At 34.3% G+C, this 57,671-nt stretch carries 42 protein-coding genes (1 of these 42 running past the window's edge); 18 read left to right on the top strand and 24 right to left on the bottom strand.

Features of this window, described 5'->3' with window-relative positions; genetic code table 11:
- The 5 genes from IC221_RS20200 to IC221_RS20180 all read left to right on the top strand — a co-directional run.
- A protein-coding gene (locus IC221_RS20200; protein ID WP_188170695.1) for a glycoside hydrolase family 3 N-terminal domain-containing protein crosses the window boundary here: on the top strand, window positions 1-1,280 show its 3' portion. It extends 1,090 nt beyond the left edge of the window; the window shows 1,280 of its 2,370 coding nt (coding positions 1,091-2,370); its start codon lies off the left edge, out of view; it ends in the stop codon at window positions 1,278-1,280.
- Window positions 1,281-3,071, top strand: coding sequence for an arylsulfatase (locus IC221_RS20195; protein ID WP_188170694.1), 1,791 nt, complete (start codon window positions 1,281-1,283; stop codon window positions 3,069-3,071).
- Window positions 3,072-3,155: 84 nt separating this feature from the next.
- Window positions 3,156-4,748, top strand: a complete 1,593-nt coding sequence (locus tag IC221_RS20190) for a sulfatase-like hydrolase/transferase (RefSeq protein ID WP_188170693.1) — start codon at window positions 3,156-3,158, stop codon at window positions 4,746-4,748.
- 21 nt (window positions 4,749-4,769) lie between these two features.
- On the top strand, window positions 4,770-6,821 hold the full coding sequence (locus IC221_RS20185) for a right-handed parallel beta-helix repeat-containing protein (RefSeq protein WP_188170692.1): 2,052 nt from the start codon (window positions 4,770-4,772) through the stop codon (window positions 6,819-6,821).
- A gap of 566 nt (window positions 6,822-7,387) precedes the next feature.
- Window positions 7,388-8,674 carry a family 43 glycosylhydrolase gene (locus IC221_RS20180; RefSeq protein WP_082026738.1) on the top strand — a complete coding sequence of 429 codons (1,287 nt, stop codon included), beginning with the start codon at window positions 7,388-7,390 and terminating at the stop codon, window positions 8,672-8,674.
- 640 nt (window positions 8,675-9,314) lie between these two features.
- Here the strand turns inward: IC221_RS20180 and IC221_RS20175 are convergent.
- The 4 genes from IC221_RS20175 to IC221_RS20160 form a co-directional block, all read right to left on the bottom strand.
- Window positions 9,315-12,113: a T9SS type A sorting domain-containing protein gene (locus IC221_RS20175; protein ID WP_188170691.1), complete on the bottom strand. Its 2,799-nt coding sequence runs from the start codon at window positions 12,111-12,113 to the stop codon at window positions 9,315-9,317.
- Window positions 12,114-13,052: 939 nt separating this feature from the next.
- Window positions 13,053-14,117 (bottom strand): family 16 glycosylhydrolase, encoded by a 1,065-nt coding sequence (locus IC221_RS20170; protein WP_223241443.1) that lies wholly within the window; start codon window positions 14,115-14,117, stop codon window positions 13,053-13,055.
- A 146-nt stretch (window positions 14,118-14,263) separates the two neighbouring features.
- Window positions 14,264-14,464: a hypothetical protein gene (locus tag IC221_RS20165; protein WP_188170690.1), complete on the bottom strand. Its 201-nt coding sequence runs from the start codon at window positions 14,462-14,464 to the stop codon at window positions 14,264-14,266.
- Window positions 14,465-14,486: 22 nt separating this feature from the next.
- The gene (locus IC221_RS20160) at window positions 14,487-15,929 is read right to left on the bottom strand and encodes a T9SS type A sorting domain-containing protein (protein ID WP_188170689.1); all 1,443 of its coding nucleotides are present in this window, start codon (window positions 15,927-15,929) and stop codon (window positions 14,487-14,489) included.
- A gap of 206 nt (window positions 15,930-16,135) precedes the next feature.
- On the opposite strand from IC221_RS20160, the gene IC221_RS20155 reads away from it, so the two are divergent.
- Complete coding sequence (locus IC221_RS20155; protein WP_188170688.1) at window positions 16,136-17,626, top strand: hypothetical protein; 1,491 nt, start codon at window positions 16,136-16,138, stop codon at window positions 17,624-17,626.
- A 380-nt stretch (window positions 17,627-18,006) separates the two neighbouring features.
- Here the strand turns inward: IC221_RS20155 and IC221_RS20150 are convergent, their stop codons facing one another.
- From IC221_RS20150 to IC221_RS20140, 3 genes are all read right to left on the bottom strand, one after another.
- Entirely contained in the window at window positions 18,007-19,584 is a 1,578-nt protein-coding gene (locus IC221_RS20150) for a sulfatase (protein ID WP_188170687.1), read from the bottom strand.
- 579 nt (window positions 19,585-20,163) lie between these two features.
- A complete protein-coding gene (locus IC221_RS20145) occupies window positions 20,164-21,180 on the bottom strand; it encodes an NPCBM/NEW2 domain-containing protein (protein ID WP_188170686.1) in 1,017 nt (338 codons plus the stop codon).
- A 284-nt stretch (window positions 21,181-21,464) separates the two neighbouring features.
- On the bottom strand, window positions 21,465-22,670 hold the full coding sequence (locus tag IC221_RS20140; protein ID WP_188170685.1) for an exonuclease SbcCD subunit D C-terminal domain-containing protein: 1,206 nt from the start codon (window positions 22,668-22,670) through the stop codon (window positions 21,465-21,467).
- A 227-nt stretch (window positions 22,671-22,897) separates the two neighbouring features.
- Between IC221_RS20140 and IC221_RS20135 the strand changes: the two genes are divergently transcribed.
- The 3 genes from IC221_RS20135 (at window position 22,898) to IC221_RS20125 (ending at window position 25,782) form a co-directional block, all read left to right on the top strand.
- Window positions 22,898-23,203 carry a DUF4212 domain-containing protein gene (locus tag IC221_RS20135; RefSeq protein ID WP_188170684.1) on the top strand — a complete coding sequence of 102 codons (306 nt, stop codon included), beginning with the start codon at window positions 22,898-22,900 and terminating at the stop codon, window positions 23,201-23,203.
- A gap of 65 nt (window positions 23,204-23,268) precedes the next feature.
- Window positions 23,269-24,963 carry a sodium:solute symporter family protein gene (locus tag IC221_RS20130; RefSeq protein WP_188170683.1) on the top strand — a complete coding sequence of 565 codons (1,695 nt, stop codon included), beginning with the start codon at window positions 23,269-23,271 and terminating at the stop codon, window positions 24,961-24,963.
- 99 nt (window positions 24,964-25,062) lie between these two features.
- Window positions 25,063-25,782 carry a porin family protein gene (locus IC221_RS20125; RefSeq protein ID WP_188170682.1) on the top strand — a complete coding sequence of 240 codons (720 nt, stop codon included), beginning with the start codon at window positions 25,063-25,065 and terminating at the stop codon, window positions 25,780-25,782.
- Window positions 25,783-26,187: 405 nt separating this feature from the next.
- On the opposite strand, the gene IC221_RS20120 is transcribed toward IC221_RS20125, so the two are convergent.
- The gene (locus tag IC221_RS20120) at window positions 26,188-27,111 is read right to left on the bottom strand and encodes a sugar phosphate isomerase/epimerase (RefSeq protein ID WP_188170681.1); all 924 of its coding nucleotides are present in this window, start codon (window positions 27,109-27,111) and stop codon (window positions 26,188-26,190) included.
- A gap of 187 nt (window positions 27,112-27,298) precedes the next feature.
- On the bottom strand, window positions 27,299-27,889 hold the full coding sequence (locus tag IC221_RS20115) for an NAD(P)H-dependent oxidoreductase (RefSeq protein ID WP_188170680.1): 591 nt from the start codon (window positions 27,887-27,889) through the stop codon (window positions 27,299-27,301).
- A gap of 149 nt (window positions 27,890-28,038) precedes the next feature.
- On the opposite strand from IC221_RS20115, the gene IC221_RS20110 reads away from it, so the two are divergent.
- The 9 genes from IC221_RS20110 (at window position 28,039) to IC221_RS20070 (ending at window position 40,317) form a co-directional block, all read left to right on the top strand.
- Window positions 28,039-28,962 carry a LysR family transcriptional regulator gene (locus tag IC221_RS20110; protein WP_188170679.1) on the top strand — a complete coding sequence of 308 codons (924 nt, stop codon included), beginning with the start codon at window positions 28,039-28,041 and terminating at the stop codon, window positions 28,960-28,962.
- Between the two features lie 255 nt (window positions 28,963-29,217).
- Window positions 29,218-29,637, top strand: a complete 420-nt coding sequence (locus IC221_RS20105; protein WP_188170678.1) for a hypothetical protein — start codon at window positions 29,218-29,220, stop codon at window positions 29,635-29,637.
- Window positions 29,638-29,910: 273 nt separating this feature from the next.
- The gene (locus tag IC221_RS20100) at window positions 29,911-31,560 is read left to right on the top strand and encodes a mucoidy inhibitor MuiA family protein (protein WP_188170677.1); all 1,650 of its coding nucleotides are present in this window, start codon (window positions 29,911-29,913) and stop codon (window positions 31,558-31,560) included.
- Between the two features lie 178 nt (window positions 31,561-31,738).
- Complete coding sequence (locus IC221_RS20095) at window positions 31,739-33,718, top strand: DUF3857 and transglutaminase domain-containing protein (RefSeq protein ID WP_188170676.1); 1,980 nt, start codon at window positions 31,739-31,741, stop codon at window positions 33,716-33,718.
- 471 nt (window positions 33,719-34,189) lie between these two features.
- Window positions 34,190-34,753, top strand: a complete 564-nt coding sequence (ahpC, locus tag IC221_RS20090; RefSeq protein WP_044208735.1) for an alkyl hydroperoxide reductase subunit C — start codon at window positions 34,190-34,192, stop codon at window positions 34,751-34,753.
- Window positions 34,754-35,451: 698 nt separating this feature from the next.
- Complete coding sequence (locus IC221_RS20085; protein WP_188170675.1) at window positions 35,452-38,337, top strand: starch-binding protein; 2,886 nt, start codon at window positions 35,452-35,454, stop codon at window positions 38,335-38,337.
- Window positions 38,338-38,958: 621 nt separating this feature from the next.
- Entirely contained in the window at window positions 38,959-39,654 is a 696-nt protein-coding gene (locus tag IC221_RS20080; protein WP_188170674.1) for an SDR family NAD(P)-dependent oxidoreductase, read from the top strand.
- Between the two features lie 4 nt (window positions 39,655-39,658).
- Window positions 39,659-39,820, top strand: a complete 162-nt coding sequence (locus IC221_RS20075) for a Lacal_2735 family protein (protein WP_044208733.1) — start codon at window positions 39,659-39,661, stop codon at window positions 39,818-39,820.
- 2 nt (window positions 39,821-39,822) lie between these two features.
- A complete protein-coding gene (locus tag IC221_RS20070; RefSeq protein WP_188170673.1) occupies window positions 39,823-40,317 on the top strand; it encodes an SRPBCC family protein in 495 nt (164 codons plus the stop codon).
- 152 nt (window positions 40,318-40,469) lie between these two features.
- Here IC221_RS20070 and IC221_RS20065 read toward each other — a convergent pair whose 3' ends face one another.
- The 15 genes from IC221_RS20065 to IC221_RS19995 form a co-directional block, all read right to left on the bottom strand.
- Window positions 40,470-45,560, bottom strand: a complete 5,091-nt coding sequence (locus tag IC221_RS20065; protein ID WP_188170672.1) for a caspase family protein — start codon at window positions 45,558-45,560, stop codon at window positions 40,470-40,472.
- Window positions 45,561-45,683: 123 nt separating this feature from the next.
- Window positions 45,684-46,289 carry a M15 family metallopeptidase gene (locus tag IC221_RS20060; protein ID WP_188170671.1) on the bottom strand — a complete coding sequence of 202 codons (606 nt, stop codon included), beginning with the start codon at window positions 46,287-46,289 and terminating at the stop codon, window positions 45,684-45,686.
- Window positions 46,290-46,463: 174 nt separating this feature from the next.
- Window positions 46,464-47,642, bottom strand: coding sequence for an NAD(P)/FAD-dependent oxidoreductase (locus IC221_RS20055; protein ID WP_188170670.1), 1,179 nt, complete (start codon window positions 47,640-47,642; stop codon window positions 46,464-46,466).
- 224 nt (window positions 47,643-47,866) lie between these two features.
- Entirely contained in the window at window positions 47,867-48,244 is a 378-nt protein-coding gene (locus tag IC221_RS20050) for a hypothetical protein (protein ID WP_188170669.1), read from the bottom strand.
- Between the two features lie 70 nt (window positions 48,245-48,314).
- Window positions 48,315-49,040 (bottom strand): hypothetical protein, encoded by a 726-nt coding sequence (locus IC221_RS20045; protein ID WP_188170668.1) that lies wholly within the window; start codon window positions 49,038-49,040, stop codon window positions 48,315-48,317.
- Between the two features lie 116 nt (window positions 49,041-49,156).
- The gene (locus IC221_RS20040) at window positions 49,157-49,345 is read right to left on the bottom strand and encodes a hypothetical protein (RefSeq protein WP_188170667.1); all 189 of its coding nucleotides are present in this window, start codon (window positions 49,343-49,345) and stop codon (window positions 49,157-49,159) included.
- A 168-nt stretch (window positions 49,346-49,513) separates the two neighbouring features.
- Window positions 49,514-49,840, bottom strand: a complete 327-nt coding sequence (locus IC221_RS20035; RefSeq protein WP_188170666.1) for a hypothetical protein — start codon at window positions 49,838-49,840, stop codon at window positions 49,514-49,516.
- 51 nt (window positions 49,841-49,891) lie between these two features.
- Entirely contained in the window at window positions 49,892-50,485 is a 594-nt protein-coding gene (locus IC221_RS20030; protein WP_188170665.1) for a DUF3267 domain-containing protein, read from the bottom strand.
- Window positions 50,486-50,599: 114 nt separating this feature from the next.
- Window positions 50,600-50,935 carry a hypothetical protein gene (locus IC221_RS20025; RefSeq protein WP_188170664.1) on the bottom strand — a complete coding sequence of 112 codons (336 nt, stop codon included), beginning with the start codon at window positions 50,933-50,935 and terminating at the stop codon, window positions 50,600-50,602.
- A gap of 159 nt (window positions 50,936-51,094) precedes the next feature.
- Entirely contained in the window at window positions 51,095-51,685 is a 591-nt protein-coding gene (locus tag IC221_RS20020; protein ID WP_188170663.1) for a hypothetical protein, read from the bottom strand.
- A 226-nt stretch (window positions 51,686-51,911) separates the two neighbouring features.
- Window positions 51,912-53,039, bottom strand: coding sequence for a serine hydrolase (locus IC221_RS20015; RefSeq protein ID WP_188170662.1), 1,128 nt, complete (start codon window positions 53,037-53,039; stop codon window positions 51,912-51,914).
- 28 nt (window positions 53,040-53,067) lie between these two features.
- Window positions 53,068-53,712 carry a hypothetical protein gene (locus IC221_RS20010; RefSeq protein ID WP_188170661.1) on the bottom strand — a complete coding sequence of 215 codons (645 nt, stop codon included), beginning with the start codon at window positions 53,710-53,712 and terminating at the stop codon, window positions 53,068-53,070.
- 914 nt (window positions 53,713-54,626) lie between these two features.
- Complete coding sequence (locus IC221_RS20005; RefSeq protein ID WP_188170660.1) at window positions 54,627-56,408, bottom strand: helix-turn-helix domain-containing protein; 1,782 nt, start codon at window positions 56,406-56,408, stop codon at window positions 54,627-54,629.
- Window positions 56,409-56,525: 117 nt separating this feature from the next.
- Window positions 56,526-56,897: a hypothetical protein gene (locus IC221_RS20000; protein WP_223241442.1), complete on the bottom strand. Its 372-nt coding sequence runs from the start codon at window positions 56,895-56,897 to the stop codon at window positions 56,526-56,528.
- A gap of 163 nt (window positions 56,898-57,060) precedes the next feature.
- Window positions 57,061-57,486 carry a toxin-antitoxin system YwqK family antitoxin gene (locus tag IC221_RS19995; RefSeq protein ID WP_188170658.1) on the bottom strand — a complete coding sequence of 142 codons (426 nt, stop codon included), beginning with the start codon at window positions 57,484-57,486 and terminating at the stop codon, window positions 57,061-57,063.
- Window positions 57,487-57,671: the final 185 nt, after the last annotated feature.

Genomic DNA, 57,671 nt, shown 5'->3' with positions numbered 1-57,671 from the left:
ATAACCCAATGATTGGTAAGGATGGGGATTTGGACTTTGATCCAGTTTCAAACAGAGCTTTAGCATATCAATCAGCTGTAGAATCTATTGTTTTACTAAAAAATGACGGCGTTTTACCCCTTAAAAAATCTACTAGAAAAATTGCATTAGTGGGTCCAAACTCTTCAACGGTACACTGTCTTTTAGGGGATTACACATACCAAGCGATGCGTGCCTTCTGGAAGAGTGCCAAGTTTGATGAACTCAATCCTAAGTTAGTGACACTTAAAGAAGGTTTAGAAAGTAAAGTAGGTAGAAAAGTAAGTATCCAACACGAAAGAGGTTGTGATTGGAGTGCTGCTTTAGAAGCTACAATTGATAAAGATGGTTTTGGAGATGATCGTTTAAGCAAATTAAAAATGATCTCTGTTTCAGACCTACCTCAACCCGACTTAAAGAAAGCATTAAAAATTGCGAAAGAAAGTGATGTAATCATTGCTGCTATGGGTGAAAATATTTACCTCAATGGTGAAGGAAGATGGAGAAAAGGCATTGGTCTACCGGGTCAACAAGAGGAATTTGTAAAACAATTAATTGCGACTGGAAAACCTGTTATTTTGGTACTATTCGGTGGTAGACAACAAGTGATTGCGGACATCGAGAAAGATTGTGCGGCAATTGTCAATGCTTGGTTCCCAGGTGAGGAAGGTGGAAATGCTGTAGCGGATATTTTATTAGGCAATGCGAATCCTTCAGGGAAACTTTGTGTGAGTTACCCTAGAACACAAGAGAAAAAGGAGATCGATTACAAGTTGGGTTATGCGGAAGATGATCAGCCACAATATCCTTTCGGTTACGGCTTGAGCTATACTTCTTATCAATATGATAATATCAAATTACCAAAAGAAGCAAAATTGACAGATGAATCGATTGAAGTTTCGTGTTCGGTTACTAATAGTGGTAAAGTAGATGGAACGGAGGTTGTTCAATTATACATTTCTCCATTAGATAAAAACTCTACGATGAAGCCTATTCAATTGAAAGGTTTTGATAAAGTCAACTTGAAAAAAGGAGAAACAAAAGAGATTACATTTAAAGTGTCACCACAACTGCTGGCACAATACAAAAATAATGATTGGGTAGTTGAAGGAGGAAATTATGCCTTTAAAATTGGTGCCTCTTCTACGGATATTCGTTTGAGTGCTACGGTACAAATCAAAGGTGCTCCGTTGGAATTAAGAGAGGGACGTAAGGTGTTTTTCTCATCTACAACTGTTCAAGATCAAAAGCTTAATAAATAGATGATACCTATAATTCATTCATTAATTTTAGCGATAGGGGGAATTATTTTAATTCCTCTTATCGTATCTGGACAAACCAAAAAACAGCCTAATGTTATACTGATCCTTACAGATGATCAAGGAATTGGAGATTTAGGGTGTCATGGAAACCCTTGGTTAAAAACGCCAAACATTGATAAATTTTATGCCTCTTCCGTTCGATTTACAGATTTTCATGTGAGTCCGCTTTGCACCCCTACTCGTGCAGCAATTATGACTGGGCAATATCCTGTACACAATGGTGCTTGGGCAACCTACAAGGGAAGAGACGCCCTCTCAAAAAAGACTACAACTATTGCAGAAGTTTTCCAATATGCAGGATACAAAACGGCTCTTTTTGGAAAATGGCATTTGGGGGACAATTATCCTGTAAGACCCACAGACAAAGGTTTTGATCATGTGGTACAACATCATGCCGGTGGAATTGGAGAACTTTCTGATCATTGGGGAAACACCTATTTTGATGATGTGTATTATGTCAACAACAAACCCCAACAATTTGAAGGATATTGTACTGACGTTTGGTTTGATGAAACCATGAAATTCATTGAGAACAATCAGGACGAACCTTTCTTTATTTACCTTCCACTCAATGCTCCTCATGATCCATTAATTGTAGCCGAAAAATACGCTAAACCTTACCAAAAATATCAAGAAAACAATGAAATCATAGATGCCAACCTCTACGGAATGATTGCCAACATTGATGAAAATTTTGGTCGTTTTCAAAAATTCCTCAAAAAACAAAAACTGGAAGAAAATACCATCATCATTTATATGAGTGACAACGGAACTCGCTTTGGCTACAGTCCTGATGGTAAAAAAGGATATAATTATAATCTAAGAGGCATCAAGGGAGCCAAATTAGAAGGTGGACATAGAGTACCATTCTTTATGCAATGGGCTGGAGCAGGCATCAAAGGAGGAAAAGACATTCCTACGTTGGCCGCTCATGTAGATTTACTTCCTACGTTGGCCAACTTATGCAATATCTCGTTAGCGGACAGTATGAAATTAGATGGAGTGGATTTATCTCCAGTATTAAAAGAGGAAGATGCAAAAATAGAACGCTCTGTTTTTGTTCATCACAGACAAGATTGGCGACCTCCAACCGCTGTACAAGGCACATGTGTTTTGCAAAATGATTGGCGATTGATCAATGGAAAACAGCTGTATGACATCAAAAAAGATCCGCTTCAAAAAAAGAACCTAGCACAAGATCATCCTTCTGTCATCACACAATTATTGGAAGACAATCAGACTTTTTATCAAAGAATAAAAAAGGAAAAAACGTTTTCTGAAATGCCTTCTACCATCATTGGAAGTGCAATTCAAAATGAAGTGACCTTGACCATTCAACACGCCATCGGTGAAGACAAAGGAATTTGGAAATGTGAGCAAGTGGCAGAAGGGTTAAAGAATAAAAATAACACTCACGCTTTAGAAGTAGTGAAAGAGGGAATGTACAAAATCAGCTGTAGAAGATGGCCCAAAGAATGGGCTGGACCTTTACACGGCAAACCGGAGCAACACCCTAAGCATCACTTTAATTATGATGTCATAAAACCAGAGTTAGTACGCATAAAAATAGGGAATCAGATCCATGAAAAGGAGGTCAATGCACAAGAGGAAGAAGTTGCCTTTACTGTTTATCTAGAAAAAGGGAAGACACTTTTGGTCAATGATTTTGTGGAGAAAGGTGATAAATATGGCGTGTATTATACGTACATCTCATATCTCCCCCCTAATTAGGGGCAAATCTCCTTATTGTAGAGCAATTCATCATTAACTTTTGGATATCAAATGACGTGACGACTTAAAAAAGTATGAATTAAGATGAAATTACTATTACTACATTCTTTACTAGGAATGCTCCTATGCACCTCTACTTTTGCTCAAAAGAAACCCAATATCATTGTAATTTTTGCCGATGATATTAGTGCTAGAGAAATGCCTATTTATGGCTCTACAAAATGGAGTCCTGCTCCTCAAGGAGGAAATACTTCTGATACAAAATTCAGAGCTTCTACACCTGTAATTGATCAGTTGGCCAAAGAAGGCGTTTATGTAAAAACAGCCTGGGCCACTACGATTTGTTCTCCAAGTAGAGCCATGATGATGACGGGTCGTTATGCTCATATTCATAAATGGTGGCATCTAAAAGACAGAGGTACTTGGATTAATCCAAATGGTAAAAAAGTAACTTGGCCTTTGTTTAAGAGCTCTCCAAAAACAATCGGTCATATTGCAAAAGAAGGTGGATATGCTACCTATTGGGCTGGTAAAACACAAATGAGTGGAACAGATCAATTTGGCTTTGATGAAGGTGTTTTTACTCCAGGAGAAGTAAGAGATCGTAAGAACTTATATCCTTACAGTGACTTTAAAATCAAACCAAAAAAGGTGGATGGAAAACGTGTATTGGTCAATGTGGATACAGATCAACAGGTTAAATATTATGCACAAGACGGATGGTACTGGCAACCACACGTTCAACTGATGAATCACCCAGAGGCTTCTAAGAAATATGAGTGGTGGCCAAATACAAAAGAAGCGAAAAAAGAGTACGGATTAAGTACCTATGGTCCTGATGTGGAAATGGAATACATTATGGAGTTTATGGAAAGAAAAACGAAAGAAGACAAGCCTTTCTTTATCTACCATACAAGTCATTTGGGTCATGATGGATGGAACTTCTTCAGTAGGGATACTAATCCTAAAACAAGAGAGAAATGGCCAGGAACTCCAAAAATCAAATGGGAAAATGGGAAATATACTCGCACTAAACCTCACGTTACAGGAGATAAAGGAGTATATGATACACACAACACTGTAACAGAAGGTGGCATTCACCACCATATCAATTACTTGGACTATCAAGTATGGCAATACATGAATAAGCTGAAAGAATTGGGAGAGGAAAATAATACTATTCTGATTTTTTGTGCTGATAATGGCACAAGCAAATACGGTAAAGGGAGCTTTGTGTCTCAAAAAGGAGTGCACGTTCCTTTAGTAATTTATGCACCTGGTTTTAATTTCACCAAAAAAGGAGAGCAAGACATCTTAGTCAACATTTCAGATATCCTTCCTACCGTTGCTGAAATTGCTGGTGTTGCTATTCCAAAGGATTATGAAATCAACGGTAAGAGCTTAGTACCTTATTTGACTACAAAAACAAACGAACATAGAGAGTGGATCTACTCTTACCATAAAGATAAACAATTGATCAGAGGGAAAAATGTATTGATTGATGGGCATGGCAAATACTTTGATGTTTCCAAAAACCCTTCAGACCTTATCAGTTTTCCAGTGATCACGGACTGGAGCAAAGTATCAGAAGCACATCGTAAAGAAAAAGAGATGTTGGAGAAAATACTTCCAAAGTACGACAACTTCGATACTGAACATGATGCTCCTCAATTATAAATCAACTTTATATCAAAAAATATGAAAAATCGTTTCCTACAACTATCACTTTTACTTTATCTCTTGCCATTGGGGCTGTTTGCCCAAGTGCAATTGGAAAGTGCTTTAAAAGATGCTGCCAACGCGCCCATCATTGAGGATGTGCCTGAAGCGCCGAATGGATTTGTCTTTGAAAAACCAACGACAAACAACAAAATTAAATATAAATCTTCCCTTAAATTCAACAGAACTATTTATGTAGATGCAATAAATGGTAAGGATAAGAACGATGGTTTATCGGCTAAAGAAGCGATTAAATCATTGAAAAAATTGGGTGAAATGAAATTGACTTTTGGTGATCAAGTTTTACTAAAAGGAAATCAAACGCACTTCGGTACTATTGAATTAATCAACTTGAATAAAGGTTCAAAAGCGCAAAAGAAAATTCATATCGGTAGTTATGGAAAAGGAAAAGCGACGATTGATTTTAAGGGTTATCCTACAGGTGTCATGATCCAAAACACTTCAAACGTAATCGTTACGGACTTAAAAATGACTGGAAACGGTGGCCCTAGTAATGATAAATTGATGAAGCGTCCTCAAGATAAATTCAAAGATCAACGTTATGGAATCCGTATTCAATCTGATGAAACGCACAAGCATAGTTTAATGGAGGACTTTGTGATTTACAATGTAGATATCTATGATGTTTTCTTATTGAACAGTGCTGAAACTTCTCGTGCTTGCCGTCAATGGAACATGAACGATGGCGCTGGCTGGGGCTGGGGTGTATTCGGTCAAGTCTTGAAAAAAGGAAAAGGCATTAATAATGTCACTGTAAAGCATGTGACGGTAGAAAACGTCAGTCAGATGGGTATCCGTTTTAAAGGTAGCGGTAAAATAGACGGTTCTGCTCCTAGAAATGTGAACAATGTACATATTGAATACTGTACGGTTTACCAATCAGGTGGTCCGGGTATGCAATTCAACAGATGTAATAATAGCCACTTGAAATACAGCAGAATTACTGAATCAGGCAACAGAAACGACAAGCGTAAGTGGGGTCGTGGTAGTGGTATGTGGACTTGGGGTCTTCAGAATTTCTTGTTTGAGTACAATGTCTTCGAAGGTGCACAAGGTATTGCCGATTGCTGTGGTGCTCATATTGATTTCAACTGTAAAAATGTAGTGTTACAAAACAACTTAAGCCGATATAATGCGGGTGGTTTTATTGAGATTTTAGGTCTAAACTACAACTGTTCTTACCGCTATAATATCAGTGTAAATGATGGATGGAGAAATATGAAAGACCCTGCTCAAGCATTCTGGGGAAAAGTAGGTACGCCTGGCTGTATTGTAACGGTTAATGGTCATAACCATAAAAAACAATATGAAGGTCCTTACCAAACTTACATTTACAACAACACCATCATCAATACAAAGGCTGGTAACGCACCTTATAAGAATCCTAATGTATTCAATATCTCGACTTCAAATGAAGGTTTGGTAATGATGAATAACATCTTCTGGATAGACGATAAAACAACAACAAGCTGGTCAATGCACCGTTGGAAAGATGGTGCTGATTATGATGCTGCTTTTGATTTTAAAATCTCAAAAGCTCCAAAACCAAATGCAAAGCCAGAAAAAGGTTTTGATGGTTCTGTAGCGGCCAATATCAGACCAATGAATGCGGAAGAATTGGCTAAGGTTGAACTCAATATGCGTAATAATATTTATCAACTTTATAATGAAAAAGGAAAAGATAAATACACTAAAGTTGAGAATGCATTACCAAAAGGCTACTGGGATGAGAAAGCCTTAGGAGGCAACCCTGACTTTGTAAATGAAAAAGGTTCTGACGCTGCAGACTTTGTGCCTAAAAACACGGCATTAATTTCTGCTGGTGAGAAAATCGAAAAACTGAAATCAGACAAAACTGAAAAGGGAATCTACTTCGGTGGTCTTGAAGTAAAAACGGATTTCTTCGGCAATCCAATTAAAGGAAATATCATTGGTGCCGTTGTTCCTAATGCAAAGATCAGAGACTGGTCTAAAGTCATGAAGGAAAACGACAAACCTCTTGAAAACTAATTACACTGTAAACTAAATTTTCGTTAATTAATATTACTCCTTTTATGAAGGATTAATGGTAGTGTATTGTGGTTCGCGAGGACGTTGCAATGCAACGTCCCTACAGAACTGCATTTTAGAAAATTATTATAAAACCTTTGTCTTTTAACATGTAATCAGACCATCATTTAGTAGTATCTCCCTCGGCCTTGAAGGGAAAAGCGTTCAGAATTCCATGTATTGAGCCGTTAAAAATGATTTTGTTGTTTGAGCGCAGCGAGTTTAAAATCATTTAGGCGAGAGAAATGGAATTTAGCTTTTGACTTCTAAGCCTTGAATTTTTTGCTTCGTTTTTGTTTCAAGACAAAAATGAAGAAGAAGGAAGTTTGAACGTTGATCCTATAAATGCTGGCAGAAAGGCTGATTGAAAGTTGATGAAAATTTAGTTTACAATGTACTAATTAATAATAAGAAAGAGTGATGAATGGCGGGTGAAGGTAAAATTGTCGTTTGCATTACATAAAAACTACTTCACTTGTCATTCTTCACACTTCAATCTATCAACAAATAAATCGCAACTTATTGAAATGAAAACAAACAAAACTATAATCCACTACTTACTATTACTAATGATTGTAGGAGGTAGTGCTTGCCAACCAACATTTGATAATAAGGAAATCAAAAACGATACAGCTTTCCCTTTTATCCTTCCAAAAGAAAAGCCTACAGACAGACAGTTGAGTAGAGCCATGGAAAGAAACTACTCTTACCCTGCGGGCCGTCCGGAGGATAATGAGCTGTATTCTCAATTCAAATTCACTGAATTAAAAGGTTTTGACTACAATGATCATGACGGTACAATATCAAGAAGAGACCCTTCGAAAGTGATCTTTGAAAATGGTCAATACTATGTTTGGTATACAAAAAGAGACACTCCTACTCCACCACAAGGACCGGATTTATGCAACGATACCATTCCTTCGAGAGACTGGGATTTGTCTGAGATTTGGTACGCTACAAGTAAAGACGGTTTCACTTGGGAAGAGCAAGGTGTAGCAGTGCCTCGTCCTCCAAAACCAAATGTGGGTTGGAGATCTGTAACCACTACAGATATCTTAAAATGGAAAGGAAAATACTATTTATACTACCAAGGGTTTATGCAAGCAAGTGGTAAGCGTGGAGATGACTGTCCTGTAGCGGTCTCTTATGCAGATTCACCTGACGGTCCTTGGACTCCTGCCAACAAAATTGTAATTCCAAACGGTAAAGAAGGTGAGTGGGATCAATATTCTATCCATGATCCTTACCCATTGGTCTACAAAGGTAAAATCTACTTGTACTATAAATCAGACTTTGATGGTGATCCCAACTTAGTACGTATGCAAGGTTTAGCCATCGCTGACAATCCATTGGGACCGTTTAAAAAGCACCCTTTGAACCCTGTCATTACATCGGGGCATGAAACTACTTTGTTCCCTTTCAAAGAAGGTATGGCTGCGTTAGTGATCAGAGACGGCAGTGAGCATTATACGATTCAATATGCTGAAGATGGTGTCAACTTTGACATTGCTTCGATTGTATCATTAATGCCAACAGCAGCAGGTCCATACGTTCCAGATGCTTTTGATAGCAACGGAAATGGCCGAGGTATTTCATGGGGTATTTCACACTTTACCAATGTTACAACTTGGAAAGAAAACCACGCAATTATCGCCCGTTTTGATTGTGATTTAAGCTTAGATGTCAACGATCCTGATATGAAGAAAACACACAATTACTTTAAGCCAAGTGTGTACTTCTCTAAAGGTCTGAATAAGAAACAAAAAGCACGTATTGCCAGAGAAAATGAGGCAATATTGAAAGCTTCAAAATAATATAATTTGAATAGTCAACAGATGCATGTGACGCTTATAACTTAAAAATAAAACAGGTAATCTTTAAAAAAGCAGAGGATTTGATGTCTTCTGCTTTTTTTGTGGTTTTAGGGGTATCTGATTTCAATTCATAGTTACACTAAATTTTATAAGGTCTACTTTCAAGCTTCCTTCTACTTCATTTTTGTCTTAACACAAAAACGAAGCAAAAAAGTCAAGGCTTTGAACGCAAAAGCTAAATTCCATTCCTTGAGCCTAAATGATTTTAAACTCGCTTTGCTCAAACAGCAAAATCATTTTTAACAGCTCAATACATGAAATTCTTAACACTTTTCCCTTCAAGGCCGGGGGAGTTACTACTAAATGATTACCTGATTACAAATCAAAAGACAAAGGTTTTGTAATAATCTTCTAAAATGCAGTACTGTAGGGTCGTTGCATTGCAACGACCTCGCGAACCATAATACATTACATTCTTCATAAAAGGAATTGCTATAATTAACTTTACAGTGGAATAAAGTATCAACTCATCATAAGTTGATTAAAGAAGTAAAAAAACACCCCGAAAGAACACTAACGCTCCTTCAGGGTATTTCCATATTATTATAGCTTATAGCTTGTCAATATGTATTTCTAAAGATTACTTGATCATAATCTGTTGTGATTTTGTGTAATTTTCAGAAGTTACTTTAATCACGTAAATACCACTATCCACACTGTTTAGATTAATAGTACTTTCATCAGATGAAAGTAGTTGGTCATAGATCAACTGTCCTAAAGTGTTATAAACCGTGACTCTCACCTCTCCTAAATCTTGGCTACTTCTGATATTGAAAATACCCGAAGAAGGATTTGGATAGACCACAAATTCAATGGCTCCACTTACCTCGTCTTCTAAGTTTCTTACCCTAGATGAAGAAGGTGTGCCTTCTGTGATTTTGAATTGCTGCCAATTGGATGCTCCAGTGCTTGTACAAAGCATATTATTTCTGACAAACAAAGCATTGTTGCCTTTTAATGCGTAAATATCATTTCCATAGTCTACCATTTCAAATTTTTCCCATGCTCCTATTGAAGTTCTGATACACGTCAGCTCCTTGTTACCATTCTCAGAACTTACGTACAAACCATTACTTCCTTTAAAAGAAAATGTACCATCTCCGTTATCAATGATTTCAAAAAGTTCTGTAGCTCCCACTGAAGAAGACGTTCCTAATACATTGGGGTTCGCTGAACTTATATAATCAAAGCTTCCTTGGTTTTGGAAAGAATACAATACCGAGCCTGCCGTAACATCAAAAGTAGTAGAAACATAATCTAAGTTAGATCCAAAATTTCCACCAACAGGTCGTATTGAAACACCCAGTTTATAATTGTTGCCTGCTGCCCACGCTGATGGCTGCGTAAGCGTAAGCGTTTGAGTTCCTGTACCTGCATTGACAGTTTGTTTTGAACTTGTCAACCACAATCCTGATGGGTCATTGACCAAGACTACCAATTCATATTGTGCCGTTGCCTGATAGCTGACTTGAACATTGAAGCTATCGCCAGTGGCAACCGTTTGAGGAGCCGATGCAATACTAACGCTATTCGTTGAAGGCAAGTCTCCTGCAGGTGTCCAATCTGCACCCGGCACCCACATCGTTCCTCCTCTTTCGTATGCACCAATATCCGGAGCATTACCCACGTAACCATCTGTAAAACCTGGAATTACTTTTCCTGCATCTACTAAATAAGATCCACTCTTAGGTTCAAAGTTCATAGTACTTACATTCGTAAATGGATTATTGGCATTGATGATGTTTTGTGGTTGAATATCAGTACCAAACCACGGTGCAGTACTTGCATAATTATTGATCAATACCACATCATCCATTGTATAACCATTTTCCCAACGTCCCATACCTTCCAAAGCATCATAAATAGAATTATTGAAAAAGTCTAAGCCCCAGTTGTCCCAGTTGATTTGAATACCTGTCCATGATACATTATAAATTACATTGTTATAGACTTGGTAACCTTTACTGTTATTATCAAGGTATATACCTGCCACTTTATAGCCGGCATGTGGAGCTGCAGTAGAATTATGGAACCAGTTATGATGTATCACTGAGTTCTTATAATCTGCATTTCCTACAGTATAGAAAACACCTCCATCAGCGTTCATCTTCATTACATCATACACATCGTTGTAGGCTACAGTTGCATTGGAACCACTCACATAAATACCACTTCGACCACCACCATAAACCGTATTATTTTCGATCACTGTTCCAGGGCAATTAGAACGAATTGGTTCGGCGTGAATGCCTAATGTATTGAAGTTTCTCACCACGTTATTTTTAATGGTTGTGTTTTGAGAACCTTTCCAAGCAGCCAGCATTGAAATACCATTTGCGGTACCATTTTCAATCAAGTTTTTCTCAATCAATGTATTACTTCCTTCTATAGTTATAGATCCAGAACCAATTTGAGCATCTGTATTGTCTAACTCATCTAAGATTGGAATACCATGGCGAATTGTTGAGTTTTTCACCACATTGTTGTTACCTGTGATCAAAACAATACCTCCAAAAGTTTCAATACCATCTAAAACAATAAAGTTTTTCGAAACTTTGAATGTATACTCACGCGCTCTGTATTCACATTTACCGGCAGTAGGATTCGCATTGTTCGGTGCTTTGAAATAGATGACCTTATTGGTTGCATCATAATAGTACTCCCTTTGGATATCCAAAGCATCTAAACTATTGAACAAATAAAAGATCCCTTTGTGACCATTTCTTGTAACGGTTGGATTGTGCACTCCAAAAGGCCACTTTGAAATATCTACTCCTTCAAAATCAATTCTTGAAGTAGATGAAGCGGTGATTTTTCGAGTAAAACTGGCACCAGAGTGTCCCCCTAAATACCACATATAACCTTCACTCCAATCATAATTTGGAATACCAGCATACGTGATATGAGAAGCCGAACCCCCTGTAATGTAATTCGCATCTACAGTAAAAGGATCATTGTCCGCATTGTTTGGCCAACGGGCAATGTCCATCATATTTCCATCATAAAACAATGCATTGTGTTCTATCCCTAACGGCATTGTTACATTGGCTTTGTAGATGTTGTTGTTGGTCAAAGTCCAACTGTTGATTTCCTCCACGGCAGAAACGACGACGGTCTCTCCCTGAGCTGCTTTAAAAGTAATTGGGTTTCCTGATGTACCATTATTTACGGTCTCAACAGTCTCACGATAAGTACCTTGGTGAATCACAATGACGTCACCTGCAACGGCTACATTCGCTGCTTTTTGGATAGTTAAATAAGGATTTGAAGCTGTTCCGGAGTTGTTGTTGTTTCCATTTTTTGCAACATGGATTTCTTTTGCGGATACGACACCACAAAAACATGCCCATAATAATAGGGCAATAAGCTGTTTTTTCATAGCTAGTGAAATAATAGTTAAACGATTGGTTATGCGATCTTTGAGCACGTTCCGTATGCTCTTTATTTAAGTACCTTTTAAACTAAATTATCGTCAACTTTCAATCGACCTTTCTACAAGCAATTATAGGATCTACTTTCAAACTTCCTTTTTCTTCAATTTAGTCTTGAAGCAAAAAATTCAAGGCTTAGAAGTCAAAAGAGAAGTTTTTTATAATGCAGTGCTGTAGGGAGGTTGAATTACAACGACCTTGCGAACCACAATACATTATCCTATATACTTCATCAAAAGAAATATATAAATTAACAAAAACTTAGTTTACAAAGTGTTAAGTATTTAAATAGTAACTCAACAGAAATTACTTTACGTGATTATTGGTTATCATTGGAGAAAAAGACATAATAATTCATGATTAGTGGGACTAATCGTTTCATTTAAAAATTGATTCATTTCAATACGATAGGAATAAAAAGGTAAAGTCATTTTTGTGTTGTTACTTAAGATCATTTCATACTAATTTTTTTCAATTTGCCTGATCTACTTTAATTGAAGGTTGATAAATTTACCTCAAACACAAGTGTATTTATAACATATAATAAATCCCCCATCGAATAGGATGTAATTATCCCCTTTTTGAAGTGTAGAAGTAACAGATAAAAAGATGAGAAAAGGTCGTTTTTGTAATGATAAAAATAAAGTTCGTGAAGAGGATCTATTTTACCCTTCCTCACGAACTTTGTTATTGGTGTTTGTCAACTAGATTTTCTTTAATTGAGATAGGTTTTCATGAATAGCATATGGTAATTTGTAGTGGTTCGCAAGGTCGTTGTAATGCAACGACCCTACAGCACTACACTTTAAATATACTATTGTAAAATACTCATCTTCCGATCAGTAATAAGAAAATCATTTTGTAGTACTTTCCTCGACCTGAAGGATTTAATCTTCCGCCTCTAACTTCCAAGTTCTAACCCACTTGAATTTTGTACTTCGATCTAACTTAGAATCATTAAAGCCCATATCATCTCTTGCATCTTCCCTTACCCAATCATAAAAATTGCTTGACATGATCAAACGTTGATCTGAGGTAAAAGGAACTGGTGGAGTGACTGACTTTACTAATCTACCATCGATAAAAAAGTCGACTTGATTACCTCCTTCATGCCACCATGCAGCATAAATATGGTATTCTTCACGATTAAATTTATCGAAGTTAATGTGTCCGCCTTTACTTTGTCGGCTACCATTGTAAGCACAATTGGTAGAGTGACGGTGGGTATTAAAATGAAAAATTTGATCCCATTTTGAATTGACTGCCCAGTCGTCTTTGGTCCAATCATCTGTTTTCGAGCCTAAAAATCGGCCCACACATTCCTGAATATCTAATTCTAAGTTCTCACCATCTGATGTTGTAGTACACGGTACTGGTGGTGTTTTCAACCAAAAAGCAGAAGACATCACTGTAGAACTTGATTGCATTTCCGCTTCAAAATAATAACCCGGTTTACCCATTGTTTTGGATGACACATAGGCACCTCCATACCATCTTTTAGCCGGTTGGCTTGTATCATCTTTCGGGCTGTACTGGGGTTCATCATACAGTTTAGCTTCAATTCTTAGTTCTCCCTCTTCAATGCTTACATTTTCAGCTGAAAAAAGACAGCGGGTAGAACCATACCAACCTCTATCCGAAAAAGAACCATTCGCATTTTCCCATAAAAACTCTGGGCTTTCGTTCCATTTTTCAAGGTCGATATTTCCTTCATCGAATTCATCCGAAAGGGCTTCTACCAATACCCATTTTGTATTAGAAGGTTTCGGGTCTTGGTCCGCTAAGAAAACAGGTTGGGTGACCTCATCACTTTCTTCATCGGGGTCCTCCTCTTTGGGTGGTTCTTCGATTTTGGTGACTTCATCAATGACGTCTTCTGCATTACAAGAAGCCATAAAAAGGGTAGCTACCAAAATCAAAAGGTCTAACATGTTTGCTCGGTAATTCTTCATTTCACTTTGTGTTATTTAAATTCATTTCATGTTAAAACACTTCTCTATCTAATCGATATTAGTGTTCTATTTACTATTGAATTAAAACTAGTGGAACAAAGCTTTTTGCTAAAAAAACAACCGTTAGTATTAAAGGGAGTAATAGGCTATCCCCTTGAATAGAAGATATTTACCCCTCTACTATTATTATGCTTTAAACTAAATGATCGATCACTATCAACAGATATTTTGTAATAACCTTTTAAAAATGCAGTTCTGTAGGGACGTTGCATTGCAACGTCCTCGCGAACCACATTACACAACCATTTGACCATTATAGAATCACCCATTAGAATTAATGGATTCATAATTTACAGTGTATTGTACTTTTTATTTTTTGATAAAATTAAAAGTATGTGACATTTGTGTCGACTGTACCTTTAGGATATAAGAGCCTGATTTTAAAGCTGAAACATCTACTTTTCCTTTATTTTTCAATGTTTTGTGAATCACTTTTTGGCCCTTCACATTATATATATCTACAGAATATTTCCCTTTAGGAACATCTACCGTTAATGTATTTTCAGTAGGGTTCGGATAGATCGCCACTTTTACAGAATCTAAATCATCGATAGACAAAACAGGTTCTGAAGTAATGATGATATTGTCAATTTGTTCGTCTGAAAGATTGTCTTGTCCACCCACTGCACGAAGGCTTACTTTCCAAGAATAATTGTTTCCTGAAGGAAGTGTTTCATCCATTTCCAATGCAATCGATGTTGTACCAAAGCCCTTTTCTATTGTTTTCTTAGCAGTATGTAAAACTTTGTTTGCCGACCAAACTTCTACCACGATTTCTCTTTTTTCATTGGCCACATAATCTACTTTAAAATCATAAGATTTGGCTGGAGGGACGTTGTTCGGTACTTCATTAAAACCTACAGACTCTTCTACATTTTCAGTGGACAATTCCCATGTTCTTACCCAATCATATTTTGTGGTTCTATCTTCCCAGCTTCCCGTCATTCCTCCATCTGCTGGAGTTGGATTCCAATCATACGTTTCTGTTACTAATTTTATGTAGAGATCAATACTAAAATCAGCTGCTGGTGTTACAGAATATTGGTATACCCCATCTAGATAAAATAATATTTCATTTTTGCTTTTCCACCATGCACCATACACATGAAAATCATCGTACACTTTTCCTGAAGGAAGATCTACACTATTCCCAACAGACCCAGTTGGTGTATCACAAGAAACGTTTCTACTGTGTGTATTAGAATGCATTGATTGATCAAAATTTTCATTCCAAGATTGAGGGTTTGTCACTTGACCTACACATTCTTGAATATCCAATTCGGTCACACGCTTATCACACCCTTGCCCTTCATTTTTATAATTGATCAACCAAAAAGTAGAAGATAAGAAGGTCTTGTTGGCTTTCATTCTACATTCTATATAGTTGCCCACATTAACGTTTTTATTCGAAATAACATGCCCACATCCATGCGTAAATGTTTGTCCATTGACTACTTCTTCTTTTTCCAACTGATAGTTCGTGATGCACATTGCCCCTTCTTTCACACTCACTGTATTTTCTTTAAAAAGGCCAGGTGCTCTCCCAATCCAACGCTTCGGGTCTGTATTTTTCCATTTTACAAGATCTAATTCAGTCCCGTCAAAATCATCCGATACTTCAGGTCTTAATTGCCAAGAAGTACCTAAAGGTTTAGGATCATTTCCCTTTACAAATTCTGGTTGAGCGTAAAGGATATTGGATAACATTAGGAAAAACCCGATCCATAAAAAGTACATTTTTTGAGATTTCATATTTGTTCATTTGATTTCATACATATCAATCACAATAAAAACTTTTAAAAGGGATATTTCCGGAAGAACTTCATCAAACTTAAGTCAGAGTTTAGTAAGAAAATTATCTCCCCTCATTTTCCTGAAAAATCTACCCTATGAGAAATGAATTTTAGAGGTTTTTCCTAATTCTTTGTTGTAGCTTTAATTACTAAACAGAAAATGGAATGAATGGGATGAGAGATTGTTGGAAACTCTATATAAGCACTGTCATTATTGTATTGTTATTGCCTTTTCAATCAAAAGGAAATGATACATTAATGGAGTATTCAAAGGTAGAACTTAAAGCCGTAGATCAATTGATCGGGACTGCATTTTACCCTGAAGCATATGATAAAATTTGGTCGCTGATGAGCAGTGCCGACGAAGCAAATAACTCAAGAATAAAGTACAGGGCTTACAAACGCTTAACTTTACTTTATTCGATTTTTTATGATAGCCTCAATGCAATGAATAGTGTAGACTCCATGTTTTTTTATGCTGAGAAATCGGGTATTCTTTCTACCCCATATGGAAAGCAAAAAACATATTATACTGCTGCACATACCTACAGAATGAATCGTAATTTTGATAAAGCAAGGGAGTTTTTAAATGTGGCACGCCAACTCTTAGATTCCACACAAAGACCATTTAATGAAAAGTTTTATGTGTTGTCAGAGGAGGCGCACTTGCATACTTTAACGGGCAACTTTGAGCAATCAGAGGAAATCTTAAGAGAAATATCAGCTGAAGTTTCGCCTACACATTCTTATGCCGCCATTCTCTATTCTATGTGGGGAGATTTATACACTCAAAAAGGAAAAATTAAAGAAGCGTTAGCCTATTATTACAAAAGCTTAAAAGCGGTAGATGAACATAAAAGGCGTTTGGGTTTGAGAGTAGAGTTACTTAAAAAAGCCTCTCAATTGAATAGTCAGCTTGGTAACTACAAAAAAGCGTATCAAGAAATGACTGCTTCAAAAGAGTTAGGAGACCAACTCTTTGGGAGTCAAAGTTCTCGTAATAAAAAGCTTTTTGAGATTAAAGATTCATATCGAAAAACAATAGAAGAAAATAAACAATATCGAAAAGAACAGGAATTGAAAGTATTGAAAATAGAGCAAGAAACGCTTCAACAACGTTTGATTTATCTTGTATCACTTTTATTTGTCACGGTATTATCAGCCATTTTTATTATTTCACTTTTAAAAGTAAAACATCAAACCAAACAACAACTTTTGGAGGAAAGATCAAAAGCTGAAATTGAAATCAAGAAAAAGGAATTGACCGTGACGTCATTACAATTGATTGAAAAGGACAAATTACTCCAAGAGATAAAAGAAGGTTTAGAAGATGTAAAACAACACAAAAGTGATGCAGCTGTAGAACGCATCAACAAGACTATCAACCTAAATACAGCTAAGACTTGGGAAGAATTTGAAACTCGCTTTATACAAGTTAATAGTGATTTTTATGATACACTTAACACTATTCATAGCAGTTTGACTCGAAATGACCTCAAGCTTTGTGCTTTGATCAAGTTAAATTTTTCCAGTAAAGAAATCGCTCAATTGTTGGGTATTTCGACTGATTCGGTCAATAAAGGGAGGTATAGATTGAGAAAGAAATTGGGACTTCACCGTGATGATAATTTGTTTACTTATATTTCTTCCATTTGATTTAGATTTTGTTGAAATGAGTAGATAAAATTGAAAATATACTACTCTGTAGAGTACAATACCTCAAGATGTTTCAAGTGTTAAGCGTGAGCGTCACTTGGAACTATTCATTGTCCCCCGACTTCGAATAGAAATACCACTCTTTCATTCATTTCGAAGTCGGGAGACTTCGCCAATGTATCATCACAAGTGACGCCTATCGGCTTAACACTTGCGATATAAAAGGTTCAAGGACCACAGTACGGAACACAACACAAACCACTTTTCCCTAAACAAAAAAATTAAGCCCCAAGATGCTCGGAGCTTAATCTACGTGTGTATCATTTACCGTGTGCTACTTCATTAAAGTATTGGGTGTGCTGTTATAGGGAATATATTCCTTATAGAGCCTTGTCATCCCAATGCTCGTCTATGATTTTCTGTAGCTTTGGATAGTTACCGTCTTCCTCATTATATTTCTTTCTAAGCTTTTTGATTTCCTTTTTTAAATCGGCGATCACTTTTGAATATTTTGGATCGTCATAAGCGTTATTCATTTCGTGTGGATCCTTACTTAAATCATAAAATTCCCAAGCAATTGGCCCTTCGAAATTATAATCTGCACCCCAAGCATTAGGGTTCTTGTTAGGATCGAAATGTCTTGAATAGAAGAAAATCAACTTGTAATCTTTCGTTCTTACCCCAAAGTGTGCCGGATTGCCGTGCTTGTGTGCCATGTGCATCCAATAACGATAGTAAGTACTTTTTCTCCATTTTTTAGGCTCTTTACCAGTTTCTAAAATAGACTTGAAAGACTCACCATGCATATATTTTGGTGTTTTACCCCCAGCCAAATCAATTAGCGTTGGAGCAAAATCAGTGTTATTGATGATCGCATCTACTTTAATTCCTTTCTTAAAGCTTTTAGGATAATGAGCAATTAAAGGCATACGCATTGACTCCTCATACATCCATCTTTTATCTTGATAATCATGCTCTCCTAACATCATTCCTTGATCAGAAGAATACACAATAATTGTGTTGTCTAACTCACCAATTTTATCTAAATGATCCAATAATCTTTTGATATTGTCGTCCACACCTTTCACACATCTTAAATAACGTTTTAAATATTCTTGATAAGAAGCGTGAGTGTACTCTTTATCACTCAACGATTGGTCAATCTTTAAATCTCTTCCCATATCTCTTGTCACATTACGTTTAGAGATAGACGAACCTATGTAATTTCTTAATTTACCATCTTCACCATATGTAGCGATAGAACCATTCTTTTCGTTATCATACAAACTTGATGGTTCAGGAATTTCAACATCTTCTAAATAGTCCTTATAACGAGGTGCGAACTCGAAGAAGTCATGAGGCGCTTTGAAGTGATGCATTAAGAAAAACGGTTGTTCCTTATTCCAGCCTTTATCTAACCATTCAATACTGATATTTGTAACGATATCAGAACTATGTCCTTTGTACTTGACTGTATTTTTGGGCCATGCCTTATCACCTCTTTCTCTGAAAACTGGATCAAAATACTTTCCTTGAACTGGCAATACTTTATAATAATCGAAAGCACCTGGCTCTTCTTTCAAGTGCCATTTACCAACAATTGCTGTTTGATAACCTAATTTCTTAATTTCTTTTGGCAGATACTGTTGGTCTTCTGCAATACGACCTTCTAAATCGAGAACACCATTGGTTTGGCTGTATTGACCGGTAAGGATCGTTGCTCTTGAAGGTGTACAAATAGAGTTTGTACAAAATGTATTGGTTAGTAAAACACCTTCATTGGCTAATTTATCCAAATTGGGTGTTGGATTTAATGCTTTCAATCTGCTTCCGTAAACACCTATTGCTTGAGAAGTGTGATCATCCGACATAATATAAAGTATGTTGGGTTTCTTCTCTTGAGCACTCATCAATAACGGAATTAAAAATAAGGCTGTAAAAAATGGTAGAATTCTCATTATAAAAAATCTTTACTTTTCATGTATCATTTCATGGATGCAATGTAATAGATGTGCCAATGCCGTAAAGTCAATATTTTGGCTAATAAAAATTATCCATCTTAAAAAAGAAGTATTACTCCCCCTTTTCTTACTCTATTTTTACTAAACAATGTACATTTCGGTTTTTTAAAAAGAAAATAAGTTTGCTACCTTGTAAACTAAATTACCGCAAACTTCCAATAGATTATTCTACAAACTTTTATGTCCTACTTTCAAGCTTCCTTCTTCTTCATTTTTCCATTGATGAAAAACGAAGCAAAAAATCTAGGCTTTGAAGTCAAAAGCTAAATTTCATTCCTCTCGCCTAAATGATTTTAAACTCGCTGCGCTCAAACAACAAAATCATTTTTAACGGCTCAATTCCTGAAATACTTGACGCTTTTCCCTTCAATGCCGGAGGGAGTACTACCAAACTAAAATGGTAGGAAGCTCAATGGCGCGAATGTTAAGCGTTAGCCTCATTCGTGTCCTTCAGATTATCAGAAATCTCCTGATTTCTAAACAATATAAATAACGAAAACTTAGTTTACAATGTATTTACTTTGAACCGTCGTCAATTAAGAAGTAAGCATTGGCCCAACTTGCATGGTCTCCACCTCTATCACCATCTTCTTCATCGACCAATAATGTCAACTCTTTTTTACCCTTTACATCAATTTGTAATCGTTGGGGTTCTTGGTTTGACCTTCTGATTGGACCGCTATTGAAGACCTCATTCCCATCCACTTGAATTCTCATTCGTATTAAACCGCCGTTAGAATCATTGGCGCCAGGCGTTACAACAAACGTTTTGTAATTGGCTTCAATCGGGAATACCAATTTAGAAGGAGCGTGTAAGCCAATTCCTTTCTCATATTTACGGCCTTCAATACTAATTCTCCCTCCTTCAATGCCTTCATTATTGAGTACTTTCCAATAAGAATCAACTGTGGTCGCTAATTCTTTCACAAGATATACTTTTTTACCTTCAAGGTCGCTATCATCCTCTTCGAAGAATTTCTTTGCTAATTCTGGATTTTTAGGTTTAAACTCCTTTTTCCCTTCAACAAAGAAAGCTTCTCCCCAATCGGCATGATCACCTCCTTTATCACCTATATCATCTACTATTAAAGTGAGAAAGGTAGCACCAGAAACATCTATTGCATGTAATTTAGGCATATACTTTTGGGATTGACTATCAAAAACACCAGAACTAAAAACTTCCACATTGTCGACTTTTATAGACATTGAAATCTTTCCATGATGTGCATCATCACCTCCGGGTACAACGTAAAAGTAGTGTGCTTTTGGTGGTAATTTATAAATCAAGTTGGATGGAGCATGAACACCTAACCCCTTTTCGTATAACTTTCCTTTCATACGAAGAGGTACTCCACTTACCGCTTGATTTTGTTCAATTTTCCAATAAGAAGAACTCTGAGGAAGTATCATCGTCTTTTTCAAATACGTCCTCTTTCCTTTCATTATTTCCACTGGAACGTCAGATTGGGCCATAGCATTCCAACTCATCAGGGCGAATGCTCCAAAAAATAAAATACTCTTTTTAAATATCATTTCAGTAATAATCAAATATCAGTTCTTGTACTACAAACTAAAAGAAGCGGAGGGTAATCAAATCTCAAAAGTAGCAACAAGCAGGTTTAACGATCTACTTTTAAAATATTAGAATCAATTTTCTTCAATTAGGGTTATTATACAAGATAATTTACACAAATAGTTGAAAAAATAAGTTTATCCTAACTACGTTTCTATTCGTTAGGTAAAGCAATTTATATAAAAATATGGATTGGAATTGTAAATAGGGCAATTTTGTTTTTGAATAGCTTTATCGGAAAGTATCAAGACCTCTCCTTTACCTTATTGTAAATTTCATAGAAGGCATCTTTCATTTTAGGATCTTCCTCTAAGTTCAAGTTTCTCAATTGACAAAGTTCTAAAAAAGTTTCCTCAGGTGTTAGATCTTCCAAATCTGCTAATTGTACTCTTTCTACTTTTTTATTTTCTAACTCTTTATGAATACCAATTTTTAATACCTCAATATTTAGGTCTTCAATATGTTTATAAATTTCGTGTATGGGGTTTTCATTGGCTTTGACATTACTGACCACCACCTCTACCCAAGGGGTTAACTGATGATTTAGAGCGGAAAGTGATGTTAATTCAGTTAAGCATTCTTCTAAATTAGCCTTTACCTTTTTGATTGTTCTGAAAACAGGTACACTTACATGTTCAAGACTAAATTCCTTATTATTTGTAGATAAAATCACCACTTCTTTTTTATGGTAAATCTCACTGAAACTCAATACATAAGGTGAACCTGAATATCGGATATAATCATATTTCACTTTCTGAGCCCTATGCAAGTGACCTAAAGCGATATAATCAAATACTTTTGGAAAATCATCTGCTCCTATATCCCCTAATCCTCCTACGTACACATTCCTTTCACTTTCAGAAGTAGAGGTTTCTCCACCAATGGCAAAAAGGTGTCCCATACCCATTACAAAGGTATCATCATCCGCTTTCTGTTCACATATTTCTCCTACCTTTTGGTAATGTTCAATCAAAGCTTCTTTAAAACGGTCACCAATATTTTCAAAGTGCTGCCCACTTGTGGCTTTACGGATATCCTGATCTCTTAAAAATGGAACTGCGGCAATGACCATTTTTTCTCCTTCTATTTCAAAGGCAAAGACTTCCTCTTCTACATTATCAGATACTTTACCTACCACGGTTACATCTAAAAAGGACAGTAACTCTTTGGGCGCATTTAGCACAGAAGCACCATCATGGTTTCCACCAGTAATGATTACTTTTTTACAATTCGTCCTCACCAATTCCGTCAAGAACTTATAATACATTTTCAAGCTTTGACCTGACGGTTGTGCTGTATCAAAAACATCTCCTGATACCAATACTACATCTATCTTTTCTTTTTCGACAAGATCCACCATCCAATCCAAAGTCATTTGTTGTTCTTCGGCTTGTGATTGTTCGTGAAGGCGGTTACCAATATGTAAGTCGGCGGTATGTAGTATTTTCATCTTTGTATGATCAATTTTTACTCTTAGCATGAAGATCATCATAAAATCATCAAAAAGAAAGTTTAATTTTTCATTAGTGATAAATGAGATTACGTCAATATTTTGACTTACAATTGGTTATTTATCATTATAGGAGTAAGAAAATTTTCATTCAAAACTTTCAACATCAATTGTAAACACCTATCTTATTGTGAACTTTTTTCTCAAACTTTTTAGAACTACTTACTATGCAAAAACAATTGGAGAAGACGGAAAGGTCTCAAACCTCTACTACTTCCTCTTCTGAAGCAAAAAAACACTATTGGAAAACCAACCTAAAATACCTCGGAATTCTTTTGAGTATTTGGTTTATCTCGTCTTTTGGTGCGGGTATTCTTTTTAAAGATGCATTAAATGAAATTACTTTCGGAGGTTTCAAACTGGGATTTTGGTTTGCTCAACAGGGCAGTATTTACATTTTCTGTGTATTGATTATCATCTATATTTTTTTAATGAACAAGTTGGATAAAAGCCATCACTTAGAAGATGAATAATCGCATTATTACTTTCAAGCTAGGCTTCATTTAATGAATTATTACACACATCACAAACTTTAATCATGGACGTACAAACTTGGACCTACATCATTGTAGGCTTCACATTTTTGATATATATCGGTATTGCGGTCTGGTCAAGGGCTGGTTCTACCAAAGAATTTTACGTAGCCGGAGGAGGCGTCTCTCCTTTAGCAAATGGTATGGCTACCGCAGCAGATTGGATGTCAGCGGCTTCATTTATTAGTATGGCTGGCCTGATCTCCTTTATGGGATATGACGGGGGAGTTTACCTTATGGGGTGGACCGGAGGATATGTTCTTCTTGCACTGTTATTGGCGCCTTACCTGAGGAAGTTTGGGAAATTTACAGTTCCTGATTTTATAGGCGATCGATATTATTCTCAAAAAGCTAGAACGATTGCAGTGTTTGCCGCTCTAATCGTTTCATTTACGTATGTAGCAGGACAAATGAGAGGTGTAGGCGTCGTTTTTTCTCGTTTTCTGGAAGTGGATATCAATACAGGAGTGATTATAGGTATGGCGTTGGTGTTTATTTACGCTGTAATGGGCGGTATGAAAGGCATCACTTATACACAAGTGGCTCAGTATTGTATCTTGATTTTTGCCTTTATGGTCCCCGCTATTTTTATCTCCATTCAATTGACAAACAACCCTATTCCCCAATTGGGTTTTGGTGATACTTTGCGTGGAAGTGATACTTATTTGTTGGATAAATTAGATCAACTTTCTATTGAATTAGGTTTTAATCAGTACACCGAGGGACAGAAATCTATGATGGATGTATTTTGTATTACTGCAGCTTTGATGTTGGGTACTGCAGGACTTCCTCATGTGATTGTACGTTTCTTTACGGTGCCGAGAGTGAAAGATGCCCGTTCTTCTGCGGGATATGCATTGGCTTTTATTGCTATACTTTATACTACTGCACCAGCTATTGCCGCTTTTGCCAGAGTAAACCTTATCGAAACAGTCAGTAATCAAGAATATGCAAATATGCCAGAGTGGTTCCAAAAATGGGAAACAACAGGTTTGATTGCCTTTAAAGATAAAAATCAAGACGGTAAAATTCAGTATTTGGCAGATGCGAATGCCAATGAGTTGACCATAGACCGTGATATTATTGTATTGGCAAATCCTGAAATTGCTCAATTGCCCAATTGGGTGATTGCATTGGTGGCTGCCGGAGCCTTAGCTGCAGCTCTTTCTACAGCTGCTGGGTTGTTATTGGTAATTTCGGCTTCCGTTTCTCATGATCTTTTGAAGAAGCAATGGATGCCCAATATCAGTGATAAAGGCGAACTTTTAGCGGCCCGCATCTCGTCTGCATTTGCAGTGATTGTAGCAGGTTACTTTGGGATAAATCCTCCAGGTTTTGTAGCAGCTGTTGTCGCATTGGCGTTTGGTTTGGCGGCGGCCTCCTTCTTCCCTGCCATTATTTTGGGTATTTTTTATAAAAAAATGAATAAAGAAGGAGCTATTGCTGGAATGATCACTGGTCTAGGCAGTATGATTTTATACATCCTCACCTATAAGTTTCATCTATTTGGAGAAACTACTTCAGCAGATTGGTGGTTTGGTATTTCGCCAGAAGGTTTCGGTACAGTAGCCATGTTGATTAATGTAATCACTGCTTTGATAGTAGTTCAATTCACCTCTCCTCCTCCATCTGATGTAGTGGAAATGGTAGAAAGTATACGCTATCCAAAAGGTGCTTCTAAAGAAGTAATGATGCATTAAAAGAAATTATCAATAGGGACCTCTTATTCTTTTTGGGTAAGAGGTTTTTTTTCGTAATAATTTCAACTATTTTAAAAGTAGAAAACCCTTAAACGAACTATGAGTAGACAAAAAATAATTACAACAATTGCTTTTATCCTTTTTTCAATATCAATTTGTCATGGACAAGCTGCCATTCTTGTTTTAATATTTGGTGATAAAGTAGCCTCAGAAAAATTTCATTTAAGTTTAGATGTTGGGGCAAATGCCTCATTTTACGAGAATGCACCTGGGGATGTACAAATGGGGTGGAACTTTGGTTTGGGTACACACACCAAAATTTCAGAGAAGTTTCAATTAGTCGCTGAGTTTAAAATGATCAGTGATCGGAGTAGAAGAAACACTCCTAAGATTTTGCCAGTTCCTGAATTTGCAGATTCACTCATTTCAGAAATTAATACTTCTTGGAATATCAGATACATTGATGTTCCCATTTTAGTCCGTTACTCCGTTTCAGATAGTTGGCATTTTAGTACGGGTCCCCAAATTTCTTTCTTAAATAGAGCGACAGAAATAACAGAACTAGACCTAAAAAATGGGAATGAGGCCACGATCAACCAAGACATCAAAAATGCTTTTAGAAGTGTGAACTACAGTTGGGCTTTTGAAGTTGTAAAAAGTTTTGGAAAAGTTAGAGAAGGAAAAGGGTTGGATTTAAGACTCCGTTATGTACTTGGGTTATCAAATGTTGCGGCCAACGATGCTGCAGTTTCGTCTAGGGTAAATGTCCTTCAGTTTATTGTGACTATTCCATTTATAGAAACAGATCCCAAAAATTAAGCAAACTCAAAACCAATTTTTTGGACATATCTGGTTTTTAGAAATCATGAGATTTCTGATGATCTGTAAGGCACGAATGACGCTCACGCTTAACATTCGCGCCAGTGGAGTTTCCTTCTTCTTCATTTTTGTCTTAACACAAAAACGAAGCAAAAAAGTCAAGGCTTTGAACGCAAAAGCTAAATTCCATTCCTTGAGCCTATTGAAAGGATAACTCGATCAAAACTTCATCGTTTTGAGATGCTCAAACAGCAAAATCATTTTTAACGGCTCAATACATGAAATTATTAACGCTTTTCCCTTCAAGGCCGGGGGAGTTACTACTAAATGAATGCCTGATTACAAATCAAAAAGACAAAGGTTTTATAATAATCTTCTAGTTACCATTACAACATCTACTCACCCTTATCTCAACTCTATCTTCCTTAACCCCTCCATACTTTCTTTGATACTCAAAAAAGTATCTTCGGAATAATCCTGTTCTACAAAACAAGAGTTGATATTTTGACGTTTTGTTTCTTCAAGTAAAGAGGGAAAATCAATTACTCCTTTCCCGACAGGAACAAAAAAATCATGGGGCACAATTTGGTCATTAAAATAGATTTCATCCTTACTCCTCAAGTCTTTGAGGTGTAGTGCGTTTACTCTACCATTTAAACTCTGAAGCACCTCTGTAGCATTTAAACCCGCAATCTCCAACCAGAAAGTATCCAATTCAAATTTTACTAAATCACTTTCTAAGCGATGAGTTAGGATTTCAAAAATAGACGTATTGTTTTCTTTTTTAAACTCAAAACCATGATGATGGTAGGATAAAATTATTCCCGCCTCATTGCATAGTTCACCTGCTTTATTTAAAGCATCTGTCCATTTTTTATAATTTTCTACTCCCCTTTCTTCTTCAAAGATATAACCGAAAGTAAGATGTGTTAATCCTAATCGGTGAGCCATTTCCACCAAATGTTCGAAAGTATCAACATTCTCAATTTTTTGTATCCCTTTCTGTTTTGCTAGATCCCAGTTTTCAGTTAAATAGGTCCATTGGAAAAAAGAACTTGTGAAGAATAAGCCTACTTCTGATACTATTGGTTTCAAGGATTGAACTTGTGAGAGTCCCATGCCTTCCAATTGCTTATATCCAAAGTCTTTTACTTTTCTCAATGTCCCCAAAGGGTCTTTTTCTATTTCATTTCTTAAAGTCCAAAGTTGAATACCTAAGTTATCAACGTAAGAAGTTTGATCATTCATTGTATAAAGAGTAGTTGGAAAAAATGTCAGTCCTAAGACAGACTTCAACATCACTTTTAATACTGTTCTTCTATTATTCATACCTTAATATTAAAAAGCAAAGAGAAACAGTACTATCACATGTGTTTCAAATTCTATCCAATTTGAAGCATTTTTCTTCTAGATCAAAAAAATGAAGAGACTTGAAGTAGCATTGCAGTAGTAATGATCGAATTCAATAATTTATGAAACAAAAAAAATCAGCCCATTACGAGCTGATTCAGTATTTTTAAAGTGCTAACTGCTTTAAGAAGTCATTGTATTTCTCTAACTCTTTAGGCACATCTGCATTTTTTTCCATATCATAAAAATGATGGGTATCTATTAATTCCATCCCTGTAAAGGCATTCATTCTATGGAAACCGAACATCACACCGTCATCGACACTTCTTTCTTGGAAAAACTCCCCTTTCATAGTAAATGCAGTACTAGGGGCATTCCAACTTGTAGTCAATACATATTTTTTACCATGCAACATTCCACCTGTTCCATAATTGATCGCAGGGTTTTTACGGCTTCTACCGTCACTCCTATAGATTCCATTTTGATGACCTGCTGTAAATACTTGATCAATGTATTCTTTAAAACCAAAAGGAACTTGGAACCACCATATCGGTACGTGATAAATGATTACATCAGCCCATTGAAAATTTTCAACCTCAGCTACTGGATCATATTCGTCTCCAATCTGAACTGTTCTAACGTCTATATCTTGTCTATCTGCATAATAATTGGCTGTAAATTCAGCTAATGTTTTATTAAATCTTCCTCCTGAATGAGCAAATGGGTGCGCAGCGTTGATGATTAGTATATTTTTCATGTTTTCGTTTTTTTGATGATAATAAGTACCAAGCCAAGTATTGGATTATCAATCCGTTTGACTTGACAATTACAAAAGTAAAACACGAATTACTATCATAAAAATAATACATTTTATACCTTTGTATAAAAATTTTAATAGATAAAAATATGGTCAATTTAGAATGGTATAGAACTTTTAAAGAAGTATATGAAAATGGGACGTTGACAAAAGCGGCCAATGCTTTGTATTCATCACAACCCGGAGTGAGCGTGCACCTTAATGCTTTGGAAGCTTATATTGGTAAAAAGCTATTTGAAAGAACTTCTCGAAAGATGATACCTACAGAAGAGGGAAAGTTTCTATATGAATATATCATTGGGTCCATTGAGAAATTGGAGAAAGCCGAACAGCATTTTAGAAGAACTTCAAAAGAACGAAAACCTTCACTACATATAGGAATGTGTTCGGAGATGTTTCAATTAATTTTAGAACCTAAAGTACCTCAACTGGAATTTGACCTTATCGCTAAATTTGGTAGTCATATTGATTTGATCAAAGACCTTAGTAATGGCCTTTTGGATTTGGTGATTACACCAAAAACTCCTGATACCAAAAATCAACAAGTGACGTATACTCCTTTTTCCAAAGAGAGAATCATTTTGATAGCTGGAAATAATGTGGAGACAACAGAAATTGAAGAATTGATTAAAACTAAGAAATGGAAAGCTTTGGAGGAAGTACTTCAAGAAAAGACTTGGTACAGCGCTTCTAATGAAATGGAACACTTCCGAAGGTTCTGGTTTGAGAATTTAGGAAAAAAACCTGCTTTTAAACCTAATTATATTCTTCCTAACATCACTTCTATCATTCGATGCCTTTATCATGCTGAGGGCGTGGCATTAGTTCCTGATTTCTTATGTAAAGAAGCTATTGCTGAAGGTAAAATTAAATTAGTCTGGGAAGGAAAAGTAAGTACGGACAATACATTGTACTTTGCTTCAAGGTCTGATATTAAGTCAAAAGAGGAGCTAAAATACGTTGAAGAGATCTTTCAAGATAAATTTGAAGAAATAAATCAAATAAATTTTTAGACTAGAACAACTTAAAAAAAGACTCGTTTTTTACATTTCATTTTTCATCAAAAACACCGAAGTACACAGTGCATATAAAGAAAAAAATACTATTGTGCTGTAACCAAAAAACTGATGAATAAAAAATAAGTTGATGAAAAGATAAATTTGTTACCATCCGTTTACTTAATCAATCCTAATAATCAGCACCTTATCTCAACCTTTCCCGTTCATAAAGCTATAAATTATTACAAAAATATAAATCCATTAAAAATCATGAAAAATTTAATCATCTCATCATTATTATTTTTCGGAACGTTATTCTCATTACAAGCTCAAACAATAGAAACTGAAGAAGGAACATTACATTACGTTAAAGAAAGAAGAGCGTTTGTCTCTAATGCATTTGGTAAAGATGTAAACAACAACGATTTTAACGATATTGTTTACACTTACTCTTACAACCACAAAAGAGGTATTATGAAAGTACACGTGGTAAGTAAGCCTGAATACGAAATTTATGCAGAAGCTGAGGCTTCAAATGCAGCGATTCCAATGATTGAAGAATTTGGAATTGAATTAACAGAAATCCAACGTGAATCATATGCCTTTGATGGTCGTTATGAAATCACAATTACAATGCCTGTTGATAAAAATAAAGTCAACGTTATTGAAAATACAATGGTGGCAAAATAATTCTTCGAAATAGCAGAGAATTAAAGAACATACAACAATCGTCAAATGAAAGGATTAGGTGAAAGCTTAATCCTTTTTTTGTGTTAAAAAGGATGATACAAGGCCCTACTTTTTACTTGAGACAGCAATTTTTCAACGTATTTATGGTTATATAAAATGTTATCAATCTATAAATAACCATTTCTATTGCTTCCTATTTCATACTTCAAATGTCTCTATAAATAGGAACAAATACTCAGTCAAATTATAATATCAATCACTATACTTATTCTTATGAGAAAAAATATCAACGCTCTATTTATCATTTTATGCCTTCCTTTTTTTACGTTGGCGAATACACCTATCGAAGTAAAAACCAATGTGAGCAATGCAACAGTCTATACCAATTCTGCAAGTGTGGAACGAAAAGCTGCAGTTGCAATACCAAAGGGAAAATCTACCATTATTTTTAAAGGGCTTTCTTCCTACCTGTTTACAAATACGATACAATTTCAAGCAAAAGGGGTAAGAGTTTTATCTATAGACTACCAGCAAAATAATATCTTATTGAAAGATAATGATGCCTATCAAAAATTGATGGATCAGATTAAAGATATTAAAGAAAAAATTAAAGAAAAGGATACCTATCTAGAGATTTTAAATAAGGATTTGGAACTCTTAGAAGCCAACAAAACGATCAATTCCAATAACCTAAATATTGCAGAGTTGAAAAGTGCTCTTGCCTTTTTTCATGATAAAAGACTTCAAGTAGAAAAGGAAAAAAGCATTTACCAAAAAGAAATCAAAACTCTAAGTGAAGAGATCAAAAAGCTTCAAGAAGAAGCCAATGAAATCAGAAAGAAACATAAGACTTATTTTAAAGATATTTTGGTAACTGTGCAATCCGAAAAAGAACAAAATATAAAGTGTCTTCTAAAATATATTGTGAATAATGTAGGTTGGAACCCAACTTATGACGTGTTGGCTACAGATATTAATTCTCCTTTTGATGTCGTTTTCAAAGCCAATATTTATCAAAATACAGGAATTGATTGGAAAGACATTAATGTCAGCATTGCATCAGGTAATCCATCAAAAGACAACACACTTCCTTACCTTGAGCCCCTTTACCTTAACTTGGTTTCAGCCAATAGAAATAATTATAATATGCTTCAAGATAAAGTAGCTGGTGTACAGATTGCTCCGCAAAAAAGTAGAATAGTACAAGAGTTTAATGATGATGATTGGGGAGCTAGTGATGAGATAGAGGAAGAATATATACAGGAAGTTGAAGTTTATTCCGGATGGAATATTGAAAGTACATCTTTCCAAACACAATTTACTTACAAAATACCTCAAAAATACACGATTAATGATGGTACAAGAGAAAAGGAAATTTCATTGAAAAATGAAAAAATTGAAGCACTTTACTCTTACAGAGCCATTCCTAAGCTTAACACTGATGTATTTTTGGTAGGAAAAGTTACGGATTGGGGAAAATACAATTTCATTCCTGGTAATGCCAATATCTACTTTGAGAATCAGTTTGTAGGCAAAACATTCCTGCAATCAAGTCAATCTACAGATACATTGGACATCTCTTTAGGCATTGATGAGAGTATTATTGTCAAAAGAGAAAGAGCCTATGAGATGGAGAAAAAGCGTTCTTTTAGTAATAAAAAACGCACAAATAGGGTTTGGAAACTTACCGTGAAAAATAATAAATCGTCGAAGATCAATATTGAAGTGCTGGATCAAATTCCTGTTTCTACCAATGATCAGGTGATTGTGACTCCATTGGAATTAAGCAAAGGACGTTTGAATAAGGAAGACGGTGAAGTCAAATGGGAATTCTATTTAGAGGCTTCCAAAACCAAAGAATTAATCCTTCAATATGAAGTAGAATACCCTAGCAAAGGGTTTGAACCTTTAGATATCAATTAATATCAATACTACATTGTTGGTCTATAACTTGAAGGGCCAACAATGTATTTTTTTATAAAAGCATACTATAAATTTTATTTTTTCTCTATATGTTCAATATTTGCAGCCTAATAAATATAAACCTATGAAGGGCTATCAATAGTGCATATCCTTCTTTCAAGACAAATTAAAAATACTAATGAAGCAACTATTATTACTACTGTTACTAACTGTATATTCATTTTTTGCTCTAGGACAAGATACCATCGAACCTAAATTAGGTGTAATATCAGAAGAAGAAATAAAGTTAACACACTGTTCTTTTGATTCTGCTGCAGAAGCAGTAGTTCTTTTTGATGTCGGTGAAACTAAGTTTCTCGATTACTTAGATGGGTATTCTATTCGTACAACAAGGCACAAAAGAATAAAAATCTTAAATGAAGAAGGGGAACATTATGCCAGTGTCTCTATTCCTTTTTTCGCTAAAAAGGGAAAGGATTTCGAAAAAGTAAAAAATATCGAAGCCTACACTTATGTGATAGAAAATGGTCGTATCGTTGATAAAAAAGAAATTTCCGCTGAGAACATATTCACAGAAAGAATCAGTGAATTCACTATGATTAAGAAATTTACTTTTCCTAATGTAAAGGAGGGTGTCATTATTGAATACAAATACGAACATATCACACCCTATATTTTTAAAATGCCAGACTGGAAGTTCCAATCAAAAATTCCAACTCTTCATAGTCAACATAGGGTATTTATGATTCCTTTTTTTGAATACGTTAGGTTAGATCAAAGAATAGATGAGTTTGATTATTACAATGTTGAAAAAGGAACAACTACAAAAGGCTATGGGAGCTTAGAATACAAAGAAATGATATATACTTCTGTATTAAAAAATGTAGAAGCATTCAAAGATGAAGCATACATCACTTCAATCAATGATTATATCAAAAAAATTGACTTTCAAATTTCTAAAGTGACCTACAGTGACTTAACGGTAGAAGAAATAATCACTACCTGGGAGAAATTGATAACCTCATTGTACAACTTAGAACACTTGGGAAAGTATTTGAAAATTTGTAAAAGAATGGCAAAAAAGATGCTCCAAGAAGACTTAAAAGTAGAAGGCTTAAGTGATGCTCAAAAAGCTTCTGCTATCATTAATTATATGAAAAAGAATTTCATTTGGAATAAAGTTACCGGGTTTGGTACTTATGATACCCCTAGAGATGTGATCAATAAAAAGACTGGAGATGTAGCAGCCCTTAACTTATTAATGATAGCACTATTACAAGAAGCTGGTATAGAAGCTTCTCCAGCTATATTAAGTACAAGAGATCATGGAAAACTAAAAATGTCTTATCCTTTTACAAGCATGTTCAATTATTTACTTGCTAAGGTAACAGTAGGTGAAACAATTTTTCTTGCAGATGCTACAGCACCACTTCTTGAAGTCAATATGATTCCAACAAGATGTATCAATGAGTATGCATTAATACTTGATAAAAGTAAAGAGGTAAGTTGGTTGAAAATTGGATACAATATTCCTTCTGTCAAAAGAACGGAAATCAATATTTCTATTGATGAAGAAGAAAACATCGTTGAATCAGATGTGAAAGTGGTCGCGAACTTTTATCAAGGCTATAAATATAGAAAATTGTTTAAAGATGATACTGAAAAAATTGAAGAGTATTTTAAGAAATCACTATTCAACGAAGTGTCTGAAATAAAAAGTTTAAATTATGACAATATCAATCTTCCTTATACCATTTCATTTAAAGGACAATCAGGACTTTCAAGATTAAATAATATACTTGTCATTGACCCTTTTCAAGGATTATCCATTAAAAGTAATTTATTAAAGCAACCTACTCGCGAATACCCTGTAGATATGCTTTACCCTAAAAAGAATCAATATATCATTAAAATAAAGATGCCTGAAGGGTACGGTGTCAACCATTTACCTGATCCCTTTTATGTAAATAATGACGATTTTTCTACTTATTTATCTTTTGGATACGATAAGAGAAATAATCAAATCATTGTAAACGGTGAATATTTTTTCAAAAAAGCAGTTTATCAACCTGAAGTTTATCAAGAACTAAAATCAGGTCTAGATGCTATCGTCAAAAATTTCAATTTAAAAGTGGCAATAGAAAAAATTGATAACTAATATTCTATGAAACATACTTTAAACTAAATTACCCTCAATTTTCAATCTATCTTTTTGCAAGATTCCATAAGATATACTTTCAAGCTTCCTTCTTCTTCATTTTTGTATTAACACAAAAACGAAGTAAAAAAGTCAAGGCTTTGAAGTCAAAAGAAAAGGGTTTGATAATGACCTTCTAAAATGCAGTGTTGTGGAGACGTTGGATTGCAACGTCTTCACAAATCATTATGCATAACCATTACCGATAATTCATTTTCACATTTTAGTTGCTAACGAGTTACCTATCCCAAGCTGTATTCTACTGAAAGTTAATGGTATAAATAAAATTAATATTACCCTATAAATTTATCTTATACAGTCATAGATTTTATCACTTTGCCTTATTTTCATTCGCCTATTATGTTTGCAATGTGATCAGAAACAAACTGATTCAGAAAACGAAAAATTATTTAATTATATATAGATATTACTATGTCACAAATCGGAAAACAAATTGTAGACTTCAACGTACAAGCGTACGCTAACAACGAATTTAAAGAAGTTTCTAAAGCTGACGTTTTAGGTAAATGGTCAGTATTCTTTTTCTACCCTGCAGACTTCACTTTCGTTTGCCCTACAGAATTAGAAGATTTAGCAAACTTATACGAAGAATTCAAAGCTACAGGTACTGAAGTATACTCTGTGTCTACTGATACTCACTTCGTTCACAAAGCATGGCACGATGCTTCTGAAACAATCAAAAAAATCAACTACCCAATGTTAGCAGATCCTACAGGAGTTCTTTCAAGAGGTTTTGACGTAATGATTGAGGAAGTAGGTTTAGCTGAAAGAGGTACATTCATCGTGAACCCTGAAGGCGAAATCGTATCTTACGAAGTAGTTGCAGGTAACGTAGGAAGAAACGCTGAAGAGTTATTGAGAAAATTAAAAGCTTTACAGTTCGTTGCTGCGAACCCTTCTGAAGTTTGCCCAGCAAAATGGAAAGAAGGAAACGAAACTTTAAAGCCTAGCATTGACCTTGTAGGTTTAATCTAGTCAAAAGTAATTATACACCCCAACTTAACTCTTGTCCCATCTTTTACAAAAGTAGAAGGTGGGATTTTTTTATTGAACGAAGACAAATGTTTAATAATAATCTTCTAAAATATGTAGGGTCGTTGCATTGCAACGACCTCGCGAACCACAATCCACTACCATTTGTCCTTCACAAAAGGAATTACTATAATTAATGAAAACTTAGTTTACAATATTTCTGAAGTGCAAAATGTGATGAAAGTAAAAAGGACTTTAGCCACAAGCATTCAATAGCTCTACTAAAAGAATGTAATGAATGAAACAGCCTACATAAACACCTCTGAATGTCAAAGTATTATGAACGATAGCATTCAAATCATAAAGATTTGCATAAAAATTATCAAATCCTTAAAAATAAAATTTAACAAGTAAACAGAGTAAGACTCACTTCATTCTTCATTTCTAACTTTTACCTCTCAATACCTTCGAATTTTTATATAATTGATTTTCAACACATTAAATAGTGCCACTTCATTTACCGGTACGTTACAAAATTATTCAGCACCTAAAAAACAGCTAGGGGTACGATTCTAAAATCATTCTTCCGTAACATTGTATCAACCTATTACTAATAAGGCTCTCTCAACCAGCAATAAAGCCTTAAGACGCATGTTAGAGATGCTCTTATGATAGGTCTGAAAATTAACTTACTTTTTGAAATGAAAATGAAATCACAATTACTTCTTATGCGTACCGTTATCCTATCGGTATTGGCATTACTAAGCTTAAACTATGGACTTTTCGCTCAACAGAGCGGTAGAAATGATGTAATTCTACAAGGTTTCCACTGGGAAGCTGCTGACGCTACCAAAAAAGATTGGTGGCAAAATCTTAACAGTAAAGTAGGAGATATTTCTTCTGCTGGATTTGATGCCATCTGGCTACCACCTCCATCTGACGCGGCAGACAGAGCAGGTTATCTTCCTCGTAAATGGTATGACCTCAACTCCAATTATGGTACTGAGGCTGAATTAAGAACCTTAATTTCTAATCTTGGCAATAATAATGTACAGGCCATTGCTGACATTGTTATCAACCATAGAGTAGGTTCAACAGGATGGGCAGATTTTACAGAACCATCTTTAGGGGGCTGTTCTTCTATTTGTGCTGACGATGAGGTGAATTGGAGCGAGTACAGTACTGAAAAAGGTGCTGCTTGTGGTGATAATGACTCTGGAACACAATATGAAGCTGCCAGAGACCTTAATCACAACTCTTTCACGGTTCGTGATGAGGTTAAAAAATGGATGAACTGGCTAAAAAATGATGTAGGGTATGATGGATGGAGATATGACTTCGTACATGGATTCAATGCGTATTACTTTGCGGAATACAACAACGCTACTTCTCCTTACATTTCTATCGGGGAACAATGGAAGCCTTACAACGAAATTGTAAGCTGGTTGAATGGTGCACAAAACACCTCGTCAGCCTTTGACTTTCCTCTGAAGTATACATTACACGATGCCGTAAATGGCAACTACAACTATCTTAATGGTTTACCTAGTTTATTAGGTACACATGGTAATCAAGCAGTATCTTTCCTAGAAAATCATGATACTGAGCCTGTAAGATCAGAGTACGGAAATAACTCATTTCCTAATGATCCTTCCAACAATTCCAAACTTTTACAAGGATATGCTTATATCCTTACTCACCCCGGAATTCCAGTAGTATTCTATTCTCACTATTTTGATTATGGAATCAAGGATGCATTAAGAGACATGATTTCAATCCGTAAGGCCAACAATATCACGAACACTAGTTATGTGCAAGTTGAAGGTCAAAACGATAATTCATACTATGCTGCTATTATCGACAATAAAGTAGCCATGAAAATTGGTGGAGGGAACTGGTCACCTGGAAATGGTTGGAACTTAAAAGTTTCAGGACCTGGATACGCTATCTGGGACAAAGGTACAGTAATCACACTACCTGAGTTAACTTTAAATACTCCTAGTGGAAATTATTCAGCAGGATGTGCCAATGTTTCGCTTTCAGCAACTGAAGGTACAATTTATTATACGCTAGATGGTTCAACACCCACTTCAGCAAGTGCTGTTTATACGGGAGCGTTTGACATCTGCGGTAATCCAGGTGAAGTAAAAACGTTGAAAGCTATTGCGATCAATGAAAATGGATCTTCGGATGTAGTGGAAAGGACTTATACTTTTAATGAAGCTTCTACAATGACAGTTTATTTTAAGGCGAACTGTAGTAATCCGAGTATTTATTTCTGGGGTGTTGTCGATGGAACAGCAACAACTACTTGGCCTGGTGTAAGCATGCAAGCTTCATCAAAATATGAAGGATATTATGAATATACCATTGAAGGTAGCTGTACAAATTTGATTCTTTTATGCGATGGATCTAAGGTTACGGATGATGAAATGAATATTTGTGGAGATGTATGGTATGACAATGGATGGGTTCCTGAACCTCAACCCATCACTCCTGATACTGAAGCTCCAACTACATCTATCACTCCTGATGGCGGAACCTTTGACGGTAGTGTTACAATCACTTTGTCTGCAACAGATAACGAAGATACTAATCCTAAGATATATTATTCTACTGATGGAAGTACACCATCAGAAGTAGCATATGGTAGCACTACGGTTACATTGACAGCAGATGCAACAGTTCAATATTATGCTGAAGATGCATCTGGTAATACAAGTACTTTAGCAAGCTCTTCATTTACAGTAAATGAAAACAATACTGGAGGTGGTTTTAAAGTACATGTAAAAGGTTATAATATGATTTATCATTGGGGTGCTGTACCGAGTGGTAGTGTAGCGAATGCCGTTTGGCCTGGTGCCACAATGACGATGGAAAATGGATGGTATGTGTATGAATTCCCTGCCGGAGTTCAATCAACAAGTTTACTTTTCCATGATGGTAATGGCAACCAAACGGATGATATGATAAGAGATAAAGAGGGTTGGTTTGAAAATGGCCAATGGTCTGATCAAGCACCTCAACCGGCAAGTGGTTTGGTGGTTCATTATAAATCGACTTGGGGTAACAGCACAAGAATTCATTATTGGGGAGCATCAAATGGCACGAGTTCAAACTGGCCAGGAGAAATAATGACAGATGAAGGAAATGGATGGTATACTTATACCATAGAAGGTGCTACATCAAGTAACTTACTTTTCCATAATGGTGCTGGTGCTCAAACAGGCGACCTTAATAGAAGTGGTGAAGGCTGGTACAAAGATGGTACTTGGTATGCTTCTAATCCTGAAGGTTCCAATGGCAGAACTACAAATAGTCTGCTTCTTGAGGAAGACAACTTAAAGTTATACCCTACTATTGTTAGTAATCAATTCACACTGGATGTGAGTGTTACTACCCCTGTACCCTTTACTATGCAAGCATTTGATTTAAATGGTCAACAAGTTTTGACTTCAATTCATAGAACATTGGAAAGTGGCGTATCCAAAATCAATGTTCCTGTAAAAGATTTGTCTAAAGGGCTATACCTTATTAAAGTGAGTGTAGGCGATAAGAAGTATGTTAAAAGGATTGTTATCAATTAATTCCAGCACTATCTAATATTTTTAGGACAAGATTTTTTCATCATTAGATAATAAAAAATGAGATAAAGTAGTAGAACATAATTGAACAAGATATTTAAACTTAAGATTTTAAATTCTAAAAATAGATTTTTTGAAACGTGGCCTTTTGCCACGAAACAAGGACCTCACATCTATAGGATTGAAATGAATGAATAAAGATAAAGTTTGACATTGTTCTACTACTATTTGAAGTTAAAATTCATTCACTCGTTTACGCTGGATAGTTTTAATTTCATTCCTAAACCATACACCTAGGAGTTTCTATAACTTCTAGGTGTTTTTTGTAATAAGATTTTGTCTTAGTAGTCATGATATAGTAGACTAAATTATCGTCAACTTTCAATCGACCTTTCTACAAGCGTTTATAGAATCCACTTTTAAATTTCTTTCCTCTTCGTTTTTTTCTTGAAAATCACCTCACCTTACCGCTACTAAAGAACTGATAACCCATCACATAACACACATTTCAATCTGTAATATAATTTTGCATTAATCTTATAATCTTTTAGTCCTAATACTATATTTTCAAAACAAAAATTTCATTTCTGTGTTAATGAATTAACAAATTACAATAATACAAGAATGAAAAAATTTTTAGTGATTGGTGGTTCATCAGGAATCGGAAGAGCAGTAGTAAATCAGCTTTCAAATGAAGGTCATGAGGTCTTTGCGACCTACAATAAAACTGCCCCACTTGATGAATACAGTAACGTACATTTCTTTCCCCTCAATGTGTTAGACGAAACACTCGACTTTTCTGTTATCCCTAATGAATTAGATGGATTAGTATACTGTCCAGGGGCAATTGATTTGCAACCATTCTCTAAAATATCATCGCAAGCATTTATTGATGACTTCAATTTGCAGGTGGTAGGTGCTGTAAAAGTAATACAATCTTGTATTAACGCACTCCGAAAAGGTAAAGGGTCAGTTGTCCTTTATTCAACAGTTGCTAATCAGATGGGCTTTAAATACCATAGTTTGGTAGCCTCATCAAAAGGTGCAATTGAAGGGCTTACAAAATCTTTGGCCTCAGAATATGCACCTAAAGTACGCTTTAATGCCGTTGCTCCTTCCTTGACTGCTACTCCACTTGCGGCGAAGTTTTTGAGTAGTGAAGCCAAAGTTGAAGCCAACTCAAAAACACACCCATTACAAAGAATTGGCAGTGCTGAAGACATTGCCAATATCACACACTTTTTATTATCAGACCAATCGTCATGGATCACCGGTCAGGTTATTCATGTTGACGGCGGTTTATCAACCCTAAAAATGTAAAGCTATGTTTGGATTATTTAAAAAGAAATCAAAGAAAGAAGTTCTCGAAAAAAAATATAGAAAATTATTGGAAGAGTCGCACCGCTTATCCACAATCAATAGAATGGAAAGCGACAAAAAAATGTACGAAGCCAATCAAGTTTTAGAAGAAATAGAAAAATTATAATCATGGGATTTTATCAGTTTAAAGCTACTCAAAATATACCAGCATCTAAAGAAGAAATCTGGGACTTTATTTCTTCTCCTAAAAACCTGAAAGAAATTACTCCCGACTATATGGGGTTTGATATTACATCAGAACATGCATCAGACAAAATGTACCAAGGCATGATTATCACTTACAAAGTAAGCCCACTTCTAGGTCTTAAAATGGACTGGATGACTGAGATTACTCATGTTAGAGAAGGTGAATATTTTGTAGATGAACAACGTGTAGGTCCTTACAGTTTATGGCATCACCAACATATTTTAATTCCAACTGAACATGGAGTAACTATGAAAGATATAGTGACTTATGCTCCTCCGTTTGGGCCATTAGGTGATATTGCCAATGCTATCATGATTAGAAGTAAGTTGAAAGAAATTTTTGCCTACAGAAAGAAAGTGATTGAAGCAAAATGGGGAATTTATGAAGAGAAAGTGATGAAGGAAAAGGCATCTTAATGAGGATGTTGAAACTTTAAAAATACAGGACAATAAATAAGATATTAAAGATTATCATAATTGTAATTATACTCTGAATAAGAGACCCGAAATAACTATTTCTTGACCAATAAAATACCCCTTGTCGAATTCGCTTCGGCAAGGGGTCATTTTTAATTCTCTGGATCAACTTCCCATAATACAAAATTACCTTCCTTATTCCATCTTCTTGCATTTGGAGCTTGTCTACCCTTTGATTGCACTGTTACCTGTTTTGAGACATACTCTAGAATTTCATCCAAAGTCACCTTATAATCACTGTTTGAATCCGCTACTTCTTCATTAATAGATTTTCTCAAGTAATAAGTAAATAAACCATTGTTATATATTCCTCCTTCAGAGGCTAATTCGTCACCTCCTGCGCTTGAAATAATAGTTGCACCAGTACCCCTTCTTAAGTCAACAAATAAGCTTTGCATAAAATTAAAAGAAGAAGTAGTGGGAAGTGGTAATTTGGGAACTAACCCTCTGCTATAGGTTGAAACTACTTTGACATCATTTTGAGCCACTAACTTTTCGGCTGATTTATCCAACTCCCCAGAGTGACAAGCATCTATGATTATTACCTTTTTACGAGATGGAATTCCATCCAATAGATCAACAAGATCTTCATATCTTAAACCATCATTTTGAGGATGAGTGAAGTCTAAGGAATAAGTCGATAAATAATAATTATAATCTGTATCCAAAATACCATGACCAGCATAATAAATCATCACTTTATCATCAACTGTTGTATTTAATAATTGTGCTTTCAAAGCTAATATGTTTTCTTTTGTAACCTGTTCATTAGTCAACAAAATAGGTACTAATTTCACATCTGACTTTTTTGATAAATCATCTACAATATCTTTAGCGTCCTTATCAGCATATTTCAAATTCATGGTTTGATCTACGTAATTTGAAATACCAATACTTATCAAGTAAAATTTACTTTTTACTGTTTCTTTTTCGCAATTAATAAATACTTCTTCTTTTAAAGAAGATTGATTCTGCTCCGTTCGAACTGATACTTCAACATTATTTTTACCATTCCCTAATGATACTGTCACCTCTTCTGTCACTGATTCTGCCGGATTTTGAACAGTCCACCCTTCCTGACCAAAAATAGGCACATTATTTACCCAAACATCAACTGCAGTAATCTTCTCATCAGCAGATGATTTTACTAGAATTGTCACCTCACTTTCTTTAGTACTAACGGGTAATTCTTCTTTATTGATAGAAAGTGTTGGAAGTGACTGTAAAACAGGATAGTTTTTCCCAACAGATAGCTTTTCTAATCTTTTTTCCCATGCTTTATGTGCCTGATTGATATACCTTATATCACTTACTCCAATTTTCTTTAAGACAATATCAGGTCGATTAAACCAAGGGTCAAATTGGTCAAAACGATATATTTCATTGCTATTGGTATTTTTAAATGTAATCGATTCTATTGCTTCTTTATTACTCAAATAATACCCTTCATCATCAATCACTGAAATACCATCCTCACCAGATGTTTGAAGTTTATACAAAAATGAATAATCCGAAAGTGAATAAACAAAAATATTATCAGCCTCTGTTAAAATGTATATTTTATCTTCTCCGATCGTAAACTGACTAACTTTATTTTCTGATTGAAAAACTCTTTTCAAACTCATATCCGTTGGATCTAAAACATGGAAGTTTTGAGTTTTATCTAGAATAAAAACCTTATTTGTTGTAGGGTCGTAGCGACATTTTTCAAAAATAAAAGGATTATAATCTTTAAAGATAAAAGTCTTCTTTTGATAGTCGTAAAGCTGTAATCCGCTAGCCAGAAGGTATAAATGGTAATTTTTACTAGGGTAAAGATGGTAGTTCTCAATATAGTTGCTCATCCTCATCTTATCTAGTTCTTTATTAGATGATAATGGGAATTCTAATTCGTTCAGTTTATTTTTTTTCTTTGAGTTTAAATCATATTGAAAAGAGGATATAACAAATCGAGTTTTCAGATATTCAAACTTATCAAAAAACAACATCTCACTTGAGGAATAAGGGTTCAATTGAGTTGCAGCTTTCTCGATTTTTACAATTTCCTGATGTTCTTTAGTATTGATATCATAAAAGGAAATATTAAATTTATTATCACTTAAATAATGGTAGAATACCTTATTACCTCTTAATAAAATATTTTTTAACAACCCTTTTTTAATTGGCAATGTAAATAATGTCTCTGATTGATTTAGTTTAATATTGTATTTGAAAACCCTAGGTTTTTTGTGTTTTTCAACATCTTCAAGGTATATTAAACTATTTCCATCCTCACTTTGATCTGTGAAAAAGGGATAATTACTTGCATTGTCTACCCTTCTATTTTCAAACCGTTCTTTATCAAAATAAAATAAGCCCTGTTTATGGTTATATAACAGTATATTATTTTTAACTGAAAATTCATAGATATCATGTCTAAACCTACTGAAACTAGAAATTTCTTGACCGCTTTTCCCATCAAAAAACTTCAAGTTTCCCCAATTGTCCCCTCCAACAGCAACATCATATTTTGAATTATAACCTACAGCATTAATTTTTTGAAGAAATTTTTCTTTAGGTTGATACGTTTTCCTTACTCTCCTATCAGTATCTTGCTCCTTTAATTTATCCTGATCTGCAAACAAAACAGCACCTTGTTTCAAAGTAAAAATATAGGATAAATCCACAACTTTTTTCTGCTTATTTTCTATGTAATCATAAGTTACTACAGAAGTCCTATTTTCATATTTATCTACAAAAGATATTAAATTTCGTTCTTCATCAATGGCTAAACAACTATGTCCTGTATAGTTTGAATTTCCTGTTCTTTTATAGTTGAATACCACTTCAGGTTTATTATTTAAATAGTCTTTTAAAACCATAACTTCATTGTTCGTATACAAAGCCATTAAGTTACCGGATGTGGAAAATTGAAGATCATATATATAATTCCCTTCAATTGGGAAAAATAGTTTTCCATAAAACCTTCCAGAATTAGCATGCAATAAATATGGATTACTCCAACCGTGTGTATTCAGTCCTACAATAAAATTATAGTTGGGTGTTGCTACAATCTTATGTATACTCACATTAGGAACATATTTATAATCTAATTCTCTTATTTGAAGACCTGTAGAGATGTCAAAATGTAAGAGATTTGTTCCTCTTGTAATGATCACGGAACGAGTATTATCATCAAAAATAGCATCATTTATAAATTCGTCTTTGTCCCCAAATGATGAAATAATTTTTCTTGTTTTCATATCAATGACATGAACTATATTTCCTGCAATGACAAGTACTTTATTTTGATCTTTTGAGAATTCAATTTTTCGAATTCCAGTAGAAATAGGAGATTGAAAATAAGTCTGTGGCTTATGTGCTGAGATTGAACGAAGTAAATCTAAATTCTCATATTGATTGATACTCATATCTTCATGCAAGCTGAGTACATGCAAACTATCTTCTAAAGAAGATTGTATAATGTTTTTGTCGTGTGGGAAGGATTTTAATAAAGAAGCTGAATTCAAGTTCCAGAGATAGGCATTTTTATCTCCACGCGCACTACTTAATAAATAGTCTACTCCATCAAAACGTTGTACTGAAAAATCTGTAATATAACCAGTATGTACTTTATAAACGTCTTCGTCTTTTATCTTTTCTACATCCCAATTGCACTTCGCAAATCTACCATTGGAGCCTAGTAAAAGCTCTTTAGTAGATTCTAACCCCTGAATAACAGAAATAGATTCTGCAAAAAGCCCTTTATGTTCCTCAATGACTCTTAGGTCATAACCTAACTTATAAAGTCCTCCTTTTGTAGTCCCAATAAGAATATGATGATTGAATAATGCTATTGATGAAGGGTAACCCTCAAAATCTAAATGTTTGGATTGGATTTTCTTTCCTTTAAAATTATAAACTGAAATTTTCTTTGAGTAAGGAAAAATTAAATAAGCATTCTGGTTTTCACTTGATGCAACAACACTCAATGGCTTTAAATTGCCTTTTAGTTTCCATGTGCTTTTTTGTTTAAAAGTTTCTCGGTCCCAAACAATTACTTCTCCGTTTAAATGAAATGTAAGTTGTTCATTATGGTTTACAGCAGTAAGTGGTAGAAACTCCTTTTCCAAATCAAAATTAATCTGCTTTGGTTTTCCATCTTCTTTAGCAAACACTATAAAGTTTCCAAACATCATCGATAAACCATATTCATCCGAATATCGAAAATGACCGATTGGGTAATCCATCCTTTTCTCAAAATGTGGATTTGCAAATTCATCCAAAATAGAAAGCTTTTCATTGGAAGTTCTAATGATGAAGTTATCTTGAAAATAAAACCTTGAGAGAATATCAAAATCATCACCAATAAAACCATCAATTAATACTCTTTTCCACTCTTTGGTGGCTATAAACACACCTTTTTTTGATTGGATAAGACATTCTTTCCCAACAACTTTAAAAAAAGGATAAGGAGAAATTTCAAAGCTATTTACACTACCTGATTGAGTTTTTAAATGGTTTACTTCATCTAATACAAAACTCTCAACTTGCTTACCTTCAAAATCTAGCTGAATAATTTCAGTGTTTTCACTTGCGTCAAACTGATTATCTGAAGTAAGAAGAAATACTCCGTTTTCATTAATATCCCATTGATTAATATTTCTCTGGGTCGAATAAATCCGTTCTAAACTTGTAGAAGTTAAACGAAAAATATCATGATTGTTTCTAACAAATAAAGATCCATCAGGAGAGAATTTTAATCTGTACAAATGGAAGTCAGGTGGACATTTTACTTTTTGTATTTTTTTTGTCTTTAGATCAATTAAACTTATCTCGTTTGCTCCTATTGCTGCTAATTGTTTATTTCCATCAATAACAGTATTCTCTACCAAATATAAATCTATGGAATCTACCAAATTAAAATCTGGTTTTCTCCAAAATCTCACTTTATTATTTACAGTAATGATATATTCTTCAGTTTCATGTATATCTAGTATGGGATATACATGAGGTAACTTCGCTACTTGACTCCCATAGATTGTTGAAATACCTCTTACATATGAATGTGAATTATCAGTTATCCATATTGTATTATTTTCAGAAGAATATAATACATTTTTTATAAGATAAGAGCTTGAAAACTGAGCCCATAGTTTTGAACCCAATAATAGTAAAGTAAAGAGTAAAAAGAATGATTTCATGAAGTTGGTGTAGAATATTAATAACCAGTAATTGTAAATATTCAACAAAATAAAAAAGCTCATTTTGAATACCAAAACAAAGACTTATAATTCATGATCGATCAAATAAAAAACTTCGTAATTCTACCCCCATATTTTCCATTTAGGTACTCTGACATTATAGTCTATAGCACATTCTTCACTACATTGTTTCCAATGTACTCTGTTTTTAAGATTCAATGGACTATCAATGTGAATTGGATCTTCGTTTCTGAAATCACCTCCCCATCGTAAAGATTTATCTTGTCGGATAGCATTGATAAAGTTCTGGATATCAACCGGTAATTTACTTAAACGATCTCTTTTTAATTCATTGGACAAGTACTTCTTCCCATCATTTATTATATTAAAATCAATAGCGAAACCTGCTAAATGATTCGATTGTTTACCTGGCTTTACAATTGCTCCTTTGACAGAATGTTTATCCGATCTGTAACTTTGGTTTATAATCAACACAACATCATGCTCAATCGCATATACCTCAATTTGTTTTAAGTGTATATTAAAGTCTTTATGAATAAGAATTTGTCTCCCTCTCAAACCTTTAATTCGTTCACTTTTATATTCTATTAAAGTCTTAAAGTTTTCTGTTTTATAATGGGTCCAAAACTGATAGTTAAAGTAGAAGTAAAGAGAAATTGAAAAAGTTAATACTCCTACCAAAAAAAATATTTTAGTTGCTTTTACCATAGTTTGCTTTAATCTTAGTGATAGATATTTCTTCCACTTATAAAATGAATTACACAAATATATATTTTTGTTTATTGCTAACGGTATTTTACTTCTACTTCAGAAACTATAAATGAAGTAGAAAATCTATACTTTTAGACTAAAGATCAATTCTCTTCCAAAAAAAGACTTTTTTTATACAATTTCCTCCACTACATCTCTTGCACTTCTTGCAGCATTATGTACAGCTCCCCAGTCGTTTTCCTGCGTATAAGCATCACCAGCAAAATAAATTTTATCCTGGACAGAAGCAGACAGTATTCTTGAAATTCTAGAAGAGGTATTATCCGCTAAATAGGCTGCAGATATATAAGGTTCATCATCCCAATTTTGGACAATATGATTTATATAATTTGATGATGCTTTTCCTTCAAAAATTGTATCCAATTCATTCAATATAAAGTCTCGTAATACTTCTTCCGATAAACTTTGATATTGTTTCGCTTGTTCTCCTACCGCAAACAAACCAATGATGTTTCTAGAAGAATTTTGGGCATAAGATGCATCATAATACAAGCGTTGTCCTTCATTGGTTTCTGTATCAGGAAAAGTCAGATAAACAGGGTAGAATTTTTCGGTAAACTCTATAAATACTTTAATTCCGCCCCATACGGTAGCATCTTGAATGGCTTTTTGTTTTGAATCCGATAATGCAGGAGTGAAAGTAATGGTATCCATTTGTAATATTTTCAAAGGTACAGTCACCACAACTTTATCAGCTTCGTAAGAAGCCCCATTATTATTATTCACCACCACTTTATCACCCTCATAATTAATACTTGTAATTGGGGTATTGAAGATAAAATTGGATTGAATACTTGGCACAATATAAGTTTCAAAAAAGTCCAGCCAACTACTATTTATAAACTTTTGATCCTCAAAATTCCCAAACTCTTTTGCTAGTGGAGACAAGGAATAAGTACCATCATAATAACCAATAACATCACTCCCATTATACCCTTGCGTTTGAGTTACAATTTGGATAGAGGTATCATTTACAATTGCATCTAAATCTGAACGGTCAACATGTAACCATTCAGCCCCTAAGGGAATAGGAAAATCTGCAAAAGTTGTATTGTGTTTTACTCTGCCTCCATACGTTGCACTTGCTTCGATAATTTTAAAGTCAATCCCATTTTGTGCTAATAAATAGCCAGTAGACATGCCTGCAACACCTGCCCCTATAATCAACACTGAATCTGAAAACCCTGAGGGAGTTACTGTATTATCATTATTACAGGAAGCTATAACCGTTTGAAAGGGAAGTGAAACTCCCAATATTCCACATACTTTGATAAACTCTTTTCTTGTCATAATATAAGGCAGCAAATGTATAATAATAGTAATTACACTATAAACTCAGTTTTTGTTTACTATTAATCAGTCTTTCTACTAGATTTTATAGGATACTAATCTACAACTTTTTCTCTTCTATAAAAGCAAATGCTGCTCCACCAGGATCAGATAAAACGGCAATGTGTTTGTTTAAAATGAAACTCTTCAACAATCCAAAAAATGAACTGCTTCCACTTATTATATTATTGGTTAAAATTTACATCAATCACCTCACATTCTCCGATAGGTCTTCCTTCATTAAAGGTTCCTTTAGTTCCTATTTGTATTTTCTCTTTATGAAATTCTAACCAATCATAATTAGCAACAAACATTTTTGCTATTCCTAATTCAGGAATTGGTAATTCATCTGAAAGCCTTTCTCCATCACAATCCTCAAATTCTGGATAGATCATAAATAGTTGGTTTTTCTTGAAGCTTAGGTCTTTGTACCCAAAATCCCACTTTATGCCTTGAAATGCAGAGGTCATTCTTCCACCTTGATCTGGTCTGAATAATTGATATTTCACTTTGAAATCATAATCTCGACCATAAATATTTTTATATGACTTAGAATCATTCATAATGCCACTTTTATAACTATATAAATACCAGGATCAAATCAACTTTATATTATAATTCATTTCTTCCTTCTTAATAGAGTTTTTTAAATGCTGATAGGGCCTCTAACCTTACATCACTATTGGGATCTTCCATACCTTCTAAAGGTAACTGATAAAATAGATTTTTATCATTCTCAAAAAGTTCAAAATGTTCAGACATATCGTAAAATATAGACCATCTAATATCTGCAATTGGATCTCGACCCAATTGATTAAAACCTTCAATGATGAAAGATGTCAAAATACCATTAGGCATCATAACCTTCAAAAGGTTATTAGCTATCACCTCTCTGACTAATTCTCTTTCGTCATTAATAAATAATCTAAAGATGTTCTGAGCTTTAGTGTGACACTGCCATCCAATTGCACTCAACCCAGATACTAAAATATCTGTATTATTCTCTTCTTCATTTATCATTTTCTCTATTGCTGAAATAATACGTGGAGAATACTTAGTAGGAGCTTCATTAATTGATGGAAATTCTTTCATGATTAGACATCCAAGCTCACGATCGATCAAATCTCTAGATTTTAATAAATCTTTTGAATCATTAAGTAACTCTTCACCCGCACGATGATGTAAGACGATTAAAGGTAAATTTACTTTATCTTCCTTGTATTCATTTAATTTATTTTCTGTCAGTATTTGTTTTGCTGCTATTATTAATTGTGATGTTTTAATACTTTTATCAGCAGCAGCATTTATTGTATTCAAGTGATTAATCCCTGTTTTGAAGTGTTTGTTTAAGGTCATCATTTTTATGGTGTTTAGAAATCAGGAGATTTCTGATGATTTCTAGGACACAAATGACGCTTTCGCTTAACATTTGCACCAGTGGGAACTTCTACTTTCTTAGTTGAGTAATTCTATCCTTAGCTCTGAAGTGATTTTAATATTAAAGAAAACATAATGGCACTTAAAAACGGATTAAAAGTCTTTTGAGTATTATCCTCATCATCATCAGAAGTGAATGTCTTGACAATCGTTAAGATCGATTTATTTTTGGGGTTGGGGTATTCTTTGCCAAAACTTGACCTACCTGAACTCCAAAACAAAATCATTTCTTCCCAAAAAGGAATCGTTTTGTCTTTGGCTTCTTTCTTTTTCTATATCCGATTTAGGTCTTGTTTGACCCCATGATTTTAACCAAACTTCATTTGCCCCTTCAACATCTTTAAAAATGGTATGGAAAGGCCAATTGAATCTTTCTCTGATTTCCTTTTCATCTTCTAACCAATAATAAAAAATGGAATGTGCTCAATTTTTATTTCAGCATCTTTATCAACAGAACTTTTATACTCAATCGTATCCTTTTTATCAATAGTATGAAGAATCTTTAAAAACTGTCTATATTCGGGAGTAAATGAAATATTGTAACGATGTTCAATAGCATCAATTTCTTCATCACTTAACCCTATCCATTTTGCTCCATAAATCCATTTTTCACATACAAAATCAGCCTCCGAATGTTCTGGGTTGATGCTCCAAAAGTTTTCTGTGCGCTCTTTTACCCAATAAAGAAACGCTATATAATCCTCAGGTATTTCTAGTTTCATGGTTTACTTTTAATCGATACTAAGACAAAATAATAAAAGGATTCACTATGTTCACTTTTTGGCTTGGTGCTGACGATAGATATAACACCCTGCTTCAGAAGGATGATCTTGTACTAAATCAGAACTATTTTCTTTTCGAATCAAATTAATCACTAAAAAATCTCCTCCTGCTGCCATTGTAAAAAACATTCCGAAAAGTAACAACCCAAAATCACCAATCATAATTGCTACAAGCGAAGGAAGAATACCTAAAAATAGAGCTGGAGTTATAGCCCCAATAATATATTGTCTTACATATAAAGGTTCTTTGCAATGACAATACGGTGTCAGCGCCTTCCAAAGCACACCAAATTTTATTGATTTGAAGCCCTTCTTAGCAAAAATTGCCCAACTAATTCCATGTATCAGTTCATGTACTACAATACCTAAAATCAAAATAAATAATACCGATACCATCCCTAATTCTGATCCTTCAGGCCCCATATTACTCAGGAAATCACCTACATCAATTTGAGGTTTCCAAATTATAAAAAAAGGAACTCCGAAGACAAACCCAATCGGAATGAGAATGAGTATACCAAATATATTGGCCCAACTTAAATTAATTGTCAGTTTTTCTTTCTTATAGTTTTCTAATTCGAGCATTTTAAGGCTAATTCAAGCTTATCAGTATTTTTTGTAAACGAATATAATCTATAATTCCAGTCTTCGTATCTATTCCTTTTAAAACTTCAATTCCCAAACAATGTTAAGCATTTTCTAAGTCAAGCTATCGATTAAGTAATCCAACAGTTTAAAGGTACCCATGCCTAAAAACACCCAAATGAATCTTTGAAAAATGTTGGTTTTTACTTGTTGCTTTTCGATTACCTTGTCATCTTGGATTAATTCCAATTCAATTTGCCTATTCTTGAACTGTTTGTAATTGGACTTCAGAATCAAGTTTTTAGAATTCAAGTTCAATGAATGATCGAACCCAGAGAAAGAGAACTTTTTAGAAGCAGGTTTTCCATTCAATAAAACACTTTCCACCCCAAATACTGAATTGTGAAACTCTATCTTATCATTTTCAATTTTAAATTCAGCGTACTTCATTTTTGTTTAGTTTTTAAGTATGAATTATAACCTCAGATAAGCATAGTAACACATTCCGATTTAGTGGTACCCTTCATCTGAGAGTTATTTTTAAATAGTTTTGCTTAAGAAGTAAAAGTACAAACAATGTTAGAATATTTAGCTATCCAATGAGAACTTTTACAAATTGTTATTTATTGTCATTTCACCCACTTTTATAACTTTTGGATTTGAAGAAATAGATGCCTCAAGATCATCACCGTTTTTAAAATGAGGATATGTTACTTCAATACAAGTACCTCCATTATCTATAAATACCTTTAATAGCTTATAAGTTAATAGCAATATTGAAAGGTACATCCCTTCAGTTTCTACAAAAATCACTTTGTATTGAATGGTCATAATGTAAATCTGGATTGTTCTCTGTTGTTGTTCTCCTAAATCATAAAAACTATCCTTTATTCCAATTCCCTCGCTTACACTATTGGAAATCGTAAAAAAATCATCAATCTGAGTTTGATTTAGCCCATAGTTTGACATGTACTCAAAGACATTCTTCGATTTGAAGAATTTATTCAATAATGGCTCTTTGAAGGAATTTTGAATAGAATGAACGCTTTTGTCGAAACAATAATTTTCCCTGAGTAAACTTGATATCTCTTTATATTGAGTATTCATAGAAATACCAACTTCTACTCTGACATAATTTTCTTTAGAAGTGTCTATCTTCTCAAACTTAAAACCATTATAATTTATACTTTTTAAAATCATTTCTTTTGAATTGTGGAGAGTCTACAGTGTTTGTCTCAGATTATGCTCGAGTTATACTATCCGTAAAGTTAAAGAACTATTGAAAATGTGGTAAAAAAGAGACTTGAATATCTATTACTTGCCTCCTTATTCACCACACTTACAATTGTATTAAAAGACTTTATTTGCTTGAAAAGCATCCAAAGATGATGTTTCTCTACTTAAAATAATTAAAGTTTGACGGCATTTAGTAGGTTTCTATGATTCTAAGAATATCATAAACCAAAATCATCGCAGCCTTAGAAGCCTCAAGCTGATTTAAAGTACCAGAAATGTACGTGTCGAGTTGTGGACAATACCATAAAAATGATGCTGTACTTCCATTATGACCAATTAACTCTAAGGGTGTTTCTGTATTAAATAGTTTATCCAAAGCTACTTGGCGTATTCCAAAACCATATTTCATTCCAAAAGATTCATCAATCCAATGTTGCATGACTAATCGAGTTTCCTTCTTTAAAATTTTATCTTGATTGAGTGCTTCAAAAAATTTAATGAGGTCTTGAGTTGAAGATACCAATCCGCCTCCACCCCAATCTGCACTTAAGCTTTTAAGTGATGATAACTCATAGTCACCCGCATAAAACTTCACCAGAGGTCGTTTATTCACTATTGCTTTATTTTCATTTAGATTGATGTATGAACTGTTCATGTTTAAAGGTTGAAAAATGTACTGTTGAAAGAACATAGCTAACGATAAATCACTTAGGTTCTCGATAATCAACGCTAAAAGCACATATTCTGTATCGGTATAATGATAGCCTTCTCCAGGGATAAAAAGGGATGTCATCTTATCTTTTGAGAATTGAATCATTTCTTCCGCAGACCATGATTTATTGGGTTGAATTATTAATTGATTGATGATATTTGGACTTTCATCATTCGTTATATCTGTGAAATAATCGGGCAAACCAGAGGTATGTTGCAGTAAATGTGCAATTTTTAAATCCTTTGAATAGTCTTTACCATCCAAAACATGAAGGTTATTCATTAATGAATCTGGTAAATACAGTGCAATTTTGTCTTCAAAATCTAATAGTTGTTGCTCTTTTAAAATACCAATAGCCGTAGCAGTCAGCATCTTTGTAATACTAGCTGTATAAAATGGACTGTGTATTGAAATAGAATCTTCTTTACTTTCGGCTAATCGAAAATTTATATCACGAGAGGCTGAATAAACATGTAGAATGCCACTTTTAATGATTTCATTTTCTAATTCAGTGTTCAACCGTTGTTCAATTGTTGTTTCTATTGATTGCTGAGCGACAGCTAATAATCCAATGAAGTTGATGAAGATAAAAAGCAAATATTTCATGAGGTTAGCTTTAAATTGATATACGATGTTACAATTTTATACCAATATAAAGATTTGGTTCAAAAAGGAAATAGGAATCCCATTTGTTATCGAGTTGTTTAAACTCATCTGGGGTATTGGTATCAATATGCCAAACATTACAATGAAATTGCGGTTCTATAAAAAATTGCTTCTTTTTACCGAAAGCAAAATGATAACCAATATGGTAGGAATTGTAGAGTTTAAAGCCATTCGCGATTTTATTGTTATCAAGGTCTAAATATGTTTTGAACAGCGGTAAAACTTCAATGGAAGCAAATAGTCCTTTCCACAGCATGTGTTGGTATGAAAAACCTACTCCTGTCTCGCGTAAATAGCCAGGATAAAATTCTTCTTTAGAATCTATTTTATCTAAGAGTCCGTCCCACCATTGTATACCCATAGGTTGAAATAAACGCCAAGTAGCTAATTTGATACCCACAATGCTTTTAGCATTAAGCTCGCGTTTAATGTGTAGCTCAATGTGTTGAGTGTTGGTTCTTTCGCCACCTTCTCCCAAATTTCCTAAAATGATTGCCGGAAAACTAACTCTGTATTTTAAATCATTGTCACCTTGCTTTGATAATTCGGTGGTTTGTTGAGCAAAAACATTTAGTGTAAAAAGTGTTAAGCCGATGAATAGTAATTTTTTCATAGTGATGAATTTTAAATTATTTGTTTTGTTAATTATTTGATAGTGCAAAGATGAGGTGGAAGTGATAGCCAATCGTTCTGAATTATGATTTGATACTCTTTTGGTCTTTTTAGTACTTTACTCTTGATCATCGCTATTTTTTATAAAATCATCCAACAAAAAAGGCCTAGAGCAAAACACCCTAAGCCTTATTGATTACTATCGTCGAACAGTAAATCTATTTTTATATAATTATTTGTTATTTATCGTAACTCCTCAAAAGCAAGGTTCAGATGATTGGGAGTTACTCTCAGTTCATGATCAAACATGATTGTCAGCATCTTATTTTTGAACTTTCTCATTCTTTAGGTCCAAGAAGTAAAAACTTATAAGTACGAATTCAAAATTATCTAATACTAATTCTATTTATTGTTCTGCGATTACTTCCTTGAAAAACTTTCAATACATTGTAAACTAAGTTTTCGAATATTTACGATGTTTAGAAATCAGGAGATTTCTGCTGATCTTTAGGACACGAATGATGCTATCGCTTAACATTCGCGCCAGTGGACTTTCTACCCAATTCATTTGCTACTTCTTCCCTCGGCCTTGAAGGGAAAAGCGTCAAGAATTTCATGGAGTGAGCCGTTAAGAATGATTTTGCTGTTTGAGCACAGCGAGTTTAAAATCATTTAGGCGAGAGGAATGGAATTTAGCTTTTGACTTCTATGCCTTGAATTTTTTGCTTCGTTTTTGTTTCAAGACAAAAATGAAGAAGAAAGAAGTTTGAAAGTAGGCCTTATAAAATCTAGTAGAAATACAGATTAAAAGTTAACGGTAATTTAGTTTACAATGTATTTAATAGAACCACTATTCATACGTTTTTTAGAGTTGAACTCACAAAAAATAAATTAGAATTAACTATGATTTATTTTTCAATTTGTACTTACAGAATGACTTTTAATCCAACGGCTTGGAGTAGTACCTTCACTTTTCTTAAAAAAAGTATTAAAAACAGTTTTTGAATTAAATCCACTGTTGTAGGCTAATCCTAAAATAGTAAGATGAACATTTTCAGGGTCTAAAGCGATACTTTTGAAATGCTTTAAGCGATAGAGATTAACAAAATCATTGAAGTTACTATTAAATGCCTGATTGATTAAAAAAGAGGTTTTATTGGTGTTCAATTCTAAGGCTTCAGCCACAAATTTCAAGCTCAGTTCTGGATTCAAATAAGGCTTGTTTTCATTAAAATAAATGAGCAAATCTTTTTTTAAATTCTCAATCTCATCTTGATTTAAAATAGATGTTGTCAACTTATTTTCAGCACCTTGAATTTCCTTTATATCATCATGACTCAAGTTGCTTACATGAAGTTCTTTAAAGCCCGGAATTGTGTGAAGTGGTTTTAAAAAAGGGTCTTGTCTATAGTTTATTATTTGCCCACGTTTCTGTAAAATCATTTCCTCTAAACGAGAAAAAGCGAGGTCTTTATGTGCTGTCTGACTTAGAATAAAAAGGTCATAAGGTACAATTAAAGCCTCTTTATAACCTTGTTTTAGTTGATTTAAATCTGTCTCAGAAATTTCAAATTTTCTTCCATTTATGAGTTGGAATAATAAATTTTTCTCTCGCCCAAGTGAAGTATTTTGAATAAAAGCATCAAAGGCTTGTCTGTCATTCAACCAAATAAGACAATAGCACTTAAGATGATGTGCTAACTCAAAAGTTGAATTTAGTGTTAAAGCGTAATTTACCCTTTCAAGGGCTTTTTTATATAGACCACGATAATAATAAATATGTGCTAAAGTGTAATGATTGTTGGCAGAAAGCGGATCTACTTCTAAAAGTCTATTGGCGAAAATATCAGCCTCTTCAAAAAAACCAAGTGCTAAAAATAATTCCGCCATGGCTTCTAAACCATCAATATGATTGGGATTAATGTCCAATACCTGCTTTATGTGTGTATAAGCATTCTTAAAATCCCATTCTCCCCAGAAAAATCTCCCTACAAAAGATAAAGGATATTCAGGCAATGTAGTATCGATTTCTTTGGCCATTAATAAGTTTTGTATCGCCAATTGCATTGCTTGTTCATGGGGCATATAATTCCACAAACCTAGTAAGCCGTAGCACTGTAAATTTGCATAATAAGCCTTTGCATAATTTTTATCTAAAGAGATTGCTTTGTTATAGTATTGAATAGCTTCATTTAGGCTCTCTCGCGTCCATAATAATTGTAATGACCGTCCTTTTAAAAACATTTGATAGGCTTCGACATTATTTGTGGGCTGTGTGACTAATTGACTTTGTACTTCAAAATATCCAAAATTATTTCTCACTTCATCTGCAATAGCCAAACTTATTTCATCTTCTAACTCAAAAATGTCTATCAATTCTCTGTCATATTTTCTTGACCAATAGTGAATACCATCTTCAACATTAATTAATTGAGCTGTGATTCTAACTTTGTTCTTAGATTTCTTAATACTACCTTCTAGAATGGTATTGACACCTAATTGATTTCCAATTTCTCTAATGTCTATCTCCTTGTTTTTAAAAGCAAAAGAAGATGTTCTTGCAATCACTTTAAGTTGATCGATTTTGGTTAATGCATTAATGATTTCCTCACTAACACCATCACAAAAGTATTCATTATCAATATCATTACTCATATTGACAAACGGAAGTACTGCTATAGATTTTTTGTCGCTCATTTTTTTACGCTATAATTTAGCTCCCTGTTTTATATATGCCAACTGAAGAGAAGAGAGCATAAGGGAAACAGAGTGCATTTGGACAAACTTACGGAATAGCTTGGGTGTTAGGCTACATCATATTGGTTTATCCATCTTGATTTGATAAGAATATCTATCAATTTTAAAGATACCATTGATCTTTTTATTTATTGGTATCGTTAATTCATCAATACTTAAAATATCATCATCTCCTAGATATTTCTCTATACCCAAGTAGTCTCCTTTTGTAAAATACTCTATTATCGCTTTATGGTGGATTCTTATGATAGGATCTAATTGTAAATAATCTCTATTGCTATCCATCTCCAACAGATAGTATTGATAGCTTTTATTACTGTCTAGTTCAGCTTCAATTCTGATTTCCATTCTAGATGAATCCAGAACAAAGTATTCATTAATTACTGGAGGTTGGTAATCATCACTATCTAATTCATAAACTAAAAACAATATTTCATCATTCTTCGTTGAAAGAACACTTACATCCTCACTAAGATTAGTTGATGATATTATGATTTCAAATTTACTTTTTTGTGCAGTAATAGTATTTGAAATAAAAAATAATAATACGAAATAAATAAACTTCATTTTTGAGTTTGAATTAACTAAAATTCTATTGGATTCCTCCATCCTTGATTGGTATACAATTACCATTCTCACAGTTTTCCACTTTGATCAATTGACCTTGAAGATTATAGTATTCTTGCCTACCCTGTTTAATACCATTCTTATAGTTTTCTAGTTTTACTAAATCCCCCGTATCATGAAAATATTTTTGAGTACCACTCATAACATCATTTTCAAAATTCAATTCCATCTTAACAGCACCATTAGTGTAGTACAAAATACGTTGACCATGAGATTTACCTTTATAAAAATAAGAGGTAGCCATTAGTTTTCCGTTACCAAAATAAAAAAGAGATTTTCCGTCTTTCAATCCATCCTTATACTCGATTTCTTGCTTTTTAATTCCATTATCAAAGTAAGTAACCACTTTTCCATGCAGTGTATCGTTCTTAAAAAAAGCACTTTCTTTCATTTTCCATTAAAATACCACTGTATAGATTCTCCGTTTTTTTTCCCTTGTTTATAATTAATCTCTTCTGTTATCCTATCTTCTGGATAAAAAATACCACGATATATCCATTATAGTTACCCCATCAAAATGGACTGCAATCAAAATTAATAATTAAGTAAATTGCAGTATTATGAAAAGTAAAAGAA

The sequence above is a fragment of the Flammeovirga sp. EKP202 genome, from assembly GCF_014534745.1.
Lineage (GTDB): Bacteria > Bacteroidota > Bacteroidia > Cytophagales > Flammeovirgaceae > Flammeovirga.
The sequence above is the reverse complement of the archived record's forward strand: the minus strand, read 5'-3'. Positions and strand labels throughout refer to the sequence as shown.

Excerpts from the sequence above, each read along its gene's own strand:
- IC221_RS20095 (WP_188170676.1), top strand. The coding sequence starts at position 31,739 with ATGAAGCAACTATTATTACTACTGTTACTAACTGTATATTCATTTTTT.
- IC221_RS20110 (WP_188170679.1), top strand. The coding sequence starts at position 28,039 with ATGGTCAATTTAGAATGGTATAGAACTTTTAAAGAAGTATATGAAAAT.
- IC221_RS20010 (WP_188170661.1), bottom strand. The coding sequence starts at position 53,712 with ATGAAAAAATTACTATTCATCGGCTTAACACTTTTTACACTAAATGTT.
- IC221_RS20075 (WP_044208733.1), top strand. The coding sequence starts at position 39,659 with ATGTTTGGATTATTTAAAAAGAAATCAAAGAAAGAAGTTCTCGAAAAA.
- IC221_RS20040 (WP_188170667.1), bottom strand. The coding sequence starts at position 49,345 with ATGATTTTGTTTTGGAGTTCAGGTAGGTCAAGTTTTGGCAAAGAATAC.
- IC221_RS20140 (WP_188170685.1), bottom strand. The coding sequence starts at position 22,670 with ATGAAAATACTACATACCGCCGACTTACATATTGGTAACCGCCTTCAC.
- IC221_RS20005 (WP_188170660.1), bottom strand. The coding sequence starts at position 56,408 with ATGAGCGACAAAAAATCTATAGCAGTACTTCCGTTTGTCAATATGAGT.
- IC221_RS20030 (WP_188170665.1), bottom strand. The coding sequence starts at position 50,485 with ATGCTCGAATTAGAAAACTATAAGAAAGAAAAACTGACAATTAATTTA.
- IC221_RS20145 (WP_188170686.1), bottom strand. The coding sequence starts at position 21,180 with ATGATATTTAAAAAGAGTATTTTATTTTTTGGAGCATTCGCCCTGATG.
- IC221_RS20080 (WP_188170674.1), top strand. The coding sequence starts at position 38,959 with ATGAAAAAATTTTTAGTGATTGGTGGTTCATCAGGAATCGGAAGAGCA.
- IC221_RS20195 (WP_188170694.1), top strand. The coding sequence starts at position 1,281 with ATGATACCTATAATTCATTCATTAATTTTAGCGATAGGGGGAATTATT.
- IC221_RS20180 (WP_082026738.1), top strand. The coding sequence starts at position 7,388 with ATGAAAACAAACAAAACTATAATCCACTACTTACTATTACTAATGATT.
- IC221_RS20015 (WP_188170662.1), bottom strand. The coding sequence starts at position 53,039 with ATGAAATATTTGCTTTTTATCTTCATCAACTTCATTGGATTATTAGCT.
- IC221_RS20175 (WP_188170691.1), bottom strand. The coding sequence starts at position 12,113 with ATGAAAAAACAGCTTATTGCCCTATTATTATGGGCATGTTTTTGTGGT.
- IC221_RS20185 (WP_188170692.1), top strand. The coding sequence starts at position 4,770 with ATGAAAAATCGTTTCCTACAACTATCACTTTTACTTTATCTCTTGCCA.
- IC221_RS19995 (WP_188170658.1), bottom strand. The coding sequence starts at position 57,486 with ATGAAAGAAAGTGCTTTTTTTAAGAACGATACACTGCATGGAAAAGTG.
- ahpC (WP_044208735.1), top strand. The coding sequence starts at position 34,190 with ATGTCACAAATCGGAAAACAAATTGTAGACTTCAACGTACAAGCGTAC.
- IC221_RS20050 (WP_188170669.1), bottom strand. The coding sequence starts at position 48,244 with ATGAATGATTCTAAGTCATATAAAAATATTTATGGTCGAGATTATGAT.
- IC221_RS20115 (WP_188170680.1), bottom strand. The coding sequence starts at position 27,889 with ATGAAAAATATACTAATCATCAACGCTGCGCACCCATTTGCTCATTCA.
- IC221_RS20035 (WP_188170666.1), bottom strand. The coding sequence starts at position 49,840 with ATGAAACTAGAAATACCTGAGGATTATATAGCGTTTCTTTATTGGGTA.
- IC221_RS20165 (WP_188170690.1), bottom strand. The coding sequence starts at position 14,464 with ATGAATCCATTAATTCTAATGGGTGATTCTATAATGGTCAAATGGTTG.
- IC221_RS20155 (WP_188170688.1), top strand. The coding sequence starts at position 16,136 with ATGAATGGGATGAGAGATTGTTGGAAACTCTATATAAGCACTGTCATT.
- IC221_RS20065 (WP_188170672.1), bottom strand. The coding sequence starts at position 45,560 with ATGAAATCATTCTTTTTACTCTTTACTTTACTATTATTGGGTTCAAAA.
- IC221_RS20120 (WP_188170681.1), bottom strand. The coding sequence starts at position 27,111 with ATGAATAATAGAAGAACAGTATTAAAAGTGATGTTGAAGTCTGTCTTA.
- IC221_RS20105 (WP_188170678.1), top strand. The coding sequence starts at position 29,218 with ATGAAAAATTTAATCATCTCATCATTATTATTTTTCGGAACGTTATTC.
- IC221_RS20135 (WP_188170684.1), top strand. The coding sequence starts at position 22,898 with ATGCAAAAACAATTGGAGAAGACGGAAAGGTCTCAAACCTCTACTACT.
- IC221_RS20190 (WP_188170693.1), top strand. The coding sequence starts at position 3,156 with ATGAAATTACTATTACTACATTCTTTACTAGGAATGCTCCTATGCACC.
- IC221_RS20020 (WP_188170663.1), bottom strand. The coding sequence starts at position 51,685 with ATGATTTTAAAAAGTATAAATTATAATGGTTTTAAGTTTGAGAAGATA.
- IC221_RS20150 (WP_188170687.1), bottom strand. The coding sequence starts at position 19,584 with ATGAGAATTCTACCATTTTTTACAGCCTTATTTTTAATTCCGTTATTG.
- IC221_RS20130 (WP_188170683.1), top strand. The coding sequence starts at position 23,269 with ATGGACGTACAAACTTGGACCTACATCATTGTAGGCTTCACATTTTTG.
- IC221_RS20060 (WP_188170671.1), bottom strand. The coding sequence starts at position 46,289 with ATGGTAAAAGCAACTAAAATATTTTTTTTGGTAGGAGTATTAACTTTT.
- IC221_RS20170 (WP_223241443.1), bottom strand. The coding sequence starts at position 14,117 with ATGAAGAATTACCGAGCAAACATGTTAGACCTTTTGATTTTGGTAGCT.
- IC221_RS20125 (WP_188170682.1), top strand. The coding sequence starts at position 25,063 with ATGAGTAGACAAAAAATAATTACAACAATTGCTTTTATCCTTTTTTCA.
- IC221_RS20045 (WP_188170668.1), bottom strand. The coding sequence starts at position 49,040 with ATGATGACCTTAAACAAACACTTCAAAACAGGGATTAATCACTTGAAT.
- IC221_RS20025 (WP_188170664.1), bottom strand. The coding sequence starts at position 50,935 with ATGAAGTACGCTGAATTTAAAATTGAAAATGATAAGATAGAGTTTCAC.
- IC221_RS20100 (WP_188170677.1), top strand. The coding sequence starts at position 29,911 with ATGAGAAAAAATATCAACGCTCTATTTATCATTTTATGCCTTCCTTTT.
- IC221_RS20160 (WP_188170689.1), bottom strand. The coding sequence starts at position 15,929 with ATGAAATCTCAAAAAATGTACTTTTTATGGATCGGGTTTTTCCTAATG.
- IC221_RS20070 (WP_188170673.1), top strand. The coding sequence starts at position 39,823 with ATGGGATTTTATCAGTTTAAAGCTACTCAAAATATACCAGCATCTAAA.
- IC221_RS20085 (WP_188170675.1), top strand. The coding sequence starts at position 35,452 with ATGAAAATGAAATCACAATTACTTCTTATGCGTACCGTTATCCTATCG.
- IC221_RS20055 (WP_188170670.1), bottom strand. The coding sequence starts at position 47,642 with ATGACAAGAAAAGAGTTTATCAAAGTATGTGGAATATTGGGAGTTTCA.